General features: G+C 47.7%; 50 protein-coding genes and 1 tRNA gene (1 of these 51 running past the window's edge). 28 read left to right on the top strand and 23 right to left on the bottom strand.

The genetic code is table 11. The annotated features are described in order from the left end of the window. From Q366_RS09825 to Q366_RS09815, 3 genes are all read right to left on the bottom strand, one after another. Positions 1 to 146: the 5' portion of a hypothetical protein gene (locus Q366_RS09825; RefSeq protein ID WP_035238565.1), read on the bottom strand. Its footprint begins 64 nt before the window's first position; only the first 146 of its 210 coding nucleotides appear in the window; its start codon is at positions 144 to 146; its stop codon lies beyond the left edge, outside the window. Between the two features lie 73 nt (positions 147 to 219). Further along, positions 220 to 1,773, bottom strand: a complete 1,554-nt coding sequence (locus tag Q366_RS09820) for an acyl-CoA carboxylase subunit beta (RefSeq protein ID WP_035238563.1) — start codon at positions 1,771 to 1,773, stop codon at positions 220 to 222. A 91-nt stretch (positions 1,774 to 1,864) separates the two neighbouring features. Continuing rightward, complete coding sequence (locus Q366_RS09815) at positions 1,865 to 2,614, bottom strand: DUF6125 family protein (protein WP_035238561.1); 750 nt, start codon at positions 2,612 to 2,614, stop codon at positions 1,865 to 1,867. Positions 2,615 to 2,935: 321 nt separating this feature from the next. On the opposite strand from Q366_RS09815, the gene Q366_RS09810 reads away from it, so the two are divergent. Continuing rightward, positions 2,936 to 3,238 carry a DUF5320 domain-containing protein gene (locus tag Q366_RS09810; protein ID WP_035238559.1) on the top strand — a complete coding sequence of 101 codons (303 nt, stop codon included), beginning with the start codon at positions 2,936 to 2,938 and terminating at the stop codon, positions 3,236 to 3,238. Positions 3,239 to 3,300: 62 nt separating this feature from the next. Here the strand turns inward: Q366_RS09810 and Q366_RS09805 are convergent, their stop codons facing one another. Next, on the bottom strand, positions 3,301 to 4,290 hold the full coding sequence (locus Q366_RS09805) for a metallophosphoesterase (protein ID WP_035238557.1): 990 nt from the start codon (positions 4,288 to 4,290) through the stop codon (positions 3,301 to 3,303). A 371-nt stretch (positions 4,291 to 4,661) separates the two neighbouring features. Here Q366_RS09805 and Q366_RS09800 point away from each other — a divergent pair, with 371 nt between their 5' ends. Both Q366_RS09800 and Q366_RS20270 read left to right on the top strand, forming a co-directional pair. Beyond that, positions 4,662 to 7,385 (top strand): cache domain-containing protein, encoded by a 2,724-nt coding sequence (locus Q366_RS09800; protein ID WP_035238555.1) that lies wholly within the window; start codon positions 4,662 to 4,664, stop codon positions 7,383 to 7,385. 144 nt (positions 7,386 to 7,529) lie between these two features. Next, positions 7,530 to 8,321, top strand: coding sequence for a nucleoside deaminase (locus tag Q366_RS20270; RefSeq protein ID WP_051957956.1), 792 nt, complete (start codon positions 7,530 to 7,532; stop codon positions 8,319 to 8,321). Between the two features lie 635 nt (positions 8,322 to 8,956). Here Q366_RS20270 and Q366_RS09790 read toward each other — a convergent pair. Continuing rightward, a complete protein-coding gene (locus Q366_RS09790; RefSeq protein ID WP_035238553.1) occupies positions 8,957 to 10,870 on the bottom strand; it encodes a tetratricopeptide repeat protein in 1,914 nt (637 codons plus the stop codon). A gap of 263 nt (positions 10,871 to 11,133) precedes the next feature. Here Q366_RS09790 and Q366_RS09785 point away from each other — a divergent pair, with 263 nt between their 5' ends. From Q366_RS09785 to Q366_RS09715, 15 genes are all read left to right on the top strand, one after another. Then, positions 11,134 to 12,168 carry a nickel/cobalt transporter gene (locus tag Q366_RS09785; RefSeq protein WP_035238551.1) on the top strand — a complete coding sequence of 345 codons (1,035 nt, stop codon included), beginning with the start codon at positions 11,134 to 11,136 and terminating at the stop codon, positions 12,166 to 12,168. A gap of 193 nt (positions 12,169 to 12,361) precedes the next feature. Further along, entirely contained in the window at positions 12,362 to 12,586 is a 225-nt protein-coding gene (locus tag Q366_RS09780) for a FeoA family protein (RefSeq protein ID WP_035238549.1), read from the top strand. Further along, positions 12,583 to 15,075, top strand: a complete 2,493-nt coding sequence (gene feoB, locus Q366_RS09775) for a ferrous iron transport protein B (RefSeq protein WP_035238548.1) — start codon at positions 12,583 to 12,585, stop codon at positions 15,073 to 15,075. The genes Q366_RS09780 and feoB overlap by 4 nt, the downstream gene beginning before the upstream one ends. Positions 15,076 to 15,118: 43 nt before the next feature. Beyond that, positions 15,119 to 15,445 carry a hypothetical protein gene (locus Q366_RS09770; protein WP_035238546.1) on the top strand — a complete coding sequence of 109 codons (327 nt, stop codon included), beginning with the start codon at positions 15,119 to 15,121 and terminating at the stop codon, positions 15,443 to 15,445. 48 nt (positions 15,446 to 15,493) lie between these two features. Then, positions 15,494 to 16,306, top strand: coding sequence for a DUF4198 domain-containing protein (locus Q366_RS09765; protein ID WP_035238544.1), 813 nt, complete (start codon positions 15,494 to 15,496; stop codon positions 16,304 to 16,306). 40 nt (positions 16,307 to 16,346) lie between these two features. After that, on the top strand, positions 16,347 to 16,610 hold the full coding sequence (locus Q366_RS09760) for a hypothetical protein (protein WP_035238543.1): 264 nt from the start codon (positions 16,347 to 16,349) through the stop codon (positions 16,608 to 16,610). Next, complete coding sequence (locus Q366_RS09755; protein ID WP_035238540.1) at positions 16,607 to 17,518, top strand: ABC transporter ATP-binding protein; 912 nt, start codon at positions 16,607 to 16,609, stop codon at positions 17,516 to 17,518. The genes Q366_RS09760 and Q366_RS09755 overlap by 4 nt, the downstream gene beginning before the upstream one ends. Continuing rightward, positions 17,518 to 18,189 carry a hypothetical protein gene (locus Q366_RS09750; protein ID WP_035238538.1) on the top strand — a complete coding sequence of 224 codons (672 nt, stop codon included), beginning with the start codon at positions 17,518 to 17,520 and terminating at the stop codon, positions 18,187 to 18,189. The genes Q366_RS09755 and Q366_RS09750 overlap by 1 nt, the downstream gene beginning before the upstream one ends. Then, on the top strand, positions 18,189 to 19,472 hold the full coding sequence (locus Q366_RS09745; protein WP_035238536.1) for a DUF4857 domain-containing protein: 1,284 nt from the start codon (positions 18,189 to 18,191) through the stop codon (positions 19,470 to 19,472). Before Q366_RS09750 ends, Q366_RS09745 begins: the two co-directional genes overlap by 1 nt. A 10-nt stretch (positions 19,473 to 19,482) precedes the next feature. Beyond that, complete coding sequence (locus Q366_RS09740; RefSeq protein ID WP_035238534.1) at positions 19,483 to 19,671, top strand: FeoB-associated Cys-rich membrane protein; 189 nt, start codon at positions 19,483 to 19,485, stop codon at positions 19,669 to 19,671. Further along, positions 19,672 to 20,544 (top strand): DUF4198 domain-containing protein, encoded by an 873-nt coding sequence (locus Q366_RS09735; RefSeq protein ID WP_035238532.1) that lies wholly within the window; start codon positions 19,672 to 19,674, stop codon positions 20,542 to 20,544. 248 nt (positions 20,545 to 20,792) lie between these two features. Continuing rightward, positions 20,793 to 22,298, top strand: coding sequence for an efflux transporter outer membrane subunit (locus Q366_RS09730; protein ID WP_035238530.1), 1,506 nt, complete (start codon positions 20,793 to 20,795; stop codon positions 22,296 to 22,298). A gap of 16 nt (positions 22,299 to 22,314) precedes the next feature. Then, positions 22,315 to 23,616: an efflux RND transporter periplasmic adaptor subunit gene (locus Q366_RS09725; RefSeq protein ID WP_035238528.1), complete on the top strand. Its 1,302-nt coding sequence runs from the start codon at positions 22,315 to 22,317 to the stop codon at positions 23,614 to 23,616. A gap of 4 nt (positions 23,617 to 23,620) precedes the next feature. Beyond that, positions 23,621 to 24,352, top strand: a complete 732-nt coding sequence (locus Q366_RS09720) for an ABC transporter ATP-binding protein (RefSeq protein ID WP_035238526.1) — start codon at positions 23,621 to 23,623, stop codon at positions 24,350 to 24,352. Next, positions 24,349 to 25,554, top strand: a complete 1,206-nt coding sequence (locus Q366_RS09715; protein WP_035238524.1) for an ABC transporter permease — start codon at positions 24,349 to 24,351, stop codon at positions 25,552 to 25,554. The genes Q366_RS09720 and Q366_RS09715 overlap by 4 nt, the downstream gene beginning before the upstream one ends. Positions 25,555 to 25,656: 102 nt before the next feature. Here the strand turns inward: Q366_RS09715 and Q366_RS09710 are convergent, their stop codons facing one another. Next, positions 25,657 to 26,220, bottom strand: a complete 564-nt coding sequence (locus Q366_RS09710; RefSeq protein WP_035238523.1) for an HD domain-containing protein — start codon at positions 26,218 to 26,220, stop codon at positions 25,657 to 25,659. Positions 26,221 to 26,346: 126 nt separating this feature from the next. Between Q366_RS09710 and Q366_RS09705 the strand changes: the two genes are divergently transcribed. From Q366_RS09705 to Q366_RS09680, 7 genes are all read left to right on the top strand, one after another. Further along, positions 26,347 to 27,015 (top strand): Crp/Fnr family transcriptional regulator, encoded by a 669-nt coding sequence (locus Q366_RS09705; protein ID WP_035238521.1) that lies wholly within the window; start codon positions 26,347 to 26,349, stop codon positions 27,013 to 27,015. Between the two features lie 292 nt (positions 27,016 to 27,307). Next, positions 27,308 to 28,924 carry a peptide chain release factor 3 gene (locus Q366_RS09700; protein WP_035238519.1) on the top strand — a complete coding sequence of 539 codons (1,617 nt, stop codon included), beginning with the start codon at positions 27,308 to 27,310 and terminating at the stop codon, positions 28,922 to 28,924. Between the two features lie 34 nt (positions 28,925 to 28,958). Beyond that, a complete protein-coding gene (locus tag Q366_RS09695) occupies positions 28,959 to 32,552 on the top strand; it encodes a DUF3683 domain-containing protein (protein WP_035238518.1) in 3,594 nt (1,197 codons plus the stop codon). 1 nt (position 32,553) lies between these two features. Next, positions 32,554 to 33,264 carry a 16S rRNA (uracil(1498)-N(3))-methyltransferase gene (locus Q366_RS09690; protein ID WP_035238517.1) on the top strand — a complete coding sequence of 237 codons (711 nt, stop codon included), beginning with the start codon at positions 32,554 to 32,556 and terminating at the stop codon, positions 33,262 to 33,264. Positions 33,265 to 33,325: 61 nt separating this feature from the next. Further along, positions 33,326 to 33,493 carry a hypothetical protein gene (locus tag Q366_RS21545; RefSeq protein WP_169742951.1) on the top strand — a complete coding sequence of 56 codons (168 nt, stop codon included), beginning with the start codon at positions 33,326 to 33,328 and terminating at the stop codon, positions 33,491 to 33,493. Between the two features lie 72 nt (positions 33,494 to 33,565). Continuing rightward, positions 33,566 to 34,057 (top strand): cyclic nucleotide-binding domain-containing protein, encoded by a 492-nt coding sequence (locus Q366_RS09685; RefSeq protein ID WP_035238515.1) that lies wholly within the window; start codon positions 33,566 to 33,568, stop codon positions 34,055 to 34,057. Between the two features lie 31 nt (positions 34,058 to 34,088). Then, positions 34,089 to 34,913, top strand: a complete 825-nt coding sequence (locus Q366_RS09680) for a rhodanese-like domain-containing protein (RefSeq protein WP_035238514.1) — start codon at positions 34,089 to 34,091, stop codon at positions 34,911 to 34,913. Between the two features lie 17 nt (positions 34,914 to 34,930). Here Q366_RS09680 and Q366_RS09675 read toward each other — a convergent pair whose 3' ends face one another. Next, positions 34,931 to 36,430: a protein adenylyltransferase SelO gene (locus tag Q366_RS09675; protein ID WP_035238513.1), complete on the bottom strand. Its 1,500-nt coding sequence runs from the start codon at positions 36,428 to 36,430 to the stop codon at positions 34,931 to 34,933. Between the two features lie 188 nt (positions 36,431 to 36,618). Between Q366_RS09675 and pta the strand changes: the two genes are divergently transcribed. After that, positions 36,619 to 38,727, top strand: coding sequence for a phosphate acetyltransferase (gene pta, locus Q366_RS09670; protein ID WP_035238512.1), 2,109 nt, complete (start codon positions 36,619 to 36,621; stop codon positions 38,725 to 38,727). A gap of 90 nt (positions 38,728 to 38,817) precedes the next feature. Next, positions 38,818 to 39,300: a YchJ family protein gene (locus Q366_RS09665; protein ID WP_035238511.1), complete on the top strand. Its 483-nt coding sequence runs from the start codon at positions 38,818 to 38,820 to the stop codon at positions 39,298 to 39,300. Between the two features lie 119 nt (positions 39,301 to 39,419). Here Q366_RS09665 and Q366_RS09660 read toward each other — a convergent pair whose 3' ends face one another. Further along, positions 39,420 to 40,703 carry an esterase-like activity of phytase family protein gene (locus Q366_RS09660; RefSeq protein WP_035238510.1) on the bottom strand — a complete coding sequence of 428 codons (1,284 nt, stop codon included), beginning with the start codon at positions 40,701 to 40,703 and terminating at the stop codon, positions 39,420 to 39,422. A 349-nt stretch (positions 40,704 to 41,052) separates the two neighbouring features. Further along, the gene (locus Q366_RS09655) at positions 41,053 to 41,400 is read right to left on the bottom strand and encodes a hypothetical protein (RefSeq protein ID WP_035238636.1); all 348 of its coding nucleotides are present in this window, start codon (positions 41,398 to 41,400) and stop codon (positions 41,053 to 41,055) included. Positions 41,401 to 41,572: 172 nt separating this feature from the next. On the opposite strand from Q366_RS09655, the gene Q366_RS20835 reads away from it, so the two are divergent. Beyond that, positions 41,573 to 43,072 carry a diguanylate cyclase gene (locus tag Q366_RS20835; protein ID WP_084691769.1) on the top strand — a complete coding sequence of 500 codons (1,500 nt, stop codon included), beginning with the start codon at positions 41,573 to 41,575 and terminating at the stop codon, positions 43,070 to 43,072. A gap of 71 nt (positions 43,073 to 43,143) precedes the next feature. On the opposite strand, the gene Q366_RS09645 is transcribed toward Q366_RS20835, so the two are convergent. From Q366_RS09645 to Q366_RS21280, 14 genes are all read right to left on the bottom strand, one after another. Next, a complete protein-coding gene (locus tag Q366_RS09645) occupies positions 43,144 to 43,941 on the bottom strand; it encodes a CheR family methyltransferase (protein WP_035238509.1) in 798 nt (265 codons plus the stop codon). A 14-nt stretch (positions 43,942 to 43,955) separates the two neighbouring features. Further along, positions 43,956 to 44,342: a response regulator gene (locus Q366_RS09640; RefSeq protein WP_245619921.1), complete on the bottom strand. Its 387-nt coding sequence runs from the start codon at positions 44,340 to 44,342 to the stop codon at positions 43,956 to 43,958. Beyond that, a complete protein-coding gene (locus tag Q366_RS09635) occupies positions 44,342 to 45,100 on the bottom strand; it encodes a histidine kinase dimerization/phospho-acceptor domain-containing protein (protein WP_035238507.1) in 759 nt (252 codons plus the stop codon). Before Q366_RS09635 ends, Q366_RS09640 begins: the two co-directional genes overlap by 1 nt. Before the next feature lie 2 nt (positions 45,101 to 45,102). Next, positions 45,103 to 45,531: a response regulator gene (locus Q366_RS09630; RefSeq protein WP_035238506.1), complete on the bottom strand. Its 429-nt coding sequence runs from the start codon at positions 45,529 to 45,531 to the stop codon at positions 45,103 to 45,105. A gap of 87 nt (positions 45,532 to 45,618) precedes the next feature. Continuing rightward, positions 45,619 to 46,662: a protein-glutamate methylesterase/protein-glutamine glutaminase gene (locus tag Q366_RS09625; RefSeq protein ID WP_035238505.1), complete on the bottom strand. Its 1,044-nt coding sequence runs from the start codon at positions 46,660 to 46,662 to the stop codon at positions 45,619 to 45,621. Between the two features lie 34 nt (positions 46,663 to 46,696). Further along, positions 46,697 to 47,152: a chemotaxis protein CheX gene (locus Q366_RS09620; RefSeq protein WP_035238504.1), complete on the bottom strand. Its 456-nt coding sequence runs from the start codon at positions 47,150 to 47,152 to the stop codon at positions 46,697 to 46,699. Then, entirely contained in the window at positions 47,109 to 47,534 is a 426-nt protein-coding gene (locus Q366_RS09615) for a response regulator (RefSeq protein WP_035238503.1), read from the bottom strand. Before Q366_RS09615 ends, Q366_RS09620 begins: the two co-directional genes overlap by 44 nt. A 19-nt stretch (positions 47,535 to 47,553) precedes the next feature. Further along, entirely contained in the window at positions 47,554 to 48,402 is an 849-nt protein-coding gene (locus Q366_RS09610) for an HDOD domain-containing protein (RefSeq protein ID WP_035238502.1), read from the bottom strand. Continuing rightward, positions 48,399 to 48,878 (bottom strand): chemotaxis protein CheD, encoded by a 480-nt coding sequence (locus Q366_RS09605; RefSeq protein WP_035238501.1) that lies wholly within the window; start codon positions 48,876 to 48,878, stop codon positions 48,399 to 48,401. The genes Q366_RS09610 and Q366_RS09605 overlap by 4 nt, the downstream gene beginning before the upstream one ends. A 40-nt stretch (positions 48,879 to 48,918) precedes the next feature. Further along, the gene (locus tag Q366_RS09600; RefSeq protein WP_035238500.1) at positions 48,919 to 51,432 is read right to left on the bottom strand and encodes a chemotaxis protein CheA; all 2,514 of its coding nucleotides are present in this window, start codon (positions 51,430 to 51,432) and stop codon (positions 48,919 to 48,921) included. A 106-nt stretch (positions 51,433 to 51,538) separates the two neighbouring features. Then, entirely contained in the window at positions 51,539 to 53,881 is a 2,343-nt protein-coding gene (locus tag Q366_RS09595) for a methyl-accepting chemotaxis protein (protein ID WP_035238499.1), read from the bottom strand. A gap of 31 nt (positions 53,882 to 53,912) precedes the next feature. After that, positions 53,913 to 54,425 (bottom strand): chemotaxis protein CheW, encoded by a 513-nt coding sequence (locus Q366_RS09590; RefSeq protein ID WP_035238498.1) that lies wholly within the window; start codon positions 54,423 to 54,425, stop codon positions 53,913 to 53,915. 267 nt (positions 54,426 to 54,692) lie between these two features. Continuing rightward, positions 54,693 to 56,267, bottom strand: coding sequence for a hybrid sensor histidine kinase/response regulator (locus Q366_RS09585; RefSeq protein ID WP_051957955.1), 1,575 nt, complete (start codon positions 56,265 to 56,267; stop codon positions 54,693 to 54,695). A gap of 791 nt (positions 56,268 to 57,058) precedes the next feature. Beyond that, positions 57,059 to 57,140 (bottom strand) — tRNA-Leu (locus Q366_RS21280). Between the last annotated feature and the right edge of the window lie 531 nt (positions 57,141 to 57,671).

Here is a 57,671-nt window from a genome sequence, read left to right as displayed (position 1 = left end):
CCCCAAAGGTTCATCTGTCCAACAGGGGCCGGTGCCAAAGGTTTGGCCGCAGCCCGGCTTTGCATGGCTGCAACGGCTGCCTCCTCTTCGGTTCTGATATACATGTGAACAGCAGCCATGGCAGCAGCCAGTTTTTTGTTTTTCATGAAAAAGGATTCCTTGGCTTTTTAAACGGTTTCAAAGATTACGCATAGGTACTGCCAGGCCAGCCCATGGCTGTTACACCGGAATATTTCCGTGTTTCTTGGCCGGCCGGTATTCCCGTTTGGTTGCCACGGCCTCAAGGGCATCTATGAGCCTTGGCCGGGTTTCACTTGGCACGATCACGGCATCCACATATCCCCGTGCTGCGGCACAATAGGGATTGGAGAATTGTGTATTGTACGCATCTATTTTCTGCTTGCGCATGGCTGCCGGGTCTTCGGCATTTTTTATCTCCCTTGCATGGATGACGTTTGCCGCGCCTTCGGCCCCCATGACGGCAACTTCGGCCATGGGCCAGGCAAAGGCCATGTCCGCACCAAGATGTTTGGAACACATGGCGATATATGATCCGCCGTAGTCCTTTCTTGTGATCAGCAAAAGCTTGGGTACCGTGGCCTCGGCGTAGCACCACAGAAGTTTTGCCCCGTGCCGGATAACCCCGCCCCACTCCTGGTTGGAACCGGGAAGATAACCGGGCACATCGGCAATGGTCAGCATGGGAATGTTAAAGGCGTCACAAAACCGGATAAACCGGGTGGCCTTGTCAGATGCATCAATATCCAGGCAACCGGCCATAATCATGGGCTGGTTGGCAATGATGCCGATGGGACGGCCGTTGAGCCGGGCAAAACAGATCACAATGTTTCTGGCAAAATACTGGTGGGGTTCGAAAAAATAGCCGTCGTCCACAATGGCGGCAATGACCTGTTTGACATCATAGGCCTGGTTGGATTTGTCCGGAATAATCGTGTCAAGGACCGGGGCCATGCGATACGGGGAATCGTCCGTGGGTTTAATCGGGGGATCTTCCATGTTGTTGGACGGCAAAAATGATAAAAGCTGCTTGATCTGTTCAATGCAGTCTTCATCAGACTCACAGGCAAACTGAGCCACCCCGGACTTTTCGTTATGGGTCATGGCGCCGCCAAGCTCCTCAAAGGAAATGACCTCGCCGGTGACCGCCTTAATGACATTGGGGCCGGTGATGAACATATACGAGGACTCCTTGACCATGAAAATAAAATCGGTCATGGCCGGAGAATAAACGGCCCCGCCTGCCGTGGGGCCCATGATGGCCGAGATCTGCGGGATTACACCCGAAGCTGCGGAATTACGAAAAAAGATTTCGCCGTATCCGGACAAGGCGTCAATGCCCTCCTGAATCCGGGCACCGCCGGAATCATTCATGCCGATGACAGGAGCGCCAGCTTTAATCCCTAAGTCCATGACCTTACAGATTTTTTTGGCCTGCATTTCTCCCAGGGAGCCGGCCGAGGCCGTAAAATCCTGGGCATAGGCAAAGACCAGGCGGCCATCCACCTTTCCGTGCCCGGTTATTACACCGTCCGCGGGAATTTCCTTGGTTTCCATGCCAAAATTGGTACACCGGTGGGTCACGAACATGTCCAGTTCCCTGAAGGTCCCGGCGTCAAACAACAGACCAAGACGCTGCCTGGCGTTAAGAATGCCCTTTTCACGGCGCTTGGCCAGGGCTTTTTCACCGCCCATGGCCTTGATCTTTTTCTCTTTTAGCCTTAATTCATGAATTTTGTCGGAAGTGACTCCCATAATTCGCATTTCTTTTTAAAATATATGGTTGAATAACTGCGTTGTCTATTTAACTCAAACTGATGAACCCTGAGACACCGGGGTTAGCACATCACTGTGCCAGGGTAAAACGCCATGCGCAGAACCAGGTTTCAGGATGGGGATCCGGCGGACACCCGATACATTCGGTTTTAATTGCGTCATCAACGCCTTCGGCAAAACGGGCGTACTCGACAAGACCGCCGGACTTGCAGGGATAATCATCCAGCCCCTTGCGCATCCTTGCCTGCTGGACCCTGCATTCATTCATCCGGAAGACAAAGCTGTCCTCGGTTTCTTCCACAATGCTCTGGCGGTTGATAAATGCGTACATCCTGAGATTCAGGGCCTTTTTCAGCCCCTCAAGTCCCGGATGTTTGCCCAGGCCCAGAATATTTTTTATGCGGTGGGCTTCAAAGGGGGAGAAACGGGCCCAGCAGGAGTCATTGCACCGTTTGGCATCGTTCATGCCGTGTTCGAACTCCACAGCCTGAAACCAGACCCCGTCATTGGCCAGCCAGGATTTTCCCACGGCTGCCATCAATTTTTCGGTTGTGGCGTCATCCAGTGACATCAACGCTTTGGGCATACCCTGGTCCAGTTCAAATCCCAGGGTGCGGGACAGATGTTTCATGAGAATGGAAATCGAAGATTGTGTGGCCTTATCCAGAGCGGTAAGTGCCTTTTCCATGCCCATCTGGTGCTGGACCTCATTGAACCAGAGACCGTAATGGACAACAATACGGGTGAACATGTCGATCAGCTGGGTTTTCTGCATATCAGGGGTAAGGTCCCGGGCTTGAAACGGAGTGGAATCTTGCATGAATCGACCTCCTTCGTTATACGGTTTCACACAAACTACTCAAAGTCGTCTCCTGTGTCAAGATACTTTCCTGACCCGTCAGCCATTCCATGTCATAAACTAAAGGAGAAGTTTATAGAATCCATTGATTTTTGGTAAAAAATTCAAAATCATAGTGTCACGTTTTAACGCTTTAAAAAAAACGGGAACGTTGAATCCTCCTATATTAAGGCTGATTAAAAAAATAATGATCATTTGACCATTATTTTCCTTGACAGCGCCACATGGCAGCTCTATATTTATGATCAAATGACCAAAACATAGATATAAGGAGGAATTATCATGCCAGGTTTTAATCAGAGAGGACCACAGGGGTTCGGACCCATGACCGGAAGAGGCCAGGGTGTTTGCGCAAATCAAAATATGGCCGGCACAGGTGCCGGTTACGGGGCCGGATTCGGCGGCCGGGGATGCGGCCGGAAATTTGGCGGTGGCGGCCGTGGTATGGGCCGCGGGCTTGGCCCCGCTGCCGGCCCTGTGCCTGGGGCTGAAAACGAAACCGCACTCCAGGACAGGGCCAGAATACTGGAACAGGAACTCAACGCCATTAAGGCACAGCTGAATCCCATGTCCGAAGACAAGTAATCCTTGATACAACCCCGGGTGAAAAGGGGACGCCTTTTCACCCGGACCATCTATAAATTCAGTTAAATACTAATGAATGCACCCAAGTCATAGGACGCCTGGCGCCCATAGCCGGTCAATTTGATGCGGTATTGTTTTGTGCCCCTGGCATATATCTCCAGAACAGCAAACTGATTGTCAAGCCTGGTGTCAAACCCCTCTTTTCTGCTGGTCTCCGCCCAGGGCCGTGAATCATTTGTTCCCACATTCCCGTTCATGACAATATAGTGAATACCCTTGATGTTTGCATACCCGCCGGCATGGTCATGACCTGATAGAACGGCAATCACCTTTCCGGAATCTTCCAGCACTTTACGCACAGTTGAGGCATTTTTAATATTATGGTCCTGGTCATCCACACGGTCCAGGGTCTGATGGGTGAAGACCACACTGGGCAACGTGGTGGCGGAAAGATCCTTTTCCAGCCACGCAAGTTCCCGGGGCGGAATAAAGGTATCTTTCCAGGTCCAGAACGTGTCCCCGGGTGTATTCATGTCATAGGCACGATGGGGGGCTTTAGGGGTGTAGTCCGCATCAAGGACAATGAAATGTACGCCGTTACTGTCCCAGGAGTACCAGGTCCGGCCCTGGGAAATGCCGGTATTGGAGACAGCCTTGAGAACAAACTCACGGGTAAGGTTATCAAATTCATGGTTGCCAAGGACGTGATAAGCCGGACCGATTGATGTAAAAACGGTTTCGATCTCTCCAAGATTTTTGGCTGGATCAGTGCCTTGCGCCAGGGTATCCACAAAATCTCCCATCTCTACAACAAAATCAGGTTTTTCCTGTTTCATTGAGCTAATAAACGTCTCCATTTTTGAAAGAGATGCAGAGTATTTGCGGGTTGGCGTATCCGCCTTGCTGGTATGATGCATGTCTGTAATGATACCGGCTTTTACCATGGGTTTTTCTTCCAGGGCCCTGCTTGTTCCCGGAAAGGTGAGCCCTGCGGCAAGGGCCACGCCTGTTGCAGCTGTGGCCCCAAGAAATTGACGACGGTTCTGGTTCATGGCGGTTCTCCCTGATATTGAAATTTTGTTGTTTTGTCGGATAATTCAACCCGATTCTCCGTTTAGGGACTATTATTGAACGGTGTTAAAATAAAGTCAGGGAAGCAATATTATTTAATTAGTGCTTGATTAATTAGTGTTTGAACGGCTCGTTTAAAGGTATCCAGTCTCATAAAAAATATGCGCCCCCCCTGATGCTGTGCTTTCGTTTGATCAAAGCCTTATGTTGGAATTTCTATAATCTTTCATAGTTTTCTTGACAAAACGGAAGTTCTTATCCTAATCTTTTTAAAAAGAATAAAGTTCCGATCCGCCATCCAAACATCCAGGGTAATTCATTCTATATTCAGGCAAATGGAGAGGCAGCCATAATGAAAACTAAAATTTCAAACATCACTTTATTTACAGCGCTTGCCATCGCATCTGTATTCTCCGTGATCATTTTGTGGAATATGCACAGCATATTCACAAAATTCAGTGAGAAAAATAAGGAAGGGCTTAGAACCTTTTATATTGATCAACAAAAAGAGCTTATCAAAAACGAAGTTGAACGACTGGTCAAGCGAATCTATGCCATAAGGGAAACGGTAATCAAAGGGGCCCAGCAAAATCTGAAAGACCAGGTACGTTCGGCAGAGGATTTCATTCAGAATGTCTACGTGAACCATAAGGAAGACCATTATAAAACGCATATAAACAACATGATTTCCTCTTTTAACTGGGCCAATAAATCCGGTTATTTTTACATAATATCCGGGGATGGCACCATCAGGCATCACGGAGCACGATCTGAACTTGTGGGCAAAAATATTGATTCCCTGAAAAAAGAGTTCCCGGATTTAATGACATTTCTTGAAGAAGTTAAAACCAGCGGCACAGCCATGGGGGAGTATATGTTTTACAAACCGGGCAAGGATCACAAACGCTACAAAAAGCTGGGATATGCCATATACAACACGGCCTTTGATATCATTATCGGCACTGGATACTATATCGACAGCCTGGATGAACTATGCAAACAGGAGGTCCTGGGATTTATAGCCGGGGAGCGGTTCGGCTATCAGAATTATGGCTATTTCTGGATATTTTCAACAAATTATAAAACAATATTTCACATAGATTCAAATATTTACCATACGAATCTAAAAACATTACGCGACGAAAACGATAAACTGGTCATCAAAGAGTTTGTAGATATCGCAACATCCAAAGGCAGTGGATTCAGCACGTATTCCTGGAATATTCCGGGACAGGAAAAAGCGGCAGAAAAAATATCTTATCTGGTATATATCCCGGATTGGGACTGGATTGTAGGCTCAGGATTTTATTTTGAAAATTTCTACGAACTTGTAAGAACCGTGGAGGGAATAAGCTGCGCTCTTCTCCGGCCGGAGATCATAAAAAACAGCGTTATTATCATCTTGCTTTTTGTGTTTACGCTGGGGGTTGCACTCTTTATTTATAAAAGAATCAGGATCATCGAACAGGAGCAGGAAATATTTCTCAGTGACTTGATTCAGTATAAAACAGTGATCGATACAAGCGCCATCGTCTGCATCACAGACCTGAACGGGAGTATCATTCATGTAAATGATCAGATGTGCAAGGTCACAGGGTTCAATGAGGAAGATCTGCTGTACTCAAGCCATAATCAGCTCAGCCATCCGGACAACCCGATATCAACATACCAGGAATTATGGGAAACCATTAAAAGGGGTGAGATCTGGCGCGGGATTATTAAAAATTTTAAAAAAGACGGTGGATACTTTTTTCAGAAAACGACTATTGTACCTTTTAATAATAAAGATGGCAAAGTCATTAAGTATGTTTCAATCAGCCACGATGTGACTGAAGTATTTGAAAATAAATCACAGCTTCAGAAATATCTCAATTATGATCCGTTGACCGAGCTGAACAACAGAAACAGCCTGCTCATGGAGATAAAAAATTCCACGTCTGCTGATTTGGCGCTTATTGACATCGACAACTTTCATAAGATCAACGAGACATATGGTATGAAAATCGGGGATCAACTGCTTAAGGAGTTTGCGTTAAGACTTGCCGAACGTATTCATCTGTACCGGTATTCTGTTTACAGGCTTCACTCTGACGTATTTGCCGTATTTTCATCCCAAAGCGATAAAAACCTTTTTATCATCAACGTTGAAACCGCGGTTAAAGATATTACCAAAAAGACGTTCATGATCGGTGAAAAAGAGCTGATGGTCAGTACCATCACAGGTTATGCCCATGGTTCGGATCACATCATGGCCCATGCAGATGCCGCACTTCAGTTTGCAAAAGCCAATAACATCGGGCATTACGCATATGATCCGCTTAAGGTGGATAACAGCAAAATTTATGAGCAGAATATCCGGGTGGTAAAAATGCTCACCAGTGCCATTGATGAAGACCGTGTTGTGCCTTTTTTCCAGCCGATAATCGGAGCTGATATACCCAAGTATGAGAGCCTTATGCGCATTATTGACACGAATGGAGGAGTTATTTCACCAGCAGCGTTTCTTGATATCAGCAAGCAGACGCGATTCTATCCGACGCTGACTAAAATTATAGCAAAAAAAGCCATAGACATCTTTGCCGACGATGATAGTAACTTCAGTATCAATATTTCAACGGAAGACATTTTAAACAATGAAACCATGGCGTTCATCCATGACTATGCTGTTGAGAGAAATGTTATGTCCCGCATGATACTTGAGATCGTTGAGTCGGAAAGCTTGTCTTCATATGCTGATGCGACTTTAATTCTCACCAGATTTAAACATGCAGGGGCCCAAATTGCCATTGATGATTTTGGCACAGGATATTCCAATTTTGATTACCTGCTCAAAATCAAAGCCAACTACATTAAAATAGACGGCAGTATCATTAAACTGATCACAAAGGATGAGCGGGCCGTTGATATTGTTAACTCCATTGTCTCATATGCAAACAAGCTTAAAATGAAGACCATTGCAGAATTTATCTCCGATAAAAACCTTTCGGTCAAGGCCAAATCCCTCGGTATTGACTACCAGCAGGGTTATTATCACGGGAAACCTGAACCCTATCCTGATAAAAGTATTTTTTTTTGATTCCCAAGCAACATAAAAAAATCTCAAAAACTAAGGGTTTCCCTGATAGACATCTATTTAGCTCAATGATACGAAATAGGCGGAGTTCATTTCCAAAGGTGTTTTTACTGTGATGGCCTTAATATAGAAAAGGAGGGATGTTTTATGAAGTTGAAAGCAAGAATGCTATCTTTATTTCTTTTGCTTATGTTTTTGGTTTCCTGTGCTCCTCAGGTAGAGGTAGCCCAATATTCTTTCGTTGAAGCAAAGGTTACACCTCAAGTACAGGAAGAACGTGATGAAATTTACATTCTAACGGCCTATGGGGTTGTGCTTAATGACTGGCAGGATGGAAAACAAGAAAACAAACGCGGACATAATATCGGTTCTATTCTGGTGGCTCCTGACGGTCGGATTGTGAATTGGGCGAGAAATTGTAATTCTGCCTTGTCGAACGGTACCCAGCATGGAGAGGTGCGTTTAATGATGGGCTATTTAAATCGTGAGGGCGGCTACTCCCTGAAAGGGTACACAGTTTACACTACTTTGGAACCATGTGCGCAATGCAGCGGAATGATGGTATTATGCAGCTTATATAAAACAGTGTACGGACAAACCGACCCCGGCTTTGGTAAAGCTCTGGAACGTTTATCTCTGGATAGTAAGAAGTGGAATGAAAATGGTTATGAGCCTTATCCACGGAAGGTAATCTCTGAGAGAAGTAAATCTAACTATTGTGATATGCTGGATAATGCATATAAGCAAACCGGTGGTTCCATTACCAAATTTTTATTAACAGACCAGGCAAAGTCAATTTTTACTCAGGCCGTCAATCAACTGAACCATTATCAGCTAAAATATCCAAAAGAAAACCTGAGTATCTTGGCACACGCGCAGGAAACATTGAAAAATGTTCGTCCTGGAATCCCGACTATCTGTATCAAGCCAAAAAGTTAAGTGTTGAATAATATTAAGTATTATTCTTGATGCCTGCCAGGCTCAAACAGGCCCGGCAGGCGTTTTTTTGACTTAGAACAAAGACGGTGTTCGGGTCAGAGGACATAATATCGAAAAGGTGTTAACGAATGTTACACTTGGTCATCCGGTTACTTCTTTTCTAAAAAATCGGAATCCGAAGCGTCGTTCTCGTCTGAGGCAATGGTTTCGCAGTTAAGGTTCTGGAAGTACGGATATCCGTTGTTTGGCTGTAGCGGATTGAATTGAGTTACATATCCGCGCGTGGGTGCTCACCCGCGAATACTTTTTTCTTTTTCAAAGTATTAGCGGGTGAGCACCATATAGTCTAACATGTTGAAATAAATATAAAATAATGTTTACCCCCACTTATTGAGAAGTTACTAAAAAGGCCTTACTTTCACGACATGATCACCGTGAAAGCCAAAATTCAAAAAGCAAAACCACTTGAAATCATTAGGCAAAAAGAAATCAGCCGCCGGGTGGCAAATCCGGCGGCTGATTTCTTGAGGATAATAAGGAGGTTATGGAGCCAGTTTTTAATTTAAAAATTGGCGTTAAAGACAACCTACCATAATTTTATAACTTGTCAATAAAAAAGTTTCATCGACATAACTTTATTTTATTTTTGCCAAAATACGGGATGCCCATTTGGCATCACCCAGACGACCGGAAACGCTGGTGCCTAACTGGGACAATGCGTCATTGGTCAAAGCGTTGCGTTCTGCATCTTCATACACAACCGCCGCGTTCTCGGCATCCTGGGCGTCGATCAGAAAAGATTCAGCCAGGAAGATCAAATCGCTGAATTCGGTCAGTTTTTGGCGGCCCAGGTCCAGCAGTTCTGAAAGGATGGCCTTGTCCGAAGTCTGCTGTTTAACCAATGCCACCAGACCGGCATAATCCTGTTTGGTGCGGCAAAGGCCTTCGGCGGATTTATACAGCGCCAAAGCACCGTCCCTGTCTTTAAGCAGGTTCAGGGTAGCACTGCCTGCAAAGGTAAAGTCATAAACGGTCTTGGCCTTGCTTCCTGCAGCACTCACAAGTTTTTTGGCCCATGCCTTGTCATTGAACTTCTCAATGGCCACAGCGGCAAGCTTCATGAGATCTGCGTTGCCCGCAGCCTTTTTCTCTATGCCTGCATAAATCTCTTTTACCCAGGCACCGTCCCCAAGGGTATTCTGGATGGCATTGGTCAAGGTGTTGTAATCGCCAAAGCTTTTGCATTTGTCCAGAAGTGCCGTATAGATCTCTTTGATCCATTCCGCATCATTGAGATCTGCATGGATGGCAGCGGCCAGTTTGATAAAATCGCTGAAATGAATGGTAAGGCCCTGGGCTTTTTTGTACAGTTTGGCTGCATAATAAATATCGCCGGTCTCTTTAACTACCTCAGCAGCCAGTACACGCATGGGGGAACAATTCTTACACTCGTTTTCACGCAGGGCAAAATCATTGTAAAGTTTGCCGAACTCTTCACGTTTGGCTTTCTGGAAGGCAATGGCGTCGGTCCATGCTTTGTCGTCCTTGGCCACTTCAAGAATGGCTTCAGCGGTTTTAAGGAACTCCTCATTATTTTTCACGGCGGCCTGGGCCTGTTTCAATACGGGCAGGGCTGCAGTTGTATCACCTAAGTCCCTGGCCATGGCCAGGGCCAGGGAAACCAGCTGGACGCAGTCGGGATTGGTGGCGGCAGCTTTCTGGTACACACCTGAGGCAAAAGCCTTGTCACCGGTATTCTCGAAGCTTGCTTTGGCCAGCTTCAGGTATTCATCAAACTTTGTATACTGGGCTTCGGCTTTTTTATAAATAGACAGGGTGAACTCATTGTCATCCAGCTGTTCCTTGACGATCACGGCAAACTTGAGCAGCTCATCCCCTTTTTCCAGGGACGCAACCGCCTTTTCATAAATGGCCCGGGCAAAATCCTTATCACCCAGATCTTTTATGGCCCCTGCGGCAAGGGCGCTGAATCCGTCAGCCGTGGTGGCGGCAGCCATGCCTTTTTCGTAAATTTCCTTGGCTTTGTCCTTATCCTTGGTACTGTCCAGAATGGATTTGGCAAACGATATAAAATCCTCTGGTTTTGTACATTTTTCAAAGGCCTTGTCCATGACCTTTTGGGCCATGTCAGGATCGGTTTTGGCCAGCTCATTGCTCAGATTAAGAAAATCGGTGAGCTTGGTGCATTTACCCATGGCCGCTTCATTCATCTCCTTGGCCGTATCATCCAGGCCAAGTTTGCCCGCAGCAGCGCCAAGGCCGATGAAATCTGCAGCGCTCATGCACAGCATTTTGGCGTTGGAAAGAAAATTGCCCACCACGTCATCATCACCAATGATCTCTTTGGCTGCCTCGGCATAGACCACGGCCTCATCATAGGTCTGTGCCCATTCAGCACCCTCTTCCATCAGCTCAACGGCCCAGTCCTTGTCATCCAGACCTGCTACGATTTCCCTGGCCACACCAATGTATTCTTCAGGTGAATCACAGCTTTCCGCTTTCTCTTCCAATTCTTCTTTGAGTCCCATAATCTCTCCTTATTTGGTTTTGTTTAATGATTTACGGGTATTATTCATCAATCAATAATTATGCTCAACGGCAATTATGTTCAACGGTAATGATATTTAACGGGGAACGCCCGTGCGTACACAATCATCCCATGGGGTAACCGGCAATATAAACTTCCACGACTCTAATAACATACTGATATAAAAACAGACAATGGGCTTTTTAAATAAACTTAAATTTTTAAGATCTTGAAAAAACAACAGCCATACCCTATAAGCCTTTTATGGTCCCTGATATTTCTGACATCCTAGGCCCGGACAGACCTTTTCCCAAGCGGTTCTGGCCTGTTTTTCTCATTATAGCCGGTATTGCATGGGGCCTTTTTGGGGTCACGTCCGGCACAGCCCAGGCCAACCCGTTTACCCGGAAAAATACCAATCCTTCTCCCCAGCACCAGGACGATTCTTTGCAACCGGCACCGGAAGTTTCCATATCCCAAACGCCGGGTTCAGGCGCCCCGGACTCAAGTATCCCAGGCTCAAGTATTGTAGAACGCATCATCTTTTTCCAGATGAAAATCAAGGAAAAAATGACGGCCCTGATCCGGCAGGCAAAAAATACCGGGAAAGTGGCCCCCCTGTTGTGGGTTCTGGCAGCGGCCGTTGTATACGGGATGGTACACGCTGCCGGTCCCGGCCACGGCAAGGCCCTTGCCCTGTCCTATATTATCTCGATAAAGCCCACACTTCCCAAGGCCCTTGCCTTTGGCAATATCCTGGCCGTCAGCCATGGGATGTCCGGAGCGGCTTTGGTTTTTTGCGTCAAATTTATCCTGCAGACATCCATTTCAGGCACCCTTGCTTCGATCACCCGGACCACCCAGATTGCAAGTTATTCACTGATTATTATTCTGGGCCTGTTTCTTTTTTTGCGCAAACTGCCGGTATGGAAAAAATTTAAACCGGTGAGTGATACGTCTGTTGAACAGATCAGGGCAACCCTGGATGCCAGGTCCATGCTGCCCGCCGTTTTCATGGGCATGATTCCCTGCCCCGGCGTTGTTTTAGCGGTTCTGTTCTGCCTGTCTTTAGGATTACCCGGGTTAGCCATTATGCTGGCCTGTGCCGTCTCCCTTGGTATGGCAGCAACGCTGTCTCTGGTCGTTATAATTGCCATGGCCGGGAAAGCCGCCCTTCTTGCCCCCCTGCCCCGGCGTTCCTCTTTTGCAAAAAATGCAGGAGATATACTTGAAGCCCTGGCAGGTTTAATTCTTTCTGCCATATCTCTTATGCTTCTTCTCACAATTTTTAAATCCTAAAGACGTACTTCCCGCTCTCACAAATCTTAAAAAACAATTGACAAAAAGCTTAAAAAATGAAAATAAGTTATTCGTTTGTGAATTAGATCAAGCTAACAAATAATTTATTTGCCCAGTATATATCGTTTAAAAAACAAGATTTCATTATTTTAGAAAGTTTAAAAACAAAAAATATTTAAGTGAAAGGATGATTATGACACTGGATGAACTTAAACCCGGCAACAGCGGAACAATCAAAAAACTATCCATCAGGGACAAACTGGGCCAGCGTCTGATGGATATGGGTATTTATCCCGGTCTCATCCTGAACGTGGTCCGCAACGCCCCCCTTGAAGACCCTATGGAAGTGGAAATCGACGGTTATTTCATCAGTCTGCGCCATGATGAAGCCCGGTTTATTGAGGTGGAACGTAGATGAAAGACAGATTATTAGTCGCCCTGGCCGGCCAGCCCAACTGCGGGAAATCAACGGTCTTCAATGCCCTGACCGGGGCCAAGCAGCATGTGGCCAACTATCCCGGGGTCACTGTGGACAAAATGTCCGGGTGGTACAAATATGGGGAGACCCGGGTGGACGTGGTTGATCTTCCCGGCACCTACTCTTTGACCTTTTATTCCCCGGAAGAACGGGTATCAAGGGATTTTATCCTCAATGACAAACCCGATGTCGTGGTCAATGTCATGGACGCCTCAAATATCAAGCGCTGTCTGTACCTGACATTCCAGGTCATGGAGATGGAAAACCCTATGATCCTGAACCTGAACATGATGGATGTGGCGCAAAACCGGGGCGTAACCATAGATATAGAGAAACTGACCCGGATTTTAGGTGTGCCTGTGGTGGCCACGTCCATGAAACAGGGCCTGGGAAAAACAGAGCTGTTTGACGCCATAACAGACACTGGACGCAAAAAATCATTCCATGCCCGGTTCAAGGTGGATTACGGCCCCATGGAAGCCTTTATCAACAATATTTGTGAAATGATCCGGCAGGATACGGGTGACCTTGAAGCATATCCGGCCCGCTGGCTTGCCATCAAACTCATGGAAGGGGATGAAGAGATCCGGAAACTGATCAGGGAAAAAGGTGTCCAGGGCACAAAAATCCTTGACCGTGTGGATGGCTTGAAAAATCAATTTGAAGCGGAATATGACCAGAACACAGCGCTTGCCGTGGCCCAGGCCAGATATGCGGCAGCCGACAAGGTGGCTGCCGGCTGCCTGACCCTGCCGGCTGAAAAGAAAAAACCCATGTCTGACCGGATTGATGCCGTGGTTTGCCATAAATTCATGGGGCCCATTGTTCTGTTGGCTGTCATCTGGCTGCTTTATTATCTCTCCATTGTCCAGGGATACAACCTGACCAACTACACCTGGCCGCTTCTGGCTAAGCTTCGGGGGGTTGTGGCCGCCATGGTCCCGGACCCTGGCTTCATTGATGTACCCCTGATCTCGGCATTTGCTTTGTGGCTGATGGATTCGGTAAATGCCCTGCTCAACTACATTCCTATTTTCTTTATTCTTTTCGGGCTGATCGCCGTCATGGAAGACAGCGGCTACATGCCGCGAATGGCATTTATCATGGACCGGCTGTTCAGCCGGTACGGCCTTCACGGCCAGTCCACCCTGCCCATGGTGCTTGGCGGCATTTATGTGGGCGGATGTGCCGTGCCCGGTGTCATGTCCTGCAAGGGTATCCCGGATGAGCGGTCCAGGCTGGCCACCATTTTGATCATTCCCATGCTCAACTGCCTGGCCAAGGTCCCCCTTTATGTGCTGCTGATCAATATTTACTTTGCCGCCCACAAGGGTTTGGCCATGTTTTATATTTCCACCATCAGCCTTTTAATGGTACTGCCCGTGTCCAAATTCCTGACCACCACCGTACTCAAGGACAAACCCATCTCACCCTTTGTCATGGAGATGCCCCCCTACCATTTACCCACGTTCAGGGGGGTTGTGGGCCGGGCCCTGGAACGGGTATGGATGTTCATCAAAAAAATCACCTCCATTGTGGTGGCACTGGCCGTGGTGATCTTTATCCTTTTGCAGTTCCCCGGCATTTCACCCCAGCGGAAAATTGACTTTCAGGCCCAAAGAGACAAGGCCATTACCCAGTTCAGGAACAGCATTGCCCATACGCCCTACGCCGAAGTACTTGCCGGGGCCAAGCTTATGGAGATGGTGCTCTACTGGGAAAGCTACAAGGATAAAAAGATGCTGGCAAAGGGTCCTGAAGCCACGGATGCCCTGAATGCAAAGTACCGGAAGATAAATCCGCAATTTTTTTCCATTGCCCAGCCCGGCAAGGATAAGGTGGCCAGAAAGGTAAACAAATCCTTTAAAAAGCTGTTTAAAACCCGGAAAGGGCTGCTGCGGGAAATGCGCAAGGAAAGAATTAATACAAGCTTTTTGGGCAAAATGGGACGCGCCCTGGAACCTGTAACCCAATTTGCAGGATTTAACTGGCGGGTCAATGTGGCGCTGCTGTCAGCCTTTGCTGCCAAGGAAAGCGCTGTGGCCACCCTGGGCGCCTTGTATGAACAGAATGATGATGGCGGAGACGGCTCCCTGGAATCACGCATGGCCAAAAGTGAAGACGGGTTTACGCCGCTTCATGCCCTGGCCCTGATGATGTTCATGGTGCTTTACCCGCCGTGCCTGGCCACCTCCATTGCCGTTAAACTCCAGTCCGGATCTGTCAAGTGGATGCTGTTCGGCATGTTTTATCCCATGGTGCTGGGCATCAGTGCGGCCACGTTAATATTTACCGGCGGCACCCTTCTGGGATTAAACGGGCTCCAGGCCATGGGGGTCTTTTACGCAATGGCCCTGGGCACAACCATTGCCACAGGCTTTATAAAAACAAAATCAGAATTTGACCCTGTCCGGCAGGCCATTGCCTGAATGGCCTGCCGGGCCAATTTTACAAATTTACAAGGAGAAAAAAATGAAACTGAAAGTATCTGTATTAATCTTTGCTGCCATGGTGTTTGGATTCTTTCTGACCCCGGTTTGCCAGGCCCATACCCCGTTGTGTTCCTGCTATGACAATGGCGACGGAAGTGTAACCTGCGAAGGCGGATTTTCCGACGGATCTTCTGCCGCAGGCGTTGAAATACGTGTTGAAGACGGTACCGGAAAGATGCTGATCAATGGCAAAATGGATGACGACAGTGAGTTTACATTTAAAAAACCCGCAGGCGACTACAAGGTAGCGTTTGACGCCGGAGAAGGGCATGAAATTACCGTGGACGGCAAGGAAATCACCGAATAGCCCGGCCACTGCATACTCAAAAACGTTAAAAAGGAGAAAATTTTGAAGATGAAACATGTTATCACCACCATCAGCACCCTGGCGATCCTGGCATTTACGGTACCGGCATTTGCTCACTTTCAGATGATTTATACGCCTGAAGCAGCCCTTACCAAGGGAGGGAAAATCCCTTTGGCTCTGGTGTTCACCCACCCATTTGAAGCCGGTCACACCATGGACATGGGAAGTCCGGAACAATTTTTCGTTGTCCGCTCCAGGGGGGAAAACGAACCCAAGAAAACGGATCTGCTGTCCACCCTTACCCCGATTAACTGGACAAGCCTGACCAATTCCGGCAAAGCATATGAAACCGAGTATACAGCCAGGGGGGGGGACCATGTATTCTGCCTGGTACCGGCACCCTATTTTGAGGCTGGAGAAGATGCCTATATCCAGCAGAGCACCAAAGTGATCGTCAATGTAGGCGGAGAGCCCGGTGCCTGGATGGAACCTGTAGGTCTTGACTGCGAAATCGTCCCCCTTTGCAAACCCTATGACCGCTGGACCGGCAATGTATTTCAGGGCAAAGTCCTGTTCAAGGGCAAACCTGTTCCCAACGCCGAAATTGAGATCGAATTCATGAACCATAAGCCCTTGCTGGATAAAAAAGCATTTGCCAGGCAAGCCTCGGCAGTTGCCCCCCAGGACGCCTTTGTGCTGCAGACCATTTTTGCCGATGACAACGGCGTATTTACCTTTGGCATTCCCAAGGCCGGATGGTGGGGATTTGCCGCCCTTGGCCTGGACCCGGAAGGTTCCTATAAAGGAAAAGAGTGCTCCAGGGACGCCGTGATCTGGATCACAGCTGTGGATATGAAATAAATGCCTATTTTATTCAGCAGTTAAGGCATACACGAATCAGATGCGGCTTGTTACAATGGCCCTGACCATGATTGTAAAACCGATAACCATGACCGGGGCCATTATATACGCGCCAAAACTGCCGGATGCTGCAAATCAATACAAGTGCCGGACCACAGTTTCCCAGTTTCCTTACCTTTCTGCCATCCTTCAGGATCGCATTATTTCCCAACTGGCCCGGCACTTTCCTTATATCCTAAAAATATTTAACATAAAAGCGGCCTCTGCCGCCCGCTGCAGACGCCTGCCAGAATATGCCATATGACACCTGTAATTCATGTTGAACATCTTAGCCATAGATACGGCAAACGCTATATCTACAAAGACCTGAACTTTTCCATTACGCCGGGAAAAATTTATGGGCTTCTGGGAAAAAACGGCGTGGGTAAAACAACGCTGATTAAGATATTAATGGGATTTCTCAGGCCGGTATCCGGCAGGTGTACTGTGTTCGGTGAAGACTCCCATGCACTGACGCCGGCCGCCAGGGCCCGCATCGGCCTTTTGTTTGAAGGCCATCTGGCCTATGAATTCATGTCCATCCGTCAGATTGAAAAATTTTATGCCCCTTTCTATCCCAGTTGGGATGAACGCATTTACTACCGGATGGTGAAAAAGCTTGGACTTTCACCAGGCCATCTGATCCGGCAGATGTCCTGCGGCCAGCGTTCCCAGGTGGTGCTGGGACTTTTGATGGCCCAGCAGCCTGAACTGCTGCTCCTTGATGACTATTCCATCGGGCTTGATGCCGGATACAGACGGCTGTTTCTGGATGAAATGCGCGACTATCTGGCCCAGGGGAACCGCACTGTATTTTTAACCTCCCATGTGATCCAGGATATGGAAAATTTTGTAGATGAGGCGATCTTCCTAGAACGCGGCGGAAATTTGATGACCACCTCCCTGGCGCAGTTTAAAACTGATTTTTCCTGCTTCCGGTTGCCGGTTTCAGCCAATGGCAGCACCTCCGGCATGAACCGGGAACAGATGCTGTCTGCCTGCCCCATGCTCAAAAATATTGAAATTCATAAGGATCACTGGGATCTGTTTACGTTCACCCCGGTCCGGGAACTGGAAAATGCGCTTAAAAATACAGACATTCCCGGGAACCTGCTTGAGACTATTCCCTTAAGCCTTGAGGATGCATTCATCGGATACACGGGGAGGTATTAATGATTCAGGCCATTTTCCGAAAAGAATTTTTCAAAATCCGCGGACCCGGCTTACTGGTGATCGCTGCCCACATCTGTATTCTTTTATACCTCTATGTTGCCACCCGCAGGCTGTTTATGCTGGACCACCCGGAGGTGGTGTGGTATCGCGTACTTCACTTGGGCCAGATCCATTTTGGCCTTTTAAAAAATATCCCGCTTTTATCCGGTATTCTGATTGCCTGTTTTCAGTTTCTTCCTGAAATGTGGGGGGAGCGGTTCCGCCTTTCCCTTCATCTGCCTGTGCCTCCTGGGTTTGTGGCCCTGACTCATCTTCTGGTGGGGCTGACCGTTTATTGCGCCATGGCCCTGGCCGACCTTTTCGGACTTGGCCTGATTACAGGCCTGTTCTTTCCCTGGCAGGGTATAAAAATCAGTTTGCTCACCGCCCTGCCCTGGACCATGGCCGGGGCAGGCGCCTATCTTGGCATGGCACTGGCGTTGCTCGAACCCAATTTCCGGCTCAAGGCAGTCAACCTGCTCATTGGGGCCGGCATCACAGGGCTTTACCTGCAAACTGTTGACCCCGGTGCATACGAACCATGTCTGGCACTGCTCAGTGTACCCCTGGGGTTGATGATGCTGGCAGTGCTTTTACCGGTATTCAGATTTCGCTGCAGGAGGGTAGGATAATGAATCCCAAAGCGCAGGCCGTTTATTATGTCCTGGTCATCCTGGTATCTGCGGTATATCTGCCCATGCTGTATGACAAAATTTTTATGGATGAAGTTGAAAAAACCCATCTGTTCTACAGCCCTGTGAGCCAGGACTTTATTCTAATGGAAAAAATAGTGGGAAAGGTGCCGGACCCTGCCAAAGGATTTGCCTTGGACCACCACAGCAACCAGGCTTATATGAAAGCGGACGGCACCTATGTGCCCCGCAAAACCTTTGAACGCCATCTGCCGTTTATCTACTATAAAAACATGGAGATCCGGGGCCTTCTGCCCATAACCCTGAACGGACAGACCTTTGATAAAATAACGATCAAGGCCCAGCGCCGTGTTCTTGAGCTTAAGGCCAAAGATCTTGCTGAAAAATCCCCCCATGTGCCGTTCTACCCCCTGCTGGAATCCAACCCGGGCCAGGCCAGGCTAGTTTTTCCCGAAGACCGGTTCCGCATGACTGACAGTGATATGGAGTTCATCAATGCCGATGAGAATGCTGTGGATCCGGTGTTCACAAAAATGTACACCTATACCCTTAAAAAAAAGGGATTTAAATTCCCTGCCAGATCTGTGAACGGTAAATTTTCGGTGCTTAAACCCTTTGACGAAGGTGTGTTCATTGTGGACCGCGATTATCATGTTTTTCATGTCAAACGGGTGAATGACAAACCTGAGATCAAGAAAACCCCGATTTCGCCTGAATTGAGGATCAGGGCCATCCAGGTATCTGAAAACAGCCAGAAGAAATTTTACGGTTTAGCCCTTGAGGGCAACGGCGGCATCAGCCTTATGTCCTATGACAACTACCGGCTGATACCATTGCCGTTAAACAATTTTGATCCTGACCGTATGGACTTGAAACTGATTTTTAATCCCTTGTACTGCACGGCGGTGTATTCCGATGGTACGGTGATACGGGCAGTTCTCCTGGACGACTCTTTTTCTCCGGTTAAACGTTATGAGCACACCATGTCCAGGGCCACTGCCACACCCGCGACCCGGTTCCGGAATCTGCTGTTTCCCTTTGCCCTGGCACTTGGCCCCACCCCGGACAGCAGGTATGTCAAGGCCAGGCTCGTGCCCGGCACCATATGGTCTTTGTCCGGCATGGGCATCTGTGCACTGCTCTTTGCCGGTGGTGCAAAAATATTTACAGGCCAATGGCCCCGGGGTATGCGGACAGCCACGGTGGCCCTGACCGGGCTTTACGGACTGGTTGCCATGGTTATCGCAACTATCAGTGATTAGGAGAAAAATAATGATTGAAAACATGATTGTCGCCGCTGCCGTGTGTGGTGCGGTTTTCTACCTTTACCGGCAATGGAAAAAAATAAAAAATGCTGATTCCCCCTCGTGTGCCGGATGTAATGCATGCGCAGGCAGCAAAAAAAACAGGTCAAACGCCATTTTCGATTCCATGGAAGAGGCAGAAACAAAGGAAAAATAAATGACACAACATACCAATGCCCATTCCCGTTTAGCACACAGTTTTCTACCTTTTCTGATCCCGGCACTGATCTGTCTTACGGCAGCCAGTGCATTGGGCCACACCCTTTACATCCAGCCCACCCGGTTCACGGTCGATGAAGGCAAATCCATTCCGTTTTTTTTCTGTTACGGCCACTTCATCCCCGTGGCCGACGCCATCCGGGGCAAAAAACTGAACCTGGTCCAGGTGATCGCCCCTGACGGCAAGGCCCGGGTCGTTGAGATCATGGACGCCAAGGGACTGCATTCGCACATGGTGGAATACAATGCCCCCGGTATCTGGGGGGTGACAGCGCAAACAACGCCAGGCTATTACACCTTTTTCAAGGATACCAACGGCAAAGAACGGCATGCCATCAAATCCATTGACAAGATCAAAAATCGGCTTGGCACGGTAATAACAAGCTACTATTCCAAACAATACGCCAAAACCTATGTTAAATGCGGCATCCCCAAAGGGCCTTTTCCTGCAAATCTGGGTCTGCCCCTGGAACTTATACCTGCAACCGATATTTTTGGCCTCAAACCCGGGGATACCCTGGAACTTCAAGTTGTCCTGGATGGGAAGCCATATACAGGCGAAGGGACCTGGGATGCCACGTACATGGGGTTTTCCACCCTGGCTGAAGACAATTTTTACCCGCACACAAACGTTAATGGATCTAAGGTTTCCATTCCTCTACCCAATCCGGGCAGGTGGTTTATCCGGTATTTTATTAAAGTGGATGCACCTGAGCAGGAGAAGGACAAATATCTGCAGATGAAGCTGACGGCTTCATTGACATTACAAATTGATAATGAACGCAAACGCCCTGAATCCAAATCCCATTAGGCTTTAAATTTCAAATTTCAAACAATCGCCTTTTGCCGCAGCCAGTATTACGTTGACGTGTCATGCCCGGATTCCGGGGCCGGATCTTATAGATTCTTAAGCCCCGGACAGGGCAAAACCTAAAACAAATCTTATACAAAACATATTGACGCCCTGCCCTGCCTGCATTAGAGTAACCATGCGTTAATCGGAAGCGCTCCTGTCTCCTCTCTTTATTTTGCCGCTTTCAACGCCAAAGGATTTGGTTCATGCAAAAACGCTTTTCTTTTCTGTCAGGCCCCCCCTGGCCAGTCATGTGTATGATTTTTCTTTTTGTGACTCTTTTTGCGGGCTGCAACGCCGTGGGACCGGATTACAAACAGCCGGACCTTTTCCCGAAAGGGGCCTGGCATGCGCCCATGCAGGAGGGGTTGGCGCAAACGCCTTCAGCCCCTGAACAGCTCGCCCAATGGTGGACGGTACTCAATGACCCGGTGCTCACGGATCTGATCTTTTGTGCGGTTCAAAACAATCTGGAGATAAAACTGGCCCTGGAGCGCATTCGCCAGTACAGGCTGCTCAAGGCAATTGAAAAGGCAGATGAACTGCCCGCCGTCAATGCCTCGGGCGGGGCGTCCTGGGCCGGGACCAGCAATGAAAAGGGTACCGGCACCGTTTCAAAATCCTATAATGCCGGCCTTGATGCCAGCTGGGAAATTGATCTGTTCGGCCGGATTCAGCGCTCCATTGAAGCCGCGGACGCCAGCCTGGCCGCCAAACAGGAAGCATGGCGGGACGCCTTGGTCAGTCTTGTGGCAGACCTTGCCGGCAGTTACATTGATGTACGGACCGCCCAGATACGTCTTCACGTGCTCAATCAGAACATTGCCTCCCAGACCGAATCTTTCCAGCTGACCCAGTGGCAGAACCAGGCAGGTCTTACCGATGAGCTGGATGTCCACCAGGCCCGGTACAGCCTGGAACGTGCCAAAGCCCAGGTTCCCGCCCTTGAATCCACCCTGGCCGAGGCCATGAACCGGGTGGCGGTGCTCTCGGGCCTTGCCCCGGGCACCTTGAATAATAAACTGACAGATCCCAGGCCGTTGCCCCAGCTTCCGCCAGCCATTGCCGTGGGGCTTCCCGTGGACGCCCTGCGAAGGCGGCCCGATATCAGGGAAGCTGAATACGAGCTCATTGCCCAGACCGCCCAGGTGGGGGTAGCCACGGCAGGCCTTTATCCCGATCTGACCCTGTCCGGTTCCATCGGTGTCAACGCCCTGAACCCTGCCGAACTTATTGACAATGCCCTTGATCCATCTCACTGGGCCCGGTCCCTGGCTGCAAGTCTGTCCCATACCCTGTTTGATGCAGGCTCTATCCGTAAACACATTGCAGTCCAAAGCTCATTACAGGAACAGGCCCTGATCCAGTATGAAACAACCATCCTGTCGGCCCTGGAAGAGGTGGAAAACGCCCTGATTGCTTATGCCAAGGAGCAGATCCGTCTGGACCATCTAAGTGTTGCCGCTGAACAGGCCCGGATGGCCGAAGACCTGGCCAAAAAAAAATACGAATCCGGCCTTATTGATTTCAGCACAGTACTGACATCCCAACAGACCGTGTTATCCTATGAAAGCGATCTTGCCACAAGCCAGGGCACCTGTGTATCCAACCTGATCACCCTCTATAAAGTCCTTGGCGGGGGCTGGTCCCCGGCCGGATCCAACAACACCACAGGCGGACAAAACAGATCTGAAGCACAGCAAACCCCTTAACATCTCCGGAGTTCCCATGGATTTAACCGATGATATCAATGACAGATTAAACGCAGCCCACTCCCCAAAAGGCAAAAAGCGCATTTTCATAATTCTATTGGTTCTGGCACTTGCCGCAGGCGGGGCGTATTTTTTCCTGCTGCCCCAGGGCCTGCCAGGCGGCAGTTCCGGCCCGGACCCGGGAATGGCCTTTAAAACCGCGCCTGCCGCTGTCACCGATATTCACGTAACAGTCTCCGCCACAGGCACCCTGGAACCCACCAACGAGGTGGAAGTAGGCAGTGAATTATCCGGCACCATCAAGGCTGTTTTTGCTGATTACAACGACCAGGTCACCGAAGGACAGGTCCTTGCCCGGCTGGACATCACGGATCTTGAGGCCCAGGTGCGCAAAAGCGAGGCATCCCTGGCTTCAGCCCGGGCATCAGTGCGCCAGGCCCAGGCCACAGTGAAAGAGACAGACCGGAAATTAAAAAACCTGAAAAAAGTCCATGAATTAAGCGGCGGCAAAGTACCGGCCCAGACCGACCTGGATGAAGCCCAGGCCAACTATACCCGGGCCTTGGCTGACCAGGCCAGTGCCGAAGCCAGTGTGGCCGAAGTCCAGGCCTCTTTGGACAGCACGTTGACCGAATTGTCCAAGGCAGACATTATCTCCCCTGTGAATGGTATTGTCCTGACCCGGGACATTGAAAAAGGCGCCACCGTAGCCGCCTCATTTGAAGCCCCGGTGCTGTTTACCCTGGCAGAAGACTTAACCCGGATGAAGCTGAACGTGGATGTGGACGAAGCAGACATCGGTGTGGTCAAGGAAGGGCTTAACGCCCACTTTACCGTGGATGCCTATCCCAAACGCAAATTTGAGGCAAAAATACTGCAGGTCCGGTTCAATGCCACCACCACGGACGGGGTGGTCACCTATGAAACCATCATGACCTGTGACAACGGCGACCTGGCCTTACGCCCGGGCATGACTGCCACGGCAGACATTATTGTTGAGCAGGCGGACCAGGTATTGTCCGTACCCAGTGCGGCCCTGAGATTCTCTATGCCCAAACCCGGGGAAAACAACAGCAAACCATCGCTGTTAAAGATGTTCATGCCAGGTCCGTCCAGGCGCGGCGGCCAGTCGGCCAAGCACGTGACCATCACAGGCGGCAAAAACCAGGACACCCTATGGATTCTGGATGAAAACAAGCGACCAAAGCCTGTGCCTGTCAAACCGGGCCTGAGCGACGGCATTCACACCCAGATTCTGGAAGGGGAGATCACCCAAGGCACCGAAGTTATTATTTCCGCGACCACAAAGGGCAAGTAACGCCATGGCTGACAAAAAACATGCGTTGATTTCCCTGACCCGGGTCACCAAGGCTTACGGCAGCAATGAAGCCAGGATTTTTGCCTTGCGCGGCATTGATCTGTCCATTGAATCCGGGGAGTTTATCTCGGTGATGGGACCGTCCGGCTCGGGCAAATCCACCTGCATGAACATTCTGGGATGCCTGGATACCCCCACATCCGGCCAGTATAAGTTTGGGGGGGTGGAGGTCAGCCATATGAGCCGTAAACAGCTGGCTACCCTGCGAAGATTTTACCTGGGCTTTGTATTCCAGGGATTCAACCTGCTTAACCGGACCACGGCCATGGAAAATGTGGAACTTCCTCTGGTGTACAGAGGCATGCCGCCCAAAAAACGCAAAGCCCTGGCACGCAAGGCCCTTGAACAGGTAGGGCTTGCAGGGCGCGAAGCCCACACCCCCGGCGAGTTGTCCGGGGGGCAGCAGCAGCGGGTGGCCATTGCCCGGGCCATTGCCACCACACCTTCGGTGTTATTTGCCGACGAACCCACGGGTAACCTGGACACAGCCAAAAGCCATGAAATCATGGAACTTTTAAAACAATTGAACCAGGAGCAGAAAATCACCGTGGTCATGGTCACCCATGAATCCGATATGGCCGCTTACTCGGACCGGATCATTCACTTTGTGGACGGCCAGGTGGCAGACGTTGAAAACGGGCAGACCCCGACAGCAAAAGGAGGCCAGGACCGATGATCCGGAACACGTTTATCCTGGCTTTCCGGGGCATCCGGCGCAATGTCATGCGCTCGGTGCTCACCATTTTAGGTATTATCATCGGCGTGGCCGCCGTGATCACCCTGGTGACCATCGGTAACGGCACAACGGCCCAGGTGACCCAGCAGATTGCCGCCATGGGCACCAATGTGCTGCTCATTAGCCCGGGCCAGCGCCACGGGCCTGGCGGGGCTGCAGGCGCCCCGAATTTTTCGGTCAAAGATGTCCAGGCCATTGAACAGCAGATCAATGATCTGGCAGGCGTGGCCCCGGCCGTATCCGCATCTGCCGTGGCCGTGGCGGGCAACCAGAACTGGAGTACCAGCATCACCGGCACCACCAACGATTTTTTTACGGTACGCAACTGGACCATAAAAGCCGGGCGAACCTTTTCCCAAAATGAAATCAACGCCGGGCGAACCGTATGTGTGGTGGGGGACACCATCAGGGTAAACCTGTTTGGCGACACAGACCCTGTGGGGCAAAAACTGCGCCTGGGCAGGGTCTCCTGTCAGATCGTCGGCCTTTTAGAGGCCAAGGGCAACTCCTCCATGGGCCGGGACCAGGATGATTGTGTCATCATGCCCATGAAAGCGGTCCAGCGGCGGTTTTCCGGCAACAAGGACATTCCCTTTATCCAGGTGGCTGTAAAAAGCGATGCATCCACCACCACGGCGTCGGCCGCCATCCAGTCACTGTTGAGAAAACGCCGGCACATCGCCGACAATGAAGAGGACAATTTCAGGATCATGGACACCAAGGAACTTGCCACCATGCTCACCTCCACCACCAAAACCATGACCGCTCTTCTCGGTGCCGTGGCTGCGGTGAGCCTCCTGGTCGGGGGAATCGGTATCATGAACATCATGCTGGTCTCCGTGACCGAGCGCACCCGGGAAATCGGCATCCGCCTGGCCATCGGCGCCTATGAACATGAAGTGCTGCTCCAGTTTCTGGTGGAATCCGTGGTGCTCTCCTCTTTTGGCGGCATTTTCGGCATCATCCTGGCCCTGGCAGCCTCCTTTGGCGGGACAAAAATGCTGGGGATTCCCTTTGCTCCGGATATCTCCATCATCATTATTGCGTTTTTCTTTTCTGCGGCAGTGGGTGTGGTGTTCGGGTATTTCCCGGCCCTGAAGGCAGCCCGTATGGATCCCATTGACGCGTTGCGCCATGAATAATCACCATTGAAATGACCGACTATGGACAACCCGGGCAGTTCTGGCAATGTAAAAAACACCCCATCAACACAAATTGTGGCATATGGAGTATCAAAAACGCAACTATTCAGTCCGTTTTTTGGTTTCAATGTCAATGATGGCTCTTAGCCCACAGGTGACGGGATCATAATCAGTGTATTGTTTTCCGTAGGTCATGTTGAATTGGTAATCAATGTTGCCCAGATTCTTCCCCTGGGTATGCTGAAGCAGGGTCTCCAGTTTATCAAGGGCCTTGGCAAGCCTTGCCTCTTGAGATCCTGCATTTTCATACTCATCCCAGAGATCAAGAATTTCTTTTTGCAACTCCGGGGGCAAAGGACGGGCAAGTTCCATTAAATCCTTTCGTTCCTCCACACCCTTGTTTATATCGCCTGTCTGATCAACCGCGGAAATGTCACCGTTCAGGGCTTCGCCCAAATCATGGACAACGCAGAGTTTGAGCAATTTTTCAATGCTTATTCCCGGGAACTCTTTTTCCAGAACAATAGCCATCAGGCACAGCCGCCAGCTATGTTCTGCAGTACTTTCATGTCTGCCTTTTGATGTATATGAACTACGAATGGTGTCTTTAAGCTGTTCCGCGTTCTTTAAAAAATGAAGTATCCCTTCCAATTTACCGGTATCCATGGTTTTACCTTAATTCTCCTTGTCTTTTGATCAATCCGTATACTGTGGTATTTATACCTTTGATTTTCAGTAACCCTATCTAAAACAGTAATGATAAAAAAGGACATTTGTCCCGGAACATATATTATGAAATCCATAAGATCGGATCTGGCAAAACAAATTCTGCAATTGGTTGAAAAAAGGATGAAAACCCATCCGCACCAGATCGTAGAGAATATAATTTCATCCGGCAATGTGATAATTGAACAGGATGGTGCCCCAAAGCAGTTGTATTTCATTCTTCAGGGAAAAATGAAAATTTTTCATACTACCTTAAAAGGCCGTGAATACCTGATGGCCATGGCAGGGCCCGGGGAACTTGTGGGTGAAGTGGAAATTCTGACCAATGAAAATCATATCTGTTCGGTCAAAGCCTTGACAGACTGCCGCCTGGGTGTGGTAGGCAAAACCCACTACCTGGAGTGGCTTAGGGAAGATCACAGCTTTTCCCTCCTGGTGAACCAATCCATCTGTTTCCGGCTTCAGAAAATCAGCGCAAGGGCGGCAATGCACTTGATATATCCCCTGGAATATTCAGTACTCAAGTATATCAAGGATGCGGTCCAGGCAAGCCCTGACCAAAAGCTGTGCGTGTCAAAAAAGGAACTGGCAGAGTACCTTGGAACCAGTCCAAGGAGCATCAATCGCATCATAAAAAAACTTGAGGAGCAGGAACTATTAAGCGTTTCCAGGGACGTACTCCGCGTGGTGTCCATGGATTTCCTGGAACGGTTTCTTTTAGTCCATGAACATTAAAACAGGGGGTCATCTATCTCTAAAATTGTTAATGAAGGCAAAGGCATTGTTGTTTCGGGGAACCAGCAAAATGACAGCTATCACCATATAATGAATTGTCATTTGTGTTTATGTAATTGATCTGTAAGCAAAAAACTCCTGAATTGCACACGGAAAAGTGCGTTAAAAGATAGATGGTTGATCTGGACTTTTTTAAAGGCTTGATTCCATGCTGGAATACTGTTAGATTTCCACCCTTAATTTATACTATTTCAAGGCCTTTGCATGAATCAGGCAGGTTAAAGAGACATCAATGACAAACCCCGTAAACAAGATATTAGACAAAACATTATTACCGGAAATCAAAAAACGCAGAACATTCGGCATTATCAGCCACCCGGATGCCGGCAAAACAACATTGACGGAAAAACTGCTGTTGTTTGGCGGTGCCATCCAGCAGGCCGGTGCCGTGAAATCCAAGAAAGCCGCCCGGGCCGCCACCTCGGATTTTTTATCCATTGAACAGGAAAGAGGTATTTCCGTATCATCTTCCGTGATGAAGTTCAATTATAAGGATTATGAAATCAATCTTCTGGACACCCCGGGACATAAGGATTTCAGTGAGGACACCTACCGGGTGCTCACCGCGGTTGACTGTGCCGTGATGATCATTGACTCCGGCAAGGGGGTGGAACCCCAGACCCAGAAACTGATGGAAGTATGCCGGATGCGTAACACGCCGATTATCACCTTTATCAACAAGCTGGACCGGGAGGGGCTCGAACCCCTTGATCTTTTTCAGGATATTGAGGATAAGCTGCAGATCGAGTGCGTGCCGTTGACCTGGCCCATCGGTATGGGAAAGCGGTTTAAAGGGGTGTATAACCTGGAAGAACAGCAGCTGGGGATTTTTACGCCGGGATATACCCCCAAAAATGACGACGGGGTATTGATCCGGGATCTTGATGATCCCATGCTGGATGAGCTGATCGGCCAGAGCCGGGCTGATCAACTTCGCGAGGATGTGGAACTGCTTGCCGTGGCTGCTGAACCCTTTGATCTCAACCTTTATCTCAACGGCACCCAGACCCCGGTGTTTTTCGGTTCAGCTATCAACAATTTCGGAGTCCGGGAGATGCTGGACGCATTTGTCCGGATTGCACCATGTCCCGGGGTCCGGCCCACAGCAAGCCGGGATGTGGATCCTGCCGAAGCTGCATTTTCAGGGTTCACCTTTAAAATCCAGGCCAACATGGACCCCGAGCACAGGGACCGGATCGCTTTTTTCAGGATCTGTTCGGGGAAATTCACCAAGGGCATGAAGGTGAGGCACCACCGTATTGGAAAAGATATCAAGATTGCCAATGCCACCATTTTCATGGCCCAGGAGCGGTCCAATGTGGAAGAGGCATATCCCGGAGATATCATCGGCATCCACAACCACGGCACCATCAAGATCGGGGATACCTTTACCACAAAAGAACCTTTGAAATTTTTGGGCATCCCCAATTTTGCCCCGGAACATTTCAGGCGGGTGCTGCTTAAAGATCCCTTGAAAGCCAAAGCCCTGACCAAGGGGCTGACCCAGCTGGCAGAAGAGGGCACCATCCAGGTATTCCGCCCGTTGCACGGCAACATGCATATCATCGGTGCCGTGGGTGTGCTCCAGTTTGACGTGACCATGGCACGGCTTAAGGCTGAGTACAATGTCAGTGCAGGATACGAGTCCATTGACCTGTCCGTGGCCCGGTGGGTGGGATGCGAAAACGAAGCACGGCTCAAAGAATTTATCCGGCAAAACGAATCCAGCCTGACCCGGGATGCAGAAGGGCGTTTGACCTTTCTGACCACAAGTGAATATCAGCTTGGGTTTACCCGGGAAGACTGGCCGGACATCGAGTTCCATAAAACAAGGGAACACAACGAGTAGGTTTGACAGACAGCTATATTTTATTTGAAGCATAATGCGAGATCCTTTCAGAAAAATACCGTTTAACTATACCTCGGCCGGGGACGACCAGATCATTGCACATTTGTTCGGCAATGAGATCCTGAGCACCATTCAAATCCTGGAAACGCTTAAAGGCACAGGCCGCTCCTCCCGCCTTCTCCACCGTTTCATGGGGGACCTTTTCATCATCAACCGGAATGCCTTTCTGTTCCAGGAGCTGGTGGAACACCCCATGCTGAGACGGCGGCTGTTTACCGAATTTGAAAATGACCTTTTCAATATTGCCGGGCATGCCGAACACGAGGAAGTCCGTATCGTGCTTGACGCCTGCAGATCCTCACTCCGGCAGCTCAAGGACCAGATCCGTGCCGTGGCAAAGGAACAGACCCGGGTAACACGGCGGCTTTCCCCGGTTGCCGGCAAGGCCAACATATGCTTTGACCCCTTTAACATTACATCCCATGCCACGGACGCCACGGACTGGCGAAGATACATGCCCGCTGCAGTGCTGCGGCCGGACCGGGAAGACCAGATCCCCAAACTGGTAAAAAAATTAAAAAACCTAAGATTTCATATCATTCCCCGGGGCGGGGGCACCGGGCTAACCGGCGGGGCCACGCCCCTGGCCCCGGACTGCGTCATGATCAATACGGAGAAACTGAACACCATTTTTCCCATTGAACACCGCAAAACCAAAGACGGCAGGGATTATGCCGTGATGCCGCTTCAAGCCGGTGTCATCACCCAGAATGCCAAGGATGCGGCAGCGGCCCAGGGGTATATTTTTGCCACGGACCCCACCTCTGCCTGGGCCTGCACCATTGGCGGCAATCTGGCGGAAAACGCCGGGGGCAAAACAGCCGTACTCTACGGTACCGCCATTGACAATGTCCTTGCTTTCAGGATCACCATGCCCGACGGCCGCCTGCTCACAGTGGCGCGCCAGGACCATCCCCTGCGCAAAATCCGGTACGAGGATACGCTTCGTTTTGTGGTGACAGATGAAACCGGGCAGATCCTGGACACCATTGAGCTGACCGGGGCGGATATCCGTAAAAAGCACCTGGGCAAGGATGTCACCAATAAAGTTTTAGGCGGTGTACCCGGGTTGCAGAAAGAAGGGTGTGACGGCATCATTACCTGGGCCGAATTTATCCTCTATCCTGAGTTTGCACACAAGGCCACCTGCTGCATTGAATTTTTCGGCAATGACATGACCGAGGCAGGCAAGGTGATTACCCAAGTCTGCACCCGGTTTGACAACAGCGATCCCGCACTCATGGCCCTGGAACATTTTGACGAGGAGTACATCAAAGCCATCAAATACAAGACCAAACGGTCTGTGGGAGACAGGCTTAAAGCCGTATTGCTCATTGATATGGTTTCCAATGATGCGGTCACCCTTGACCAGGGTCTGCGCGGTCTTGAAACCATCCTGGAGCCCTATGACAAGACCGGGCTTTCCATTGCCCGGGACCGGGCCGAAGCCGCCCGTTACTGGGAAGACCGCAAACGGCTGGGTGCCATTGCCGCCCATACCAATGCCTTCAAGCTCAACGAAGATATTGTTCTGCCCATTGACAGCCTGGCCGATTTTGTCAGATTTGTTGACCAAACCAATATTGAAGAGAAAAAATACACCCAGGGCCGGATTATTCTAAATATCCTGACATATCTGGAAACGGCCATTCCCCTTTCCGATCCCCAGTGGCTGGGAAAAAAGGTGGGCCGGATCAAGGATATTGCTTACAGCATCCGTAAAAAGCTCGACATTGCGTCCCGGGACGCCCTGGAAGCCTTTATTCACACCAAAAATTTCCACGGACAGATCCAGGATCATCTGCGCGGATACAGCCAGATTCTCTCCAATGTGGAAGGTATTTACAATGATACCCTGAGCCGTCTCATTGTCATTGCCACCCACATGCATGCAGGGGACGGCAACGTACATGTGAATATCCCGGTGTTTTCCAATGACAGGGCCATGCTTGCACGGGCCCACATGACCGCTGACAAGGTCATGGCAAAGGCTGTGGCCCTTGACGGTGTGGTCTCCGGCGAGCACGGTATCGGTGTCACCAAATTCAAATACCTGAATGAGGATCAGGTGAACCAATTTGACGCGTATCGCAAACAGGTGGACCCGAACGGGCTGATGAACCCGGGCAAGCTCTCCGAGCCGGATATCCTGAACAAAATGTTCACCCCGTCGTTCAATCTTCTGGAACTTGAAGCCCAGATTCTCAAGCACGGCTCCCTGTCCGACCTTGCCGCAAACATTTCCCATTGCGTTCGCTGCGGCAAATGCAAGCCCCAATGCCCGGTGTTTTATCCGGCAAGGAACATGTTTTTCCATCCCAGGAATAAAAACCTGGCGATAGGCGCTTTGATCGAGGCGTTGCTTTACATTACCCAGCGGATCCAGTCCACAAAATTCAAGGTACTCAAAAACCTTGAACAGATTGCCGATCACTGCACCATCTGCCACAAATGTCTTGACAAGTGCCCGGTTAATATTGATTCCGGGGTCATTTCCATCAAGGAACGTGAAATCCTGAAAAAAATGGATTTCAAGCATACGCCCGTATCCACACAGTTAACCCTTGGTTATCTGGGGAGTCGCAACCAGATACTGAACCCGGTCATTCGTACAGGGCTTCTGGCAGGCGGAAGTTCTGCCCAGCGTACAGCGGTGAAACTTGCAAAACCCATCTCTTTTATACCGGCGTTAAAGGAAACAAGACCGCTGCAAATGCTGCACGCTCCGGTGTCCCAGCCGGGTCTGACCACGCTTCGGACCCACCTGCCCCATGCGGACAGAAACCAGGCCATTTTATTAAACCCTCCTGGAAGAGCAGTGTCCACGGTGTTTTATTTTCCAGGATGCGGCAGTGAACGCATGTTTTCCAATATCTCAAAGGCGACCATTTTTCTGCTGCTCTTTCAGGGGCACCAGGTGGTGCTGCCGCCGCCATATCTGTGCTGCGGGTATCCGTTGAAGGTAAATGCCCGGACAAATGAGGCCCAAAAGGTCTCTCTTGAGAACACCATTATCATGACCCAGATCAGGGACATGTTCAATGACCTTGATTTTTCAGGCGTCATTGTCTCCTGCGGCACCTGCATGGAATCTTTGTCCGATCTGGGCATAACAGATCTGTTTGGCGCCAGGCTGTTTGATATCTCGGGATATCTGTTTGAAAATGGTCTGACCATAGCGCAACCCCAAACCTGCCTTTACCATACCCCCTGCCATGACAGTTTGAAGGGCACGGCAGGGGCACAGCTTGCCAAAGCAGGCATTGATGCCCGGGCCGTGCCTTACTGCTGTTCCGAAGCCGGAACCATGGCCCTGTCCCGTCCGGATATCAGCTACAGCATGTTTTTAAGGAAACAGGATGCCATTGAACAGGCGCGTCAGGGCCTGGATAAGACCCCAAAACCCAAAATCCTGACCAACTGCCCTTCCTGTGTCCAGGGGTTGGGCCGCCAGCACCAGGTGACTGCCGTGCATATGGCCGTGGAACTGGCACGGCTTACAGGCGGTGCCGGCTGGATGAATCAGTTCCGGGCATTGATTAAAAACCTGGAAATCGTTACCTTCTGACATGAACCTGATACTGCTGGAAGACCGGGATTTCATAAGTCCTGACCGGGTGCGGCTCCAGGATGACCGGTGCAGCCATATTTTCCGGGTGCTCGGGGCAAAGCCGGGGGATACCCTTGTCTGCGGAAGGAAAAATTCAAAAATGGGCACAGGCCTGATCGTGTCCATGGACCGGCAGTCCATTGAAATGGATGTTCGCCTTGACCAGGACCCGCCAGCCCCCCTGCCCCTGACCCTGGTGCTGGCGTTGCCCCGCCCCAAGATGCTTAAACGGATACTTCAAAGCCTTGCAAGCCTGGGCGTGAAAGAGATTTTTCTGATCAATTCCCGGCGGGTGGAAAAAAGTTTCTGGGATTCAGGCGTATTGTCCCAAGCCGATATCCAGCGCCATCTTGACCTGGGCCTTTGTCAGGCCAGGGATACCCTTGTCCCCCGGGTATATCTGAAACGTTTTTTTTCTCCCTTTGTTAAAGAGGAGCTGCCGCAACTGTGCAGAAACAAAAAAAAAATTCTTGCCCACCCCCAGGCCCAAGCTTTCTGTCCGGTGGGCCTGAATTCCGATACAGTGCTTGTGATCGGCCCCGAAGGCGGATTCATTGATCTTGAAGTCCGGACCCTTGCGGACAAAGGGTTTGAGCCCATGACCATGGGGCCCCGTATTTTGCGGGTGGAAACGGCCGTAACCGCGTTGGTATCCAGGATTTTTACCTGAAATGTTGAGCTGTTATATTAAGGGAATAAAAAATTAAGGATAAAACAGGAGATGAGAAAGAATGGATAAAAAAATAGATAAAAACAGACAAGAGGCCTATGAAAGCCTGCCTCCCGGTATCAGAGAAAGCCTGACACCCGAAGAAAAAAAACTGTTTTTAACAGCCGAGCAATGGCCTGACAGCCTTTTTACCAAACTGGATGAATTTATTATTAAAGATAGAGATTAGCCGGTTCATTGACATCAGCCGATCAAGAATTTACTATTGAATTAATTCAATTTTTAAATGATCGGAAGAGGCATGAAAACCAATGACCGGCAGAATGCAGCAAGCCCGCCCCTGGAAAAATATGCCAGGTATGCCAATGTACTCCAGAAAACAAAATGGGCCAGGGAATTTTCCTGGGATCATATCAAAAAAATATGTTTATATATTGAACCGGTGATGGCCAAGCCAGGGGCCATCGTGTTCAAGGAAGGGGATACGGACAAAAGCTTAGGGATCATTGTCAAGGGTGCCATTGACATTATTAAGGAAAACACCCGGGTAGCCACCCTGACCAGTTCCCAGACATTTGGCGAAATGGCCCTGATCGACGGTGAACCACGCTCTGCCTCGGGCATTGCCGTGAAAGAAACCGTAATTTTTTTTATGACCCAGGATAATCTGATTCGCCTGACCCGGGACGATTCACAATTGGGAGTCCAACTGCTGTGGAAAATCTCCAAGCTCATCAGTCAGCGGTTACGTCAGACCACGGGGATGCTGGTGGATTATATGGGAGAATATTGAGCTTGCAGCAATGACCAGGAAATAAAGAAACATGATCACAGAAGACGAATTTAAAGAGATCTCATTTGAAGAATTTGAGCAGTACCGCGCGGCAAACAAGGAAGCCGATTTTATAGTGGTTGATGTCCGGCAGGAACGTGAATATACAGCCGGGCATGTTCCGGGGGCAAAACTGATCCCCTTAAACACCCTGGGCAATCATCTACCTGAACTTGCTTTGGACAAGGATCTGTTTTTTTACTGCCATAGCGGACCCCGTTCTGAGGTGGCCGGGATTATGGCCGCAGAAAGCGGCAGGGACCCGCAGAAAACCTACAATATCACCGGCGGGTTTCGTTCATACCAGGGCCATTCCCTGGAAGGATTTCCCCGGCTCCAGGTTTTTGACTATCAAGAAAGCGATGACAAACTGCTTTATCAGGCAATGGAACTGGAAAAAGCCGCAGAGCGGTTTTATGAAACCATTCTCTCCTTTGCCCCGGATGAAAAATTTACAGGGCCCATTGAACAACTGGCAAAGGCGGAAATCGCCCATGCCCGAACTATTTATTCATACTGGAAGCAAACCGTTGAGAACCCTAAACCCTTTGAGGACCTTTATGGCGCTCTGAAAGGGAATATCCTTGAAAATGGCCAGCCCCTTTCCGAAGTGACGGCTGCGTTGCACGCAAACAAAGAGATTGCATGGACAGATGTCATTGAGATGGCTCTGGGCATTGAAATCCAGGCCTATGATCTTTACCGCACCATGGCAGACCGCCGGGGGCCCGGGCAGGCACAAAACGCCTTTCTTTCCATTGCCCAGATGGAGAAATCACATATGAAACAGGTTGCGCAAATGCTTTCGGATGATTAAACCCCATATTAACAGTGTCAGGTGCCGCAAAAGGTCCGGGTCACCCGTTCTTCGCTGGCAGGGGCCTGGGCATAATCGGTAAACTCCGGCTGTTCGGTAAAAGGATTTTCATAAAGCATTGCCAGCAGGTGTACCTGGCTGAAGTCATCTCTGGCTTCCGCCTCCTCGATGGCCTTGTGAATCCGGTGATTTCTTGGAATAAAAAGGGGATTGACCCGGTTCATTTCCGCCTGAATGATTTCAGGCCTATTCACTGTTGCCAGGCGCTGCTGCCATGTTTTAAGCCAGGCCGCAACGGCATCCGGTGCTTTGAAAAGTTTCCGGAATTGCGGCGTCATGTTCGAATCTTGCCGGGTATGATCTGCCAGATAGCGAAAGGTCAGGGTAAAATCGGCTTTTTGATTTTCCATGAGAGCAAGCAGTTCCCCAAGAAGGGAATAATCCTGGTCTTCAGGAGTTTCTATCCCGATTTTTTTGAGCATACCCACTTTTCGGGCGTAAAGAAATTCCTGTTCAAAGGCGGCCAGGGCCGCATCAATCACCTCCGCTGCCTCGTCATCGGTTTTCCCTAAAAGCGCGTGTAAACAAATGCCAAGACAGTGCAGATTCCACTTCATGACAGTGCCCTGATTGGCATATCGGTATCTTCCCATGGTATCAATGGAACTGAAGACCATGTTTGGATCATAATGATCCATAAAGGCGCAGGGGCCATAATCAATGGTCTCCCCTGAAATTGAGGTGTTATCCGTGTTCATGACACCGTGAATAAATCCAAGCTGCATCCATTTGGCCACAAGCCGGGCCTGCCTTGTGGCAACCGAGGAAAAAAATTGCCTGTACCGGTCTTTTTTTTCCATAATTTCAGGATAATGGCGGGCAATCACGTAGTCGGCAAGCTTGCGTACTGCTGCGTCATCACCCCGGGCGGCAAAATACTCGAAACTGCCCACCCGGACAAAACCCGATGCGACCCGGGTCATGATGCCTCCCGGATGGATCCCGTCCTCGCGCAGGATTTGTTCCTGGGTAGTCACGATTGCCAGGGCCCGGGTGGTGGGCACCCCTAACGCGTGCATGGCCTCACTGACAATGTACTCACGGATCACAGGCCCCAGGGGGGATTTGCCGTCTCCGCCCCGGGAGAACCGGGTCCTGCCGGAACCTTTGAGTTGAACATCCAGGCGTTTGCCGTCCGGGGTGATTTTTTCTCCGAGCAGAATGGCCCGGCCATCGCCAAGCTGGGGAACAAAACTGCCGAATTGATGCCCGGCATAGGCCATGGCAATGGGTGTGGAATCTGCAAAAACAAGATTGCCTGCCAGATAATCTGCCAGTTCCGGCGTCTCTTCAGTAAACGTAAAACCCAGTTCCCGGCCCAGTTTCAGGTTGTACTTTTGCAATACAGGATCATGTACGGCCTGGGGCATACTGGGTTCATAAAACTTATTGGAAAGAGCGGCAAAATTGTTTTCAAATCCGGCTTTAAGGGTTGACACAGCTGTTGTTTTTTTCATATATGCGCTCCTTTTGTTGCCTTTCAGGAAGGCTGTTTTTCATTATCCTTATTCAAACGATAATGCATGAATACGAAGACGTCATCATCCATATACGTTTCTTTTACATCATGGCGGTTTTTTTGCTGTTGCTATCAGTTGAAAAGGCTGGTATTTGACTGAAAACAATTATAATAAAGGCTTTTTTCATGGCTAACAGTCTTTACATCACGCCCACTGAGACCCGAAGCGGAAAATCCCTCATCGTTCTTGGCATCATGCAGCTTTTGCTCAAAGATATCCGGATTGTGGGGTTTTTCAGGCCCATTATCAACCCGGACGAAAAAGGGGCCAGGGACCATGATATTAATCTGGTTCTTTCCAACTTCAACCTTGCGCTGACGTATGAAGAAACCTATGCCTACACCCTGGAAGAGGCCAAGCAGATGGTCAATTCCGGCCGCCAGGCAGAGATGATGGAAACCATTTTAAACAAGTATAAGGCCCTTGAGGAAAAAAGCCGTTTTGTCCTGTGCGAAGGCACTGATTTCGCAGCCGGTTCCGAGGCCTTTGAATTTGATATCAATGCCAAGATTATTGCAGACATAGGATGTCCGGCCCTGGTGGTCTCCTATGGATATGAAAAGGATGCCGAACAGGTAATCACCTCGTGTCAGCTGGCTGTGGAAAGCTTATGCCACAAAGGAGTGGATGTGCTGGCCGTGATGGTTAACCGGGTGGTGCCCGGATCTTTGGATAGCCTTAAAATCGCTTTGGACAGGGCAATTAACCGGCCCGAAGTTCTGGTTTATACCATTCCTGAAACCCAGGCGTTAAGCCGTCCTTCGTTTCGGGATCTGATCCCGGTCGTGGATGCCCAGGTTTTGTACGGCAGGCAGGGGCTTGAAAATCAGATTTCAGGATGTGTGATTGCGGCCATGCTGGCCCCCAATTTTCTGGCCCACATTAAAAAAGACTACCTGGTCGTTACTTCCGGAGACCGGTCCAGCATTGTTATCACCTGCATTGCTTCCCGGCTTTCCATGGCCTATCCAGATATCGCAGGCATCCTGGTCACCGGCGGTATTCATATTCCCGATTCCATCATTCGACTTATCCAGGGCTGGAAGGAACTGCCGGTGCCCATTCTGCTGACCCGGATGGATACCTATACGGCTGTCAAGGCGGTTGACCGGATTTACGGCAGGATTTCGCCGGATGATCCCCAACGCATTGCCCTGGCCCTGGGTGTTTTTGAAACAAATGTGGATGCCGGTTCTTTAAGGCAGCGGCTGGCAGCCAGAAAATCGGTGCGCATCACACCCCAGATGTTTGAATACAGCCTTATTGAGAAGGCCAAAAAGGATCGCCAGCATATTGTGCTGCCCGAAGGCAGCAGCGACAGGATTCTGAAAGCCGCTGATATTCTTCTGCGGCGCTCATTCTGCGATATCACCATTTTAGGCAGGTCCGAAGCGGTTGAACGCAGGGTCAAGGAGCTGGGGCTGAACCTGTCCCAGGCCCGGATTATCCAACCCGATGCCAGCCCCTGGCTGGACGATTATGCCCAGACCTATTTTGAATTGCGCAAACACAAGGGCGTAACCCTGGACATGGCCAGGGACACCATGACTGATCCGTCTTACTTCGGCACCATGATGGTGCATAAAGGCAATGCCGACGGCATGGTATCAGGCTCTGTGAATACCACGGCCCACACCATTCTTCCGGCATTCCAGATCATCAAGACCCGGCCCGGCTCCTCCATTGTGTCGTCTGTTTTCCTCATGTGCCTGAAAGACAGGGTCCTGGTGTTTGGCGACTGTGCTGTGAACACCAATCCCACGGCTTCCCAGCTGGCCGAAATTGCGGTGATTTCAGCCGGGACCGCTTCCATTTTCGGCATTGAACCCCGGGTGGCCATGCTCTCTTATTCCACTGGCTCTTCAGGAACGGGCGCAGATGTGGACAAGGTGATCCAGGCCACGGCCATGGCCCGGGAAAAGGCCCCGGATCTTCCCATAGAAGGCCCTATTCAGTACGATGCAGCCATTGACCCGGCCGTGGCCATGACCAAGCTGCCCGACTCCCAGGTGGCCGGACGGGCCACAGTATTCATTTTCCCGGATCTGAACACCGGGAATAATACTTACAAGGCTGTCCAGCGGGCCTCGGAAAAGACTGTGGCCATCGGTCCCGTGCTCCAGGGGCTGAAACGGCCCATTAATGATTTGAGCCGGGGATGTACCGTGCCGGATATTGTAAATACCGTGGCGATAACAGCCATCCAGGCCCAGGCCGGAAACGCACAAAATTAAGAAAATGTATTATGAATATTGCCGGACTGCGGCGCATGTGATATTTCTCAGTGATTCAAATCAACTGATTCCCATGGAGGAAACGTAACTATGGAAGAATGTCCCTGCGGAAGCACCCTTGCCTATGCCGAATGCTGCGAACCTGTTATTACCGGAACACAGCCTGCCCGGACAGCACAACAACTTATGCGGGCTCGTTATTCCGCCTATACAAAGGCTGACACGGACTTTATTTTTAACACCACCCATCCGGATCACCGGGACGGGTACGACCATGACAGCACAAAATCATGGGCCCAGGATTCCGAATGGCTGGGCCTTGAAATCGTTGCAACAGAAGCCGGCTGTTCCGAAGACCAGGAAGGTACGGTTGAATTCATAGCCTCTTACCGGGCAAACGGCACTGATCAAAAACACCATGAGCTTGGCCGGTTTTCAAAGCAGGACGATGCCTGGCTGTTCACCACCGGTGAGATGGTGAAACCCAAACCTGCTGTTTCCACCAAGGTGGGCCGGAATGCGCCCTGCCCCTGCGGCAGCGGGCGCAAGTACAAGAAATGCTGCGGTAAATAAAAAATATTTTTTAAAAATACAATTTATTGAACCTGACATCAGCCCGGACTCTTTTTCAGGAATCCGGGCTGATGCCGTCTTGATATTCTCAAGTTGAAAATTTAAAACAGGTAGCCTTTCTAGTTGGAAACAGCCTTAAGTTGGATAATATAAAGGGTGTTTCCGTCCACAGTGCCGGCCCCGGGAAGAATTTTTTGGATCACTTCTCCGTCTTTTACAGACACGGCAAAATCGTCATCATTTAAAATACCGATGGTGGTGTCGCTGATCAGCCATATCCCTTCCATTTTTTCATGGGGATAGTGGTTGGGAAGCGCCTTTACCACATCAGCCACCAGCACTTTTTTGACAGGCGTAATACCGGAAGCCTCGATATCTTCCCATGAGCACTGTTCCAGGGTTTTCCCCTGGATCGTCAAACCGTCCCGGGCATTGAAATCGCCGGAGACATCAGTGGCACCGTTCAGACTGATTTTATAGATGTGTTTCTGGGCGTCCTCTTTGCCCGAAAATTTACCATCCCTTTCAATAACCAGAAATTCCTTGTTGTTCAGGGCGGTAATCTCAGAATTGGACAGCCATTTGCTGTTCTGCCTGTAAAGGTATTGATGGGTTTGGGCTGTTTCAAGGTCAAAGGAGACGATCCTTGTGACCGTGGGATTGGTGACTTCTTTTTTGGACGGATTGTACAGGGTGGACTGCATAATGCCCACCAGGGTTTTCTCATCCGGGGTTATGGCCAGGCCTTCCATGCCCCTGTTGGCTCTTCTTCTTTTGAATACGGCGGGCAGTTTTCTTTTTCCTGTATCAACACCCACGGGGCTAATTCGTTCCAGTTCCACGCCATTGGCATTGTAGTGCACAATATGGGGACCGTATTCGTCGCTGATCCAGAACCCGCCGTCTTTCAGCGCCACAAGTCCTTCACCGTCCAGACCGTAGTCATCATATGAGAGTACCTTGCCGTCATTGTCATAGGGAATCTCGCCTGTGGTGCCGCGGCCCTCGGGGTTGGGAAGCCCGGTAATGGGCTCGCCTGCAGGGTTTTTCAAAAGGATTTCTTTCTCCATGGTCACGGAACCGTCAGTATTCACTTTAAAAAGGCCGATCCGGGGGGTGTATGAGGCCACAGGAAATTTTTTACCTTTGCCCGCTTCCCCCTTGTACGTCGCATTGGGACCCCTGTCTGTCAGGGCATAAAACATATTGCCTGCACTTGGATGGGCAACGGCAGATGAACCAAAACCGCCGTTTCTGATCTCCGTGCCGTTGGGAAGGGTTGTTAAAACCGAATACGGCAGGTCAGCACCGCTGTCGGAAATCGACTGGATGCTGCTTGGGGTTGTACCGGCACAGGATGCCAAAAGCATGGTCAAAACGCATGCAAACAGGACTTTCTTCATTTTTCCTCCGGATTATTATCTAACGCGGGAAACCCGCAACCCAATTGCCCCTCCTCATTTTCTTGTTTTTTTTTGACAGAAACTGAGGAGTAAGGCACTAACGGTCAGGATTGAAAACAACATCTGGACTGATTTCACATGAATCGTGTGAGTTTTTTATGAGATATCGGTGAGGAGAATATTGGTTCTATCCAGGCGCAAGGTTGGGACAGCAAAAAAGCGCTTCCCAATCCATTAATTCTGATGCCGGTAAATGTGTGGGACAGATGTGGTTTAAGAAAATAATGCGCCGCAGGAACTGCCATATTTAAAGAAAGGGGGTTCCTGCGGTCATTTGATAATCTTGGGCTTAAAATGTAATTACTCTGTATCCTTTCTCAATGAACGCGCCCATGGACGGATGATTGGCCATATCCCCAACCAGAGGGATTCCTTCTTTTTCAATGGGATCCAGGGCGTCAAGTTTGGTTGCACAGGCCTTGCAGGCGCCGTAAATAAGGCCTGCATCCTTGGCTTTTTTGTAAAGAGGATTTAAAAAATGCCCTGATTCAGACATGGGCCCCACAAGCTTGACCGCTTCTCCTTCCAGGACAATAAGTCCTTCCTTGCCCCGCTGTTTCAGGTCAAGACCGTTGAGAAGCACGTGGATAAAGCATAAAGGGTCTCCCCGGAATGCAAATAATACGACTTTTTCCATGATAAACCTCCTGATTTGGGTTTTGATATAGGTTTGTTTGCAACTTATTTTATGTTGTGCACCGCAAGGGGTGGCGTCAACCCCTGGCTGCAAAAACATCAGGACCAATTAGTGATATTACCTTTCAACCGGTCCTTTTTCCATGTATGATTAACATTTAAAGGATCACGATATGGTCAATATCAAATACAAAATTATTCTGGCATTCAGCTTTATTGTGCTTTTACTTGCGGCAACGGGATTATTTTTGATTCAAAGCATGGAAAGCCTGGCCAAGGAAACTGAAAATATATACAGACATCCTTTTGCCGTCAGTAATGCCACACGAGATATCAGGGTTTATATCCTATCTACTCAAAATCATCTTACAGAGATCATGCTATCCCGGGATGACGAGACATTCGGCATCCTTGTGGAAAAAATCCGTTTAAATGAAAACAGGTTCCGGAAACAGTTTGAACGAATTAGTGAACGATTTCTAGGTGATCAAAAAGATGTCAAAACAATGCTTGACGCATTTACCCAATGGCAGGAAATATACGAATCAATCATTTCCGCAAAAAGAAAAGGTATGACAGAAAAGGCGATGCACATCATGCATGGGCAATTGCCGAAAAGCACGGAACAGCTCGAGTCCGCAATACAGTTCCTTGCCGATTTTGCCAATGCCAAGGCCAACGAATTCTATACGTTGACCCTGGAGCGTAAAAAGGGCTCTTTGGTTATGTTTACCTCATTGCTGACGCTGACCATTGTCGGATCGTTGTTTATCCTTTTTTACGTTGTCAAAAATCATGATTTTGCCCAAAGGGAGATCATGCGTTATTTTCATCTCATTGATCAAAATATCATGCTGGCATCAACAGACACCCAGGGCCGGATCGTGGATATCAGCAATGCCCTGTGCCGGTATCTGGGCGTAACCAAAAAAGAGATGATGGGAAAACCATGCCGCTTTTTTACTGATGATGATCAAAACGATCTGTCAGATGAAATTGTCAGAATCGTGGAGACAGGCAAAAAGTGGCAGGGGAATATAAAAAAAGTTTTCGGCGATTCAGATATCCGCTGGATTTACCAGGTTGTCCATCCGGTTTATGATGAGGATTATAAGATATCGTCCTATTCACATATTATTAATGATGTTACAGACAAAAAGGCGCTTGAAGCGTTGTCCGTCACCGATAAGCTCACAACGCTGTTCAATCGAAGATTTTTTGATGATATCATTGAAAAAAAGATCCGCATGGCCCACAGAACAGATGCTTTTTTAACTTTGGCAATGATGGATATCGACTTTTTTAAACGATATAACGACCATTACGGACATCCTGCCGGAGATGATGTATTAATTCAGGTGTCAGGGGCGCTTAAAAATAGCGCAAAACGTCCGGATGATTACATTTTCCGGGTTGGTGGAGAAGAGTTTGCCATCCTTTTTCCTGGAACCGACCCCGCCAATTCCTGTCAATTTCTTGAAAAGATCAGAAAAAACATTGAAGCATTAAAAATTACCCACGCGTACAATGATGTCAGTGCATATATTACTGTATCCATTGGTGCCAGGACATATAAAGGGAGTGAAATACCCGATAAGAACCAGTTTTACAGCCAGGCCGATCACTGTCTTTATGAAGCCAAAAAACAGAGGAATAAAGTTGTATGTCTATAATCATCTGAGATCTTTAATCCTGCTTTGTTTGAAAGCGTTGCCGCCAAACAAGCTGCTGTTCATTCATAACGTTATTTTACATAAAGGCTGGGAATTCCCGCCACAGATTTAAAAGGATGCTTCATACTCATCAAGCTTTCAGCGTTGCCAATGGCAAAAAAACCGTCTGTGCAAAGGGATTGGTACAATTTATTCACAATTGCTTCACTGGTTTGATTGTTAAAATAAATCATTACATTTCTACATAAAACAGCATCAAAGTCTGAGCGGGGGATGGGGTCTGAAATTAAATTAAATTTCTTGAAGGTGATATGCTGTTGTATTTCTTTTTTCACTTTTAAATAGCTCCTATATTTTCCGGTTCCTTTCTGAAAATAACGATGCAGGATAGGCAGGGGCACCTGCTTGACCTTATCATTTATATATATCCCTTTTTGGGCGATCTCCAGCACGGAGTGAGATATATCTGTGGCCAGGATAGAAAACGCTAGGCCCAAAGCCTTTAACTGCACCGCCGCAGTGTAAGGCTCATCACCGGTGGAACAGGCCGCACTCCATATCTTGAAGTGTTTTCTTTCCCGTTTAGGGTGACAACCAAACTGTTTGACGATATATTCAATGCTTTTATTTTCTCTGTAAAAAAAAGAATGATTGGTTGTTATCGCATCTATAAATTCGATCACCTCGCGTTCATTTGACCTTAAATGTGATAAGTATTCCTGGACATTCATCTGGGTCAGACGCATTCGTTTGGCAACCTTGGATTTTAACAATTCAAGCTTTCCCTCATGAAGATTAATGCCGCACGTCTTATACACAAGCGTTTTCAATTCAGTCAATTCACTAGGTTTAAACCGTATTGAATTCATTTTTATTAAAACTTTTACATTTTTTTCCAGCGGTTCACTTTTTCGAATGCGGATTCAGCCGTTTTCAACAGAGTCGATACATTCACCGGTTTTTTAAAATAATCTTCAAACCCGACATCAAGGCATTCTGACAATTCAAATAAAGACGCATAGCCGGTAATGGCATAGATAATAGACATGGGCTTAAGACTTTTTACTTTCTTACATAATTCCATACCGTTTATCACCGGCATATTTAAATCAAAAAACATGACCATAATGTTACTCTCTTCGATAATTTTCAATGCATCCTGTGCATTTTCTGCGGTGGAAGCATCATAGCCGGCTTTGGTAAACAACTGAGAAAGCAACCTTAAAATGGGGGGCTCGTCATCAACAATTAATATTTTTTTATTTTCCATCATTTTTTCTTCTCCTCGGGGGTCGGGCTTGCGGCAACAATTGAAGATGCGGCATCAAGGTCCAAAATTTCGGAACCCAAATACATTTTTGTTTTGTACTTCGTAATAGCCATCAGCTTGTTTGTAATCGCACCTAACCGTTCTGCCTGGTCTCTGATTTCCTTGACATTTGATTCCTGGATTTCCCCCTGGCAAACATCATCGATTAATAATTCCGAAAAACCTAAAATCGCCATTAGAGGCTGATTAATTTCATGGCAGATTGCGCCTGCAGTCCGAACGACCGCTTTGAGTTTTTCCTTTTCTATTTCTGAATGCTCATACTTTTTTACCTTTGTAACATCCTCAATCGACAGCAAAACAGCCTTCTCCTTTTGCAACTCCAAGGGCTGGGTCGTAATTCTCAAATGCCTGTGCCCGATAGATTTTAAGGTCATGGCTGTTTCAACCATAAAATGCCCCTTAGCATTTTCAATGGTATCCTTCACTGTTGTCCGCAAGTTGCAATTAAGGCACCCTTTTTCATATTCGCACTCCCCAAGGGAATCTTTGTAATGAATGCAGCCAAAGGCCGCCCCAAACATAAGCCCGACCAGTTGATCACTCTCCTTGTTTATAAACATGCAGGCCATCTTGTTTACCAGGATCAGTTTCCGGTCCCCGTTAACCACCGCAACAGCAATTGGTAAATCGTCAATAATACGCAGGATATCATCCATAGAAAACGCTGCTGGAGACGCCAATATGGTATCATTCATTTTTATTCCTTTCTTTCTGTCTTTGACTGTTTTGATTCATCCAACAGCATTCGAATCATGTTTAAGAGTTCGTCTTTTCCCGAAGGCTTCATCAACACTTTGTCCGGCTTTGGCCCGTTTATTTTAGTATCAACCATTTTTTCGCTGGACCCTGTACATAAAATGACAGGTATGTCCTTTCGAATTGATTTAATGCGTGCCACGATTTCATCCCCGTTAATTTCAGGCATGGTTAAATCAGTAATAACAAGATCAAATTCATCGGGAGATGATTCAAAGCAAGAAAGCGCATCCGCACTTTTATCATATGGGATGACATGGTATCCAAATCGCTTAAGCAGTTGTGTCACCATGCTCAGAATCGGTTTTTCATCATCAATCAGTAAAACTGATTCATTTCCGTTTAACGGTGTAAAGGATAACGTTGCCATATCGTTTTTTTCCTTTTTGTCTGTATATTCTGGCAGGTAAATGGAAAAAGCAGTTCCTTACCCCTACCCCTCTTAATTGCTTATGCACTACAGTTCGTTAAAAAATGAACAGGCTTTTCCTGCTATACTGTGAATACTTTCCACATAATCAACCGCCCCTATCAATCGTGCTTCTTTGGGCATCCCGTAAACCACGCTTGATTTTTCATCCTGGGCAATCGTTACCGCACCCGCTTTTTTCATTTCGAGCAATCCTTCTGCACCATCTTTACCCATACCGGTTAAAATAATCCCCACAGCGTTGGCACCAGCGTGTCTTGCAACAGACCGAAATAAAATATCCACTGCCGGCCGCTGAAAGTGAACAAGAGGCCCTGTTTTAACGACGACGCAATAGCCTGGGCCCCTGCGTTTTAAAAGCATATGAAAATTACCCGGGGCAATAAGGACGTTACCACTTGTTACAGGGTCCCCATTTTCTGCTTCTTTAACACGCATTTGACACAATTCATTTAACCGTCCGGCAAAGGACGTAGTAAACTGAGCAGGCATATGCTGTACGACAACGATGCCTGGGGCGTTTTCCGGCATTTGGGTCAGGATATTTTTAATGGCTTCCGCCCCCCCGGTTGACGCGCCGATGGCAATAATTCGATTGACGTTTTTAGAAGGTGCCATGGATATGATCTTTGTCTGGTTCGTTGAATTTTGCCGCTGCCCGTATCGGGGTAATTTAGCCGCATGAACCGCCCGGATTTTCTCGGCAAGCTGCACGTTGACATCGCCTACCGAATAGGCGTCATTGGGTTTTGCCATCACTTCCAATGCCCCAATGGCCAACGCTTCCATGGCAAGGCGGCTTCCTTTTGTACTCAAAGAACTGACAATGATAACGGGAAGAGGATAATACTTCATTAATTTTTTCAAAAAAGTAATCCCATCCATACGCGGCATTTCTATATCCAGGGTAATAACATCCGGTTTTAATCTTACAATTTTTTCCCGGGCGATGTATGGATCAGGAGCCGTACCAATTACCGTAATTCCTTTGTGCCGGGATAATTGTTCTTTAAACACCTTTCTGACAACGGCGGAATCATCTACCACAAGCACTTTAATTTCATTAGACATTGAAACGCCCCTTGTCGTTATTGACTCACACGGGTTATTCACTCTTAATCATTGATAGTAAAAGAGCCATTTTCGAATCCATTGTTTCAATCAGTGTGCATTTTGCAGTGCCGTCAAGATCAGTACTGGTAATCATTTGAGGGATACCGAGATGATAAGGCAACTTGCATTTTACATTTTTTAAAGCATTCCCGCACACCATGTTGAGCATTTCAGACAATGTTCCGAATTGCTGTTCCCAAGTCAGTTCGCCTTTGGTTTCGCCCAAAAAATTGGATGCGAGTTCGGCAACCAGAGGTTCCGGTGAAATAAGATCTATATTTCCGGTGATATCTCCGGTGAAATTCAACCGGCATGCCAATGCGTTGTTTCGGTTGATGCCGGAATCATTTAAAATCGTCTCAGGACCGATTTCAACCGGCATGAAAAACATGATCTCCATGACTTCAGAAATCGAATTCGTCATCGCGGTCATCAATACTTTCTTCATAATCTGCCTTTCCAATAATACTGACGATCAAATCCCTGAGCGCCTCAGGGGTAAACGGCTTGGTCATATAACCGGATGCACCGGTATTCATAAATTCTTTGATTTTAGATTCATTGCCTTCGGTTGAAATAACAACCACCGGAATGTCCTTGAACAATGCTTCGGCTTTTACTTTTTTTAAAAAGCTGAACCCATTCATTTCCGGCATGTTGTGGTCGGTTAGAATCAAATCCACCCAGTCCCCTTCCATTACCTTTAACGCCTCTTTACCGTTCGAGGCTTCAAGTATTCTGGAACTGCCGTATCCCGCCGCTGCAAGAGATCGTTTTAAAACGGTCCTCATGGGCATTGAATCATCTACAATCAATATCGAATAAGACATTTGATCCCTTTCAGTTTCATTAAGCCATGTTTAATAAAATTTTTACTTCATGCATGTTGACGCCAAATTCGGCCATAAGACCGGTGATGTCCGAGTGGGAGATGCCATGGATTTTCATTAACTGATCCTTAAATCGATAGGACAGACCATCTGCCCCGACGCCGATTCCCATCATCATGCAAATGCAGTCTGCCAGATACACCGCTGCGACCTCTTTATCGTTCACCATGGATTCATCTCTGAGATGATGATGTTGGATAAGCTTGATCATTCGCGGGCTGAAGTTCCATATTTTGCCAATTAAGGCACCAATCTCAGCATGATCTATACCCAGTACTTTTTTTTCCGCTTCCCTGAAACTGTAGTCGTTTTTTTTTACAAGCGTGTCAATTTTTTTAAAGTCCTTGGACACATATTTTTCCAATATGATTTTACCGATGTCTTTGATCAGGGCAGCGGTAAAAATTGTACTTTTGTTGTTAAGTCCCAGGCGTTTGGCAACCTGTTTGGCAATTACAGCAGAAGAAACCGAATACAGCCACATATCCCCGTGTTCAAGACCATAGCCTTTTCGACGTCCGGAAAGGACTCTTGCGCTTGATTTTACCAGTGCCAATTCAACGATCTGATCTGTACCAAGCATATTCACAGCATCTTTAATTGATTCTGCAGGCATCTTTAACCCCGAATATGCTGAGTTGCAGATTTTAAGAATGTCTATTGTCATGACAGGGTCATACTGAATTACCTGGGCAATATCGTTCATTGAACTATCCGGCTTTTCAACAATTTCGAGCAAACGGCTGGCAATGGCCGGCATGGGCGTTAAATCCTTTATCTCACGAATCATTTGATCCAGTGCTGTCATATTTTCACTTCCTGAGATCCTGATGTTTTTAGGAAAATATCACCTGATGCAATTTCAATTCGGATCGTCCGGTTGATATTCCCGCCCACGTCCTGCTTATCAATCATGACGTTGTTCTTAAAAAACATTTTTTTTAACGCCAGGTAATTACGTTTTCCGATATTAAAAAACCCTTTTTGATCAAGGATTTCAGCTCCGCCTGCGACAAATATTCTGATTCTGGGCTTCTTTGCGCCCATGGTGTAGGCCGTTTTAAACAGGCGCGGGATACCTGTATCTGCGAACATAAAGGGTTTTTTGGCTGCTTTTGCTTTGTCTATGGCGGATTCGGGAAGCATATAGTGAAGAATCCCCCCGACCCTTGCGACCGGATCATAAATAACCAGCCCTATGCATGATCCAAGAGAGTAGGTGATCACATCATCTGCAGGATTATTGCTTACTTTCATATCTGCAACGCCGACAATTTGTTTCATCTATATTATATCCTCATCTCAATTCTGCTGTCTCCGCCCCCTATTTTTCCGAGACAATGGAAAAGATGCCGTGAACATCCAGAATCAATCCGACTTTTCCGTCAGCCAGAATCGCACCGCCGGCAATCCCCCTGATATCATCCATATTCCCGCCGAGATTTTTAATGACATACTCATCTTTGCCCAAAAGCTCATCAATCAAAAAACCGCGTCTTTCTTCTTTTGATTCAACAACGACAACCAGGCTTTGTTCGACGGATTTAATATGACTGCTTGTTCCATAGATCTCATTTAGCCGGATTAGCGGAACCAGGTGGCCACGATCTTTAACCATCTCACCTTTTCCTTCTACGGTGAAATATTCACCCGGCCCCGGCCTGAATGCTTTTTGAATCGCAATGGTGGGAATCACATATTTTTCGTCATCAACCCTGACCAGCATACCGTCGATAATGGCCAGCGTCAGAGGAAGACTGATAATAAACCGGGAGCCAACCGCTTTTTCGGATTCAATATTCAAATGGCCGCGTAACTTTTCAATTCCCTCTTTGACCACATCCATGCCAACGCCCCGGCCGGATACATCGGTAATTTGGTTTGCGGTTGAGAATCCGGGTGACAGAATCAGATCAAAAACCTGGGCATCCGTCATCTGGGCCTCTCCGGTAATCAGCCCGGTGGCAGCCGCCTTTTTAAGTATTTTCTCCCGATCCAGCCCCTTGCCGTCGTCTTCGATCTCAATGATAATATTCCCGCCTTTATGATAGGCACGAAGATTGATATTTCCCTGTGGGGGTTTCTTCTTTTCCGTGCGCTCCTCTACGGATTCAATCCCGTGATCGCAGGCGTTTCTGATCATATGAACCATTGGCTCATAAAGGGCATCCACCACATTTCTGTCAATTTCGGTCTCTTCTCCGGTCATGGACAAGTTGATCTGTTTGCCGGATTTGCGGGACAAATCTCTTACGATGCGAATCATTTTCATAAATGTGGCTTTAATGGGGATCATACGCATGGACATGGCAATATTCTGCATATTGTTTACAATCTGTCCCAATTGTGAAACAGTCTGGGTCAGGGCAGCGTTTCCCATCGTTTGCTGCCGCAGCATAGACTGGGCAATCACCAGTTCACCGGCGTAATCCACAAGATCGTCCAATTTCTGGGTGCTGACTTTAACTTGAGAATCCACTCTTTTTTTAACTGCGGATTGTTCCATTAATGCCGAGGCAACCTGAACAGGAGCGATCTTTTTATCTTGGATCAGAATTTCACCAAATTTTTTTTCCGGATGGTTTTTCTGGATTTCCAGCGCATGATCAATATCCTGTTCTTCGATTTCCTTTTTTCTGACAAGAATTTCACCTAGAGGTTCTTTTTCCCCTCTGGTTAAAGACATTTGAAGCTTTTTGAGTTTATCCCTCAAAATATCTACATCTATGTGGCCATCCGCTTGATGGTATCCGCTGACAAGCCCTTGCTTTACATTATCGATAAGCTGTTTTAACAAATCAACAGACTCAAGAATCGCATCAGTAGCGGAATGAGTAATTATAAAATCACCGCTTCTGGCACTGTCCAGAAGATTTTCAGTGGCATGGGACAGCCGGTTGATCTTACCTAAAGACAAAAAACCGGAAACGCCTTTTATGGTGTGAAAGGGTCTGAAAATATCGTTTATGATATCTGCATTCTCCGGATCCTGCTCCAACTCAATTAAAGACACCTCGATGTTGTTCAGGTTATCTTCGGCCTCTGATATAAAGTCAGTCAGGATTTCAATATCATCGTCCGACAGTTTTTCAGGCGTACTCTCCTGTTCAGTTTCCGCTTCAAACTCGTTTTCCGAACACGCATCGAATTGTTCATTCGCGGCAAGGTTCTCTTCTAAAAGCTCAAGAACATCGGAATAATCGAAGGTAAAAGGTTCTTTTCTCTTTAAATGACTTAATATGGACTTTAACAACACAATGCCTTCTTCAACCGGTCTTGTGTTACACGTAGAGCCGCGGCCCATATTTTCCATATATTGTTTACATAACTTTGAAATATCATAAAAAGTTGACGGCTGAATATTTTCAGAAATGTTGATAAGACCTTCTACATTACGAATCATTCCGTCTATATCAGGGTCTTCTCCCGGGCAAAAGCCGGCAATAAGCATTGAAAGTTCATTCAATTTTGCCTCTAGTGCTTTGTCTTCGCCGTTCTGGACTTGCCCATCGGCTTGAAACGGCTTTTGGACAAATAAAGCGTTGCTCTTTTTCTGATCCATCTCTTTGAGTTCCGCGCTGAAATCTGAAACAACCATGTCAAGATTTGACAACAAATTGCTTCTAACCTGGGGCCCGTCTTTCATTATGGCATCAATAATGTGTCTGGCCTTCAGAATTTTCGCAGCCTCTGACGATAGATTCTGCATTTTGCATTGCGCATGTATACTCTTGAGAATGGGCAGCAGCGTCTTGATTGCGTCCGGTTGAGCAGGATCGAATAAAATCAATTCTGATGTCAGCTTTTCCGTTGTAGCGATTATATTTTCATAAGACATTGGCTTTTCCCAATTTTGAAAGTTCTCGTGAAATTTTTAAGGATACCGCTGACACAGGGTCTTGGGTGATAACCTTGAACCCGCCCTGTGCCTCAATTTCATGATATTAAAAATCTTCAAAGGTTTCGTCGTCATCAAAGGGGATTATCTGATCCGGACGACTTGTTGAATCCAAGTGATGACCCTTGGCGTTTACTTTATTATTACTTGTTCTACCCGGGATGCTTTTAGGCATCGGCTTAACAGAGTGATGAACGTCCAAGTTGCGACTGGAATTCCTTTTACCGGTAACCAGCATCACAAGATTATCAACATACTCTTTTAGTTGTTCGGCCTGGGCACTCATCTCTTCTGCCGCAGAGGCGGATTCTTCTGCATTTGCAGCATTTTGCTGGACAACCCGGTCCATTTCAGCGATGGCATTGTTGACCTCTTGAATACCATTGGATTGTTCGGTTGATGCCACAGAAATTTCTGAGACCAGGGATCCGACTTTGGCCGAGCTTTCCGCCACTTTGGAAAACGCCTCACTGGTTGAGGATACAATGCCGGAACCATCAGTTACCTTTTTGACGGTATCTTCTATAAGCGAGGCTGTATCTTTGGCAGCATCTGCAGCCCGCATTGCCAAATTTCTCACTTCATCGGCAACCACGGCAAAACCTGCACCTGCTTCACCGGCCCGGGCGGCTTCCACTGCGGCATTCAAAGCGAGCAGGTTTGTCTGAAAAGCGATTTCATCAATGGTTTTTATAATTTTCGAAGTTTCCTCGGATGCCTTGGAGATATCCTTCATGGACCGTGTTAATTCATTCATGGACTGGTTGGCAGTATTCACCACCGCATTCACCTCTTTCATCAACCCGTCGGCATTATTTGAATTCTGGGCATTTTTCTTGGTCATTGAAGACATCTCTTCCATGGATGAAGAGGTTTCCTCAATGGATGCGGCCTGTTGTGACGCGCCTTCTGCCATGGACTGGCTGGAGGAGGAAACCTGCCCGGATGCCGAAGCCACCTGCACTGCACCTTCGTTAAGTCCGGTAATGATCTTGTTAATGGGTTTGGTAATGCTGCGTGTAATAAAAAATGCGGAAAGAATACCCACGACAAGCGCGCCGATCAATCCGATAATCATGAGGATAGATGCACTTGAAAGCGCCTTCACAGCATCCTTGGCAATCGTGTCGGTTGCGCCGATTCCGGCATTCGCCGTAGTTTTACATGCACCGAGAACTTTGTCGCCGGCGTTCAGGCGTTTAACCGCCAGGTCCTGCAAAACAATCCAGTTCCCAAGAAAATCTTTCATAGCGGTCCGGTAAACATGGCCAGCCGCATCAACACGCTCTATCTGCTTTAAGAATTCAGCCCCCTGTGTGATTTTTTTCAATTCTTCAAGCTTGTGATCTATTTGTTGAAAAATATCCAAGGCAGCATTCATGACTTCAGGGCTTCTCAGTGCCTGGGATTTAAAGGTCCCTATTTGCGTCTCCTTTCCAAGATCAATAATATCGGTCACCAGGTTAATTTTCGCATTTCTTTCCAGCATATCCTTATCTAACTTCTCGTGCTGCCCTTTAAGAAACGCATCGCAGTTTGACACATAAATCCCGGCATTTTCATCCATCTGGTCCCGGTACCTGTTCAGCAGTCGTTGGTCTGCCAGACTGCCGCGATTAAGCTCAATCATAAATTGTTTCATGACCTTCTGGTAAGTTTGCGCCGCAGATTGAATTGAGTTCAGCCTTTGAATATCTTCCCCATCACGGCTCACAGCCCTTAAGTTATTTAACGGTCCGGCAACGCCGTCCAATTGTGAAATTGCTTTTTCCATTAGTTCTGTATCATTGCGTGCCTGGGCTTTAAAATTGGTGATCCTGACGCTGGAACCGATATAAACAAGATCTGTGGCAAATTGGATCTTCTGCTGGCGTTCGTTCAGATCTGATTTTAATTTTGCGTTCTGCCCCGTTAAAAAATCAGCCGCATTTGAGATATACTTTTGGGACGATTCGTCCAGCGTCCGTCTATTTGCCGCCAGCCTGGCGTTGGAATCAACGGTCTGCTTTATCAGGATCTTATAGTCCTCAACCGATTTGGCGGCGATATCAATCTGAGCTTTAAGGTTTTTTAAATTTTGAGAATTTTCATCTAACTCACGCGCCTTTTGCAGGGCCATGTCAACGGAATCCATTGCCGTCCGACCCAGTTGATAAAGCGTTTCATCTTCCGTATACCCATACCCCCTCATTTCAAACATCATCTGGCTGGCCGTATCACTTAATTCGATGGCAACAGCTACTTCCGGTATATATTCATTGGCCAGCATTGTACTTGTTGTTCCTACAGTTCGCATATTCACTACAGCCATTAAACCAAGGGCAACGGCAATAATGATCAAAACTGAAAATCCATATGTGATTTTTAATCCCAGACTCACGTTTTTCATCTTAAACTCCTTATTTTTTTTTAACCGGTATTTATGACGCATTTTGAATAGCAGACATTTCGTTCGACGAAAGGACCTTGTCTATATTCAAAAGGATCTTAACGCCTTTCTCCTGCTTGGCCATGCCAAGGATATATCTTGTATCCAGTTTCGTACCAAAAGCCGGAGTTTCCTCAATGTCATCTTCTTTTATATTTAAAACCTCGGACACGGTATCAACCACAATTCCGATTAGAACAGTGGACCCCGACGCATCGATTTCAACTACAATAATGCAGGTTCTGTCATTGTAACAAATCGATTTCATATCGAATTTTAACCGAAGATCAATTACGGGGATTACTTTCCCCCGCAAATTTATGACGCCTTTGACAAATTCCGGTGTTCTGGGGACCGAAGTGATCGGTAACATACCAATTATTTCTTTCACTTTAAGAATACCAATCCCATACTCTTCCGACTCCAATGAGAACGTTAGATATTTACCTGTTTTCATGGCCATGTCGGCTACTGCTTTGTCAATACTGTCAATTTGATCAGTCATCCATTCCTCCTTTAATTCTATCTTTTATACCGGGTAATATTTGTATAGTGCTAATACATATGTATTGTTTTAATAATTCAAGCAGTATCTGACTTAGGACCGCGAAAAAAAATAAATCCCCATTTTAGTTGCCGTTTTATCCGTATTCTTCGTTGCAACCCAGGGCATCAGGAACAATATGATTACTAAGCCGTGCCTTGAATACGAACAAAAATTCAGCGCAAAATCTGTGGCATTTATTTCTTCTGCGCCCCTTACCTGGGCAGATCATATTCGGACAACGTGAATTTTGATTTCATCAAGGATACGGCGCACTTCATTTGCAAGATCTATTCTCGTCACAGGTTTCATCAGAAAGCCTTTAACCCCTATCTTTTCAGTTTGTTCTGGGGTGATACGTTCAGAAAACCCCGTACAGATCATGATAGGGATATCAGATCTGATTTTCAGAATTTCTTCAACCAGCTTGTCTCCGGTCATCTGCGGCATGGACATGTCTGAGAGTACAAGGTCATATAGGCGTGGATTATTTCTGAACGCCTCTAACGCTTCCAGACTGCTTGTTCTTGTTGATACGGTATACCCCAGCCGTTCGAGCATCTGCTTTTCAATGCGTGCAATAGGCGCTTCATCATCGACGAGCAAAATATGTTCGGTACCCGTGGGAAGAGAAGCCCCCTTTGGGCGGTGATGACTCTCAGCAAATGGGACGATAACAGGGATGAATATCTGAAACGATGCCCCTTGGCCCGGGGTACTTTTCACTTTGATTTCTCCACCATGTTCTTTAACAATCCCGTAAACGGCTGATAAGCCTAAGCCTGTGCCTTTTCCTTTTTCTTTCGTTGTAAAGTAGGGTTCAAAAATTCTGTCCAGGTGCGCCTCTTTGATACCTATTCCATTATCCGCTACTTTCAGGGCTGCATATCTCCCCGGAGCCAGGTTCAAGCCATCCAAATTTTCATTAATCTCAATTTCCCGGACTTCAACATCTATCCTGCCGCCTTTGTCCTGAACCGCATGGTATGCATTGGTAATCAGGTTCATTCCGATCTGGTGCAGTTGCGTTGAATCAGCAAGGACCATACCGCAGTCGTTTTGAAGTGTCTGGGTCATTTCAATATTTGCGGGGATTGAAGATCGTGTCAGTTTCAGAACTTCTTTCATAACAAATTGAAAGCGGGTTGGTGAAAATTGATGCTCATGCTGACGGCTAAACGCAAGAATCTGCTTCACAAGTTCAGCCCCCCGCTTCCCTGCTGTTTCAATTTCTTTTACGTTTTCCCATTCAGACGTTCCAGAAGGAAGGTCTTCTAAAAGCATTTGCGCCATCCCTATAATCGGAAACAAAATATTATTAAAATCGTGGGCGATTCCTCCGGCAAGTGTTCCAATCGCCTCCATTTTTTGTGCTTCCTGCAGCTGCTTTTTCAGCATGGCTTTCTCTTGATCCGCCATAACTTTTTCTATGGTATTGGAAATGGTTCTGCGGAGTAAATCCGGTGTCAATTCACCTTTTACAAGATAATCATTTGCACCGGCCCTTGTAATTTCAGCAGCAATTTTTTCGTTTCCCTTCCCTGTCAAAACAATAATAGGACGATTGTCGTTGTGTTTTCTTAAAGAACTTATGATTTCAGGAGCTGTGGTTGAACCCAGATAATAATCTACGAACAAAACATCCATTGGGCGTTTTGCTATCTGTGCAACGCATTCTTTTCCTTTTGTAAACGGATTGAATTCTATATTCCAGCCGGGAATCTCTTGCAGAATTCGGCTAAAAATTTCCAGATCCCCCGGGTCATCGTCAATGGCAAAAATGATTATTTTTTTTTCTTTCATCTGTTACCTCTATCCCTCGAAGGTAATTTAACGATTTGAAACCAATATTCTTTTAGGATCGTGACGGCCTTAAAGAAGCCTTCCGGATCAATCTGTTTTGTGATATAAAATTCACGCTCAGGTTATGGCTTCTTTAGATGATGCCCTGCTCCTGTTTTGCCGTATGTAACGCCATAATCATTGTACAACGATCACATCATGGGGTATTTTATTTAAAACACCTTTTGCACGGTCGGTATAACAACCCAAACTATAAATATGTATGTTACATTTTTGTATCAGCTATAGAAAAGACCATATCAACAGGAAAAGGTTCACGTTTCTATATTTGCGTTTGCCGTGAGCAATCTGAGAAAAAAGAACCGCCTTCTTATATTATTCTATTGCAGAATATATTAAGAAAATCGTAAAAGAAAGAGATTTTTCCGATATTTTTGCCACAGACTGTCATGCAGGATCGCTTGAACAAAGCAACACCCGAATAAATCTTTTCTGATTATAACGAATATAGGAGACAGGATCGGAGAGTGATCAAATGATGGTATGCAAGGCGGTGTGCGTCGGCATGGCCTTATTTTTAGCTATGTCGTCATTATCCATATTTATAACAGAGATGGCGACTTTTATAAAAATAACCTACAAGATCATGAGCGATACCCCACCATTTCTCTTTCCATGTCAAAATTGCCGAAGTCAAGCCTAGGTCAAAAAGAATCACCAAATTTGGAAAAATGTTACCCAAAACAAAAACAGCCGGATATACACTCCATCTAACCGGCTGTTTTTATTATTGGTACCAAAGAGAGGACTTGAACCTCCACGCCTCACGCCACTATATCCTAAGTCTGAATTTTATCATTTTTCTATTTTTGTAATGATCATCTCTTTACAAAAATAGAATCAGACCTTGCTCAAGAATATGGACGCCGTATAGCTTGGATTATTAACACGGTGGGCCAAGACAAAATAGACATTAAAAGAGCAATACTTTTTATCTATAATTCTTCTGAACCATGGGAGAAAAGCATGTATAATTCAGATTGGGCATTGCTAATGACTGGTATTGTTGAGTTCATAGCACAGAATTATAGTGTAAGCGCTTAATAAACCACACCTTGGCAAGTACGGTTCGTTATGCGATATAAAGAGGACCTGCAAGACTGGGCATATCGAGATAGTGAGGCAACAAGGTTTTGTAATCATCCTTGATTATAAGTATCGAGGAGTTTTTCCAGAGGGAACAAAGATACCAGTATGGTTAAAGACTATTTGCTTTGGCAGTTTCAATTAGGCTGTAAATGCCCCACACTGGCAGTGACTCAGGCGTTACAGAAAAGTAAGCGCGAGATTAACCGCATCTTGTATGAGGCAGCCTATTATGAGATACAAGGAGGACCGGCGAGT

Source organism: Desulfobacter vibrioformis DSM 8776 (genome assembly GCF_000745975.1).
Taxonomy (GTDB): domain Bacteria; phylum Desulfobacterota; class Desulfobacteria; order Desulfobacterales; family Desulfobacteraceae; genus Desulfobacter; species Desulfobacter vibrioformis.
Note: the sequence above shows the minus strand (reverse complement) of the source record. Positions and strands in the feature narration are given on the sequence as shown.

Coding starts and splice junctions, on each gene's coding strand:
- Q366_RS09820 (WP_035238563.1), bottom strand. CDS start 1,773: ATGGGAGTCACTTCCGACAAAATTCATGAATTAAGGCTAAAAGAGAAA.
- Q366_RS09815 (WP_035238561.1), bottom strand. CDS start 2,614: ATGCAAGATTCCACTCCGTTTCAAGCCCGGGACCTTACCCCTGATATG.
- Q366_RS09810 (WP_035238559.1), top strand. CDS start 2,936: ATGCCAGGTTTTAATCAGAGAGGACCACAGGGGTTCGGACCCATGACC.
- Q366_RS09805 (WP_035238557.1), bottom strand. CDS start 4,290: ATGAACCAGAACCGTCGTCAATTTCTTGGGGCCACAGCTGCAACAGGC.
- Q366_RS09800 (WP_035238555.1), top strand. CDS start 4,662: ATGAAAACTAAAATTTCAAACATCACTTTATTTACAGCGCTTGCCATC.
- Q366_RS20270 (WP_051957956.1), top strand. CDS start 7,530: ATGAAGTTGAAAGCAAGAATGCTATCTTTATTTCTTTTGCTTATGTTT.
- Q366_RS09790 (WP_035238553.1), bottom strand. CDS start 10,870: ATGGGACTCAAAGAAGAATTGGAAGAGAAAGCGGAAAGCTGTGATTCA.
- Q366_RS09785 (WP_035238551.1), top strand. CDS start 11,134: ATGGTCCCTGATATTTCTGACATCCTAGGCCCGGACAGACCTTTTCCC.
- Q366_RS09780 (WP_035238549.1), top strand. CDS start 12,362: ATGACACTGGATGAACTTAAACCCGGCAACAGCGGAACAATCAAAAAA.
- feoB (WP_035238548.1), top strand. CDS start 12,583: ATGAAAGACAGATTATTAGTCGCCCTGGCCGGCCAGCCCAACTGCGGG.
- Q366_RS09770 (WP_035238546.1), top strand. CDS start 15,119: ATGAAACTGAAAGTATCTGTATTAATCTTTGCTGCCATGGTGTTTGGA.
- Q366_RS09765 (WP_035238544.1), top strand. CDS start 15,494: ATGAAACATGTTATCACCACCATCAGCACCCTGGCGATCCTGGCATTT.
- Q366_RS09760 (WP_035238543.1), top strand. CDS start 16,347: ATGCGGCTTGTTACAATGGCCCTGACCATGATTGTAAAACCGATAACC.
- Q366_RS09755 (WP_035238540.1), top strand. CDS start 16,607: ATGACACCTGTAATTCATGTTGAACATCTTAGCCATAGATACGGCAAA.
- Q366_RS09750 (WP_035238538.1), top strand. CDS start 17,518: ATGATTCAGGCCATTTTCCGAAAAGAATTTTTCAAAATCCGCGGACCC.
- Q366_RS09745 (WP_035238536.1), top strand. CDS start 18,189: ATGAATCCCAAAGCGCAGGCCGTTTATTATGTCCTGGTCATCCTGGTA.
- Q366_RS09740 (WP_035238534.1), top strand. CDS start 19,483: ATGATTGAAAACATGATTGTCGCCGCTGCCGTGTGTGGTGCGGTTTTC.
- Q366_RS09735 (WP_035238532.1), top strand. CDS start 19,672: ATGACACAACATACCAATGCCCATTCCCGTTTAGCACACAGTTTTCTA.
- Q366_RS09730 (WP_035238530.1), top strand. CDS start 20,793: ATGCAAAAACGCTTTTCTTTTCTGTCAGGCCCCCCCTGGCCAGTCATG.
- Q366_RS09725 (WP_035238528.1), top strand. CDS start 22,315: ATGGATTTAACCGATGATATCAATGACAGATTAAACGCAGCCCACTCC.
- Q366_RS09720 (WP_035238526.1), top strand. CDS start 23,621: ATGGCTGACAAAAAACATGCGTTGATTTCCCTGACCCGGGTCACCAAG.
- Q366_RS09715 (WP_035238524.1), top strand. CDS start 24,349: ATGATCCGGAACACGTTTATCCTGGCTTTCCGGGGCATCCGGCGCAAT.
- Q366_RS09710 (WP_035238523.1), bottom strand. CDS start 26,220: ATGGATACCGGTAAATTGGAAGGGATACTTCATTTTTTAAAGAACGCG.
- Q366_RS09705 (WP_035238521.1), top strand. CDS start 26,347: ATGAAATCCATAAGATCGGATCTGGCAAAACAAATTCTGCAATTGGTT.
- Q366_RS09700 (WP_035238519.1), top strand. CDS start 27,308: ATGACAAACCCCGTAAACAAGATATTAGACAAAACATTATTACCGGAA.
- Q366_RS09695 (WP_035238518.1), top strand. CDS start 28,959: ATGCGAGATCCTTTCAGAAAAATACCGTTTAACTATACCTCGGCCGGG.
- Q366_RS09690 (WP_035238517.1), top strand. CDS start 32,554: ATGAACCTGATACTGCTGGAAGACCGGGATTTCATAAGTCCTGACCGG.
- Q366_RS21545 (WP_169742951.1), top strand. CDS start 33,326: ATGGATAAAAAAATAGATAAAAACAGACAAGAGGCCTATGAAAGCCTG.
- Q366_RS09685 (WP_035238515.1), top strand. CDS start 33,566: ATGAAAACCAATGACCGGCAGAATGCAGCAAGCCCGCCCCTGGAAAAA.
- Q366_RS09680 (WP_035238514.1), top strand. CDS start 34,089: ATGATCACAGAAGACGAATTTAAAGAGATCTCATTTGAAGAATTTGAG.
- Q366_RS09675 (WP_035238513.1), bottom strand. CDS start 36,430: ATGAAAAAAACAACAGCTGTGTCAACCCTTAAAGCCGGATTTGAAAAC.
- pta (WP_035238512.1), top strand. CDS start 36,619: ATGGCTAACAGTCTTTACATCACGCCCACTGAGACCCGAAGCGGAAAA.
- Q366_RS09665 (WP_035238511.1), top strand. CDS start 38,818: ATGGAAGAATGTCCCTGCGGAAGCACCCTTGCCTATGCCGAATGCTGC.
- Q366_RS09660 (WP_035238510.1), bottom strand. CDS start 40,703: ATGAAGAAAGTCCTGTTTGCATGCGTTTTGACCATGCTTTTGGCATCC.
- Q366_RS09655 (WP_035238636.1), bottom strand. CDS start 41,400: ATGGAAAAAGTCGTATTATTTGCATTCCGGGGAGACCCTTTATGCTTT.
- Q366_RS20835 (WP_084691769.1), top strand. CDS start 41,573: ATGGTCAATATCAAATACAAAATTATTCTGGCATTCAGCTTTATTGTG.
- Q366_RS09645 (WP_035238509.1), bottom strand. CDS start 43,941: ATGAATTCAATACGGTTTAAACCTAGTGAATTGACTGAATTGAAAACG.
- Q366_RS09640 (WP_245619921.1), bottom strand. CDS start 44,342: ATGGAAAATAAAAAAATATTAATTGTTGATGACGAGCCCCCCATTTTA.
- Q366_RS09635 (WP_035238507.1), bottom strand. CDS start 45,100: ATGAATGATACCATATTGGCGTCTCCAGCAGCGTTTTCTATGGATGAT.
- Q366_RS09630 (WP_035238506.1), bottom strand. CDS start 45,531: ATGGCAACGTTATCCTTTACACCGTTAAACGGAAATGAATCAGTTTTA.
- Q366_RS09625 (WP_035238505.1), bottom strand. CDS start 46,662: ATGTCTAATGAAATTAAAGTGCTTGTGGTAGATGATTCCGCCGTTGTC.
- Q366_RS09620 (WP_035238504.1), bottom strand. CDS start 47,152: ATGAAGAAAGTATTGATGACCGCGATGACGAATTCGATTTCTGAAGTC.
- Q366_RS09615 (WP_035238503.1), bottom strand. CDS start 47,534: ATGTCTTATTCGATATTGATTGTAGATGATTCAATGCCCATGAGGACC.
- Q366_RS09610 (WP_035238502.1), bottom strand. CDS start 48,402: ATGACAGCACTGGATCAAATGATTCGTGAGATAAAGGATTTAACGCCC.
- Q366_RS09605 (WP_035238501.1), bottom strand. CDS start 48,878: ATGAAACAAATTGTCGGCGTTGCAGATATGAAAGTAAGCAATAATCCT.
- Q366_RS09600 (WP_035238500.1), bottom strand. CDS start 51,432: ATGTCTTATGAAAATATAATCGCTACAACGGAAAAGCTGACATCAGAA.
- Q366_RS09595 (WP_035238499.1), bottom strand. CDS start 53,881: ATGAAAAACGTGAGTCTGGGATTAAAAATCACATATGGATTTTCAGTT.
- Q366_RS09590 (WP_035238498.1), bottom strand. CDS start 54,425: ATGACTGATCAAATTGACAGTATTGACAAAGCAGTAGCCGACATGGCC.
- Q366_RS09585 (WP_051957955.1), bottom strand. CDS start 56,267: ATGAAAGAAAAAAAAATAATCATTTTTGCCATTGACGATGACCCGGGG.